General features: G+C 71.5%; 49 protein-coding genes, 1 tRNA gene and 1 pseudogene. 17 read left to right on the top strand and 34 right to left on the bottom strand.

Features of this window, described 5'->3' with window-relative positions:
- Positions 1 to 173: 173 nt before the first annotated feature.
- Positions 174 to 686: a hypothetical protein gene (locus tag F0L46_RS14035; protein WP_149818557.1), complete on the bottom strand. Its 513-nt coding sequence runs from the start codon at positions 684 to 686 to the stop codon at positions 174 to 176.
- A gap of 294 nt (positions 687 to 980) precedes the next feature.
- On the opposite strand from F0L46_RS14035, the gene F0L46_RS14030 reads away from it, so the two are divergent.
- Both F0L46_RS14030 and F0L46_RS14025 read left to right on the top strand, forming a co-directional pair.
- Positions 981 to 2,387 (top strand): cytochrome ubiquinol oxidase subunit I, encoded by a 1,407-nt coding sequence (locus tag F0L46_RS14030; protein WP_149818555.1) that lies wholly within the window; start codon positions 981 to 983, stop codon positions 2,385 to 2,387.
- A gap of 3 nt (positions 2,388 to 2,390) precedes the next feature.
- Entirely contained in the window at positions 2,391 to 3,383 is a 993-nt protein-coding gene (locus F0L46_RS14025) for a cytochrome d ubiquinol oxidase subunit II (protein WP_149818553.1), read from the top strand.
- Here F0L46_RS14025 and F0L46_RS14020 read toward each other — a convergent pair.
- From F0L46_RS14020 to rclC, 5 genes are all read right to left on the bottom strand, one after another.
- Entirely contained in the window at positions 3,338 to 3,676 is a 339-nt protein-coding gene (locus F0L46_RS14020) for a hypothetical protein (protein ID WP_149818551.1), read from the bottom strand. The two genes, F0L46_RS14025 and F0L46_RS14020, sit on opposite strands and share 46 nt — an antisense overlap.
- 81 nt (positions 3,677 to 3,757) lie before the next feature.
- Positions 3,758 to 4,798, bottom strand: coding sequence for a PAS domain-containing sensor histidine kinase (locus F0L46_RS14015; RefSeq protein ID WP_149818549.1), 1,041 nt, complete (start codon positions 4,796 to 4,798; stop codon positions 3,758 to 3,760).
- 76 nt (positions 4,799 to 4,874) lie between these two features.
- Positions 4,875 to 5,879: an alpha/beta hydrolase gene (locus F0L46_RS14010; RefSeq protein WP_149818547.1), complete on the bottom strand. Its 1,005-nt coding sequence runs from the start codon at positions 5,877 to 5,879 to the stop codon at positions 4,875 to 4,877.
- Positions 5,880 to 5,890: 11 nt separating this feature from the next.
- On the bottom strand, positions 5,891 to 6,772 hold the full coding sequence (locus F0L46_RS14005) for an MBL fold metallo-hydrolase (RefSeq protein WP_149818545.1): 882 nt from the start codon (positions 6,770 to 6,772) through the stop codon (positions 5,891 to 5,893).
- 44 nt (positions 6,773 to 6,816) lie between these two features.
- Complete coding sequence (rclC, locus tag F0L46_RS14000) at positions 6,817 to 7,443, bottom strand: reactive chlorine resistance membrane protein RclC (protein WP_149818543.1); 627 nt, start codon at positions 7,441 to 7,443, stop codon at positions 6,817 to 6,819.
- A 359-nt stretch (positions 7,444 to 7,802) separates the two neighbouring features.
- Between rclC and F0L46_RS13995 the strand changes: the two genes are divergently transcribed.
- Entirely contained in the window at positions 7,803 to 8,147 is a 345-nt protein-coding gene (locus F0L46_RS13995) for a carboxymuconolactone decarboxylase family protein (protein ID WP_149818655.1), read from the top strand.
- Positions 8,148 to 8,221: 74 nt separating this feature from the next.
- On the opposite strand, the gene F0L46_RS13990 is transcribed toward F0L46_RS13995, so the two are convergent.
- The 9 genes from F0L46_RS13990 to F0L46_RS13950 form a co-directional block, all read right to left on the bottom strand.
- Positions 8,222 to 9,679 (bottom strand): YncE family protein, encoded by a 1,458-nt coding sequence (locus F0L46_RS13990; protein WP_149818541.1) that lies wholly within the window; start codon positions 9,677 to 9,679, stop codon positions 8,222 to 8,224.
- Positions 9,680 to 9,688: 9 nt separating this feature from the next.
- Positions 9,689 to 10,147 carry a DUF305 domain-containing protein gene (locus F0L46_RS13985; RefSeq protein ID WP_438646678.1) on the bottom strand — a complete coding sequence of 153 codons (459 nt, stop codon included), beginning with the start codon at positions 10,145 to 10,147 and terminating at the stop codon, positions 9,689 to 9,691.
- Between the two features lie 235 nt (positions 10,148 to 10,382).
- Positions 10,383 to 10,952: a hypothetical protein gene (locus F0L46_RS13980; RefSeq protein ID WP_149818539.1), complete on the bottom strand. Its 570-nt coding sequence runs from the start codon at positions 10,950 to 10,952 to the stop codon at positions 10,383 to 10,385.
- On the bottom strand, positions 10,949 to 11,494 hold the full coding sequence (locus tag F0L46_RS13975) for a DUF3305 domain-containing protein (RefSeq protein ID WP_149818538.1): 546 nt from the start codon (positions 11,492 to 11,494) through the stop codon (positions 10,949 to 10,951). Before F0L46_RS13975 ends, F0L46_RS13980 begins: the two co-directional genes overlap by 4 nt.
- An 11-nt stretch (positions 11,495 to 11,505) precedes the next feature.
- Positions 11,506 to 12,537: a formate dehydrogenase subunit gamma gene (locus F0L46_RS13970; RefSeq protein ID WP_149818536.1), complete on the bottom strand. Its 1,032-nt coding sequence runs from the start codon at positions 12,535 to 12,537 to the stop codon at positions 11,506 to 11,508.
- The gene (fdh3B, locus tag F0L46_RS13965; protein ID WP_149818534.1) at positions 12,534 to 13,136 is read right to left on the bottom strand and encodes a formate dehydrogenase FDH3 subunit beta; all 603 of its coding nucleotides are present in this window, start codon (positions 13,134 to 13,136) and stop codon (positions 12,534 to 12,536) included. The genes F0L46_RS13970 and fdh3B overlap by 4 nt, the downstream gene beginning before the upstream one ends.
- Positions 13,137 to 13,156: 20 nt before the next feature.
- Positions 13,157 to 16,108 (bottom strand): formate dehydrogenase subunit alpha, encoded by a 2,952-nt coding sequence (locus F0L46_RS13960; RefSeq protein ID WP_149818532.1) that lies wholly within the window; start codon positions 16,106 to 16,108, stop codon positions 13,157 to 13,159.
- Positions 16,109 to 16,117: 9 nt separating this feature from the next.
- Positions 16,118 to 16,336 (bottom strand): hypothetical protein, encoded by a 219-nt coding sequence (locus F0L46_RS13955; RefSeq protein ID WP_149818530.1) that lies wholly within the window; start codon positions 16,334 to 16,336, stop codon positions 16,118 to 16,120.
- A gap of 38 nt (positions 16,337 to 16,374) precedes the next feature.
- Positions 16,375 to 16,794, bottom strand: a complete 420-nt coding sequence (locus F0L46_RS13950) for a DUF302 domain-containing protein (RefSeq protein ID WP_149818529.1) — start codon at positions 16,792 to 16,794, stop codon at positions 16,375 to 16,377.
- Positions 16,795 to 17,309: 515 nt separating this feature from the next.
- Between F0L46_RS13950 and F0L46_RS13945 the strand changes: the two genes are divergently transcribed.
- Both F0L46_RS13945 and F0L46_RS13940 read left to right on the top strand, forming a co-directional pair.
- Positions 17,310 to 17,945: a response regulator transcription factor gene (locus F0L46_RS13945; protein ID WP_149818652.1), complete on the top strand. Its 636-nt coding sequence runs from the start codon at positions 17,310 to 17,312 to the stop codon at positions 17,943 to 17,945.
- A 164-nt stretch (positions 17,946 to 18,109) separates the two neighbouring features.
- A complete protein-coding gene (locus F0L46_RS13940; protein WP_149818526.1) occupies positions 18,110 to 19,060 on the top strand; it encodes a helix-turn-helix domain-containing protein in 951 nt (316 codons plus the stop codon).
- Positions 19,061 to 19,080: 20 nt separating this feature from the next.
- Here the strand turns inward: F0L46_RS13940 and F0L46_RS13935 are convergent, their stop codons facing one another.
- From F0L46_RS13935 to F0L46_RS13915, 5 genes are all read right to left on the bottom strand, one after another.
- Positions 19,081 to 19,515 (bottom strand): EamA family transporter, encoded by a 435-nt coding sequence (locus F0L46_RS13935; RefSeq protein WP_438646677.1) that lies wholly within the window; start codon positions 19,513 to 19,515, stop codon positions 19,081 to 19,083.
- Positions 19,516 to 19,633: 118 nt separating this feature from the next.
- A complete protein-coding gene (locus F0L46_RS13930) occupies positions 19,634 to 20,434 on the bottom strand; it encodes a class I SAM-dependent methyltransferase (RefSeq protein WP_149818522.1) in 801 nt (266 codons plus the stop codon).
- Positions 20,435 to 20,521: 87 nt separating this feature from the next.
- The gene (locus F0L46_RS13925) at positions 20,522 to 21,838 is read right to left on the bottom strand and encodes a family 1 glycosylhydrolase (RefSeq protein ID WP_210247639.1); all 1,317 of its coding nucleotides are present in this window, start codon (positions 21,836 to 21,838) and stop codon (positions 20,522 to 20,524) included.
- A gap of 123 nt (positions 21,839 to 21,961) precedes the next feature.
- Positions 21,962 to 23,500, bottom strand: a complete 1,539-nt coding sequence (locus F0L46_RS13920; RefSeq protein WP_149818520.1) for a DHA2 family efflux MFS transporter permease subunit — start codon at positions 23,498 to 23,500, stop codon at positions 21,962 to 21,964.
- Positions 23,497 to 24,669, bottom strand: a complete 1,173-nt coding sequence (locus tag F0L46_RS13915) for an HlyD family secretion protein (RefSeq protein WP_149818518.1) — start codon at positions 24,667 to 24,669, stop codon at positions 23,497 to 23,499. Before F0L46_RS13915 ends, F0L46_RS13920 begins: the two co-directional genes overlap by 4 nt.
- 382 nt (positions 24,670 to 25,051) lie before the next feature.
- On the opposite strand from F0L46_RS13915, the gene F0L46_RS26205 reads away from it, so the two are divergent.
- Complete coding sequence (locus tag F0L46_RS26205; protein WP_188311968.1) at positions 25,052 to 25,954, top strand: response regulator; 903 nt, start codon at positions 25,052 to 25,054, stop codon at positions 25,952 to 25,954.
- A 107-nt stretch (positions 25,955 to 26,061) separates the two neighbouring features.
- On the opposite strand, the gene F0L46_RS13905 is transcribed toward F0L46_RS26205, so the two are convergent.
- On the bottom strand, positions 26,062 to 29,835 hold the full coding sequence (locus F0L46_RS13905) for an ATP-binding protein (protein ID WP_149818514.1): 3,774 nt from the start codon (positions 29,833 to 29,835) through the stop codon (positions 26,062 to 26,064).
- Between the two features lie 282 nt (positions 29,836 to 30,117).
- Here F0L46_RS13905 and F0L46_RS13900 point away from each other — a divergent pair, with 282 nt between their 5' ends.
- Positions 30,118 to 30,543 (top strand): hypothetical protein, encoded by a 426-nt coding sequence (locus F0L46_RS13900; RefSeq protein WP_149818512.1) that lies wholly within the window; start codon positions 30,118 to 30,120, stop codon positions 30,541 to 30,543.
- 71 nt (positions 30,544 to 30,614) lie between these two features.
- Here the strand turns inward: F0L46_RS13900 and F0L46_RS13895 are convergent, their stop codons facing one another.
- The 5 genes from F0L46_RS13895 to cpdR form a co-directional block, all read right to left on the bottom strand.
- Entirely contained in the window at positions 30,615 to 31,244 is a 630-nt protein-coding gene (locus F0L46_RS13895) for a response regulator transcription factor (protein ID WP_149818510.1), read from the bottom strand.
- A 127-nt stretch (positions 31,245 to 31,371) separates the two neighbouring features.
- Entirely contained in the window at positions 31,372 to 31,794 is a 423-nt protein-coding gene (locus tag F0L46_RS13890; RefSeq protein ID WP_149818508.1) for a response regulator transcription factor, read from the bottom strand.
- Between the two features lie 113 nt (positions 31,795 to 31,907).
- On the bottom strand, positions 31,908 to 32,225 hold the full coding sequence (locus F0L46_RS13885) for a VOC family protein (RefSeq protein ID WP_149818506.1): 318 nt from the start codon (positions 32,223 to 32,225) through the stop codon (positions 31,908 to 31,910).
- Positions 32,226 to 33,176: 951 nt separating this feature from the next.
- Positions 33,177 to 33,251 (bottom strand) — tRNA-Val (locus F0L46_RS13880).
- An 89-nt stretch (positions 33,252 to 33,340) separates the two neighbouring features.
- On the bottom strand, positions 33,341 to 33,697 hold the full coding sequence (gene cpdR / locus F0L46_RS13875; protein ID WP_149818504.1) for a cell cycle two-component system response regulator CpdR: 357 nt from the start codon (positions 33,695 to 33,697) through the stop codon (positions 33,341 to 33,343).
- 233 nt (positions 33,698 to 33,930) lie between these two features.
- Between cpdR and F0L46_RS13870 the strand changes: the two genes are divergently transcribed.
- On the top strand, positions 33,931 to 34,821 hold the full coding sequence (locus tag F0L46_RS13870; RefSeq protein ID WP_149818502.1) for an N-formylglutamate amidohydrolase: 891 nt from the start codon (positions 33,931 to 33,933) through the stop codon (positions 34,819 to 34,821).
- A gap of 482 nt (positions 34,822 to 35,303) precedes the next feature.
- Positions 35,304 to 36,083, top strand: a complete 780-nt coding sequence (gene hisN / locus F0L46_RS13865; RefSeq protein ID WP_149818500.1) for a histidinol-phosphatase — start codon at positions 35,304 to 35,306, stop codon at positions 36,081 to 36,083.
- Positions 36,084 to 36,096: 13 nt separating this feature from the next.
- Here the strand turns inward: hisN and F0L46_RS13860 are convergent, their stop codons facing one another.
- Positions 36,097 to 37,092, bottom strand: a complete 996-nt coding sequence (locus F0L46_RS13860; RefSeq protein ID WP_149818498.1) for an alpha/beta fold hydrolase — start codon at positions 37,090 to 37,092, stop codon at positions 36,097 to 36,099.
- A 293-nt stretch (positions 37,093 to 37,385) separates the two neighbouring features.
- On the opposite strand from F0L46_RS13860, the gene F0L46_RS13855 reads away from it, so the two are divergent.
- Positions 37,386 to 37,847, top strand: coding sequence for an Hsp20 family protein (locus F0L46_RS13855; protein ID WP_149818496.1), 462 nt, complete (start codon positions 37,386 to 37,388; stop codon positions 37,845 to 37,847).
- A 70-nt stretch (positions 37,848 to 37,917) separates the two neighbouring features.
- On the opposite strand, the gene F0L46_RS13850 is transcribed toward F0L46_RS13855, so the two are convergent.
- Positions 37,918 to 38,670 carry a hypothetical protein gene (locus tag F0L46_RS13850; RefSeq protein WP_149818494.1) on the bottom strand — a complete coding sequence of 251 codons (753 nt, stop codon included), beginning with the start codon at positions 38,668 to 38,670 and terminating at the stop codon, positions 37,918 to 37,920.
- 48 nt (positions 38,671 to 38,718) lie between these two features.
- Positions 38,719 to 39,789: a threonine aldolase family protein gene (locus F0L46_RS13845; RefSeq protein ID WP_149818492.1), complete on the bottom strand. Its 1,071-nt coding sequence runs from the start codon at positions 39,787 to 39,789 to the stop codon at positions 38,719 to 38,721.
- Between the two features lie 551 nt (positions 39,790 to 40,340).
- On the opposite strand from F0L46_RS13845, the gene gltB reads away from it, so the two are divergent.
- The 4 genes from gltB (at position 40,341) to F0L46_RS13825 (ending at position 47,069) form a co-directional block, all read left to right on the top strand.
- Positions 40,341 to 45,059, top strand: coding sequence for a glutamate synthase large subunit (gene gltB, locus F0L46_RS13840; RefSeq protein ID WP_149818490.1), 4,719 nt, complete (start codon positions 40,341 to 40,343; stop codon positions 45,057 to 45,059).
- 3 nt (positions 45,060 to 45,062) lie between these two features.
- Positions 45,063 to 45,305 (top strand): type II toxin-antitoxin system HicA family toxin, encoded by a 243-nt coding sequence (locus F0L46_RS13835; RefSeq protein ID WP_149818488.1) that lies wholly within the window; start codon positions 45,063 to 45,065, stop codon positions 45,303 to 45,305.
- 17 nt (positions 45,306 to 45,322) lie between these two features.
- Positions 45,323 to 45,538 carry a type II toxin-antitoxin system HicB family antitoxin gene (locus F0L46_RS13830; RefSeq protein ID WP_149818486.1) on the top strand — a complete coding sequence of 72 codons (216 nt, stop codon included), beginning with the start codon at positions 45,323 to 45,325 and terminating at the stop codon, positions 45,536 to 45,538.
- Between the two features lie 106 nt (positions 45,539 to 45,644).
- Positions 45,645 to 47,069, top strand: a complete 1,425-nt coding sequence (locus F0L46_RS13825) for a glutamate synthase subunit beta (RefSeq protein WP_149818484.1) — start codon at positions 45,645 to 45,647, stop codon at positions 47,067 to 47,069.
- Between the two features lie 449 nt (positions 47,070 to 47,518).
- On the opposite strand, the pseudogene mltG reads toward F0L46_RS13825, so the two are convergent.
- From mltG to F0L46_RS13810, 3 genes and pseudogenes are all read right to left on the bottom strand, one after another.
- A pseudogene (gene mltG / locus F0L46_RS13820) lies at positions 47,519 to 48,880 on the bottom strand (endolytic transglycosylase MltG); the annotation flags it as partial.
- Positions 48,881 to 49,086: 206 nt separating this feature from the next.
- Positions 49,087 to 50,349 (bottom strand): beta-ketoacyl-ACP synthase II, encoded by a 1,263-nt coding sequence (gene fabF / locus F0L46_RS13815; protein WP_149818480.1) that lies wholly within the window; start codon positions 50,347 to 50,349, stop codon positions 49,087 to 49,089.
- Positions 50,350 to 50,410: 61 nt separating this feature from the next.
- Positions 50,411 to 50,647, bottom strand: coding sequence for an acyl carrier protein (locus F0L46_RS13810; protein WP_149818478.1), 237 nt, complete (start codon positions 50,645 to 50,647; stop codon positions 50,411 to 50,413).
- Positions 50,648 to 50,971: 324 nt separating this feature from the next.
- On the opposite strand from F0L46_RS13810, the gene F0L46_RS13805 reads away from it, so the two are divergent.
- Positions 50,972 to 51,247, top strand: coding sequence for a hypothetical protein (locus F0L46_RS13805; protein WP_149818476.1), 276 nt, complete (start codon positions 50,972 to 50,974; stop codon positions 51,245 to 51,247).
- Positions 51,248 to 51,476: 229 nt separating this feature from the next.
- Here F0L46_RS13805 and fabG read toward each other — a convergent pair whose 3' ends face one another.
- Positions 51,477 to 52,214: a 3-oxoacyl-[acyl-carrier-protein] reductase gene (gene fabG, locus F0L46_RS13800; RefSeq protein WP_149818474.1), complete on the bottom strand. Its 738-nt coding sequence runs from the start codon at positions 52,212 to 52,214 to the stop codon at positions 51,477 to 51,479.
- A 14-nt stretch (positions 52,215 to 52,228) separates the two neighbouring features.
- Entirely contained in the window at positions 52,229 to 53,176 is a 948-nt protein-coding gene (fabD, locus tag F0L46_RS13795; protein ID WP_149818472.1) for an ACP S-malonyltransferase, read from the bottom strand.
- A 143-nt stretch (positions 53,177 to 53,319) separates the two neighbouring features.
- On the opposite strand from fabD, the gene F0L46_RS13790 reads away from it, so the two are divergent.
- Positions 53,320 to 54,705, top strand: coding sequence for a multicopper oxidase family protein (locus F0L46_RS13790; RefSeq protein ID WP_149818470.1), 1,386 nt, complete (start codon positions 53,320 to 53,322; stop codon positions 54,703 to 54,705).
- A gap of 56 nt (positions 54,706 to 54,761) precedes the next feature.
- Entirely contained in the window at positions 54,762 to 56,084 is a 1,323-nt protein-coding gene (locus F0L46_RS13785) for a lipopolysaccharide biosynthesis protein (protein ID WP_240539991.1), read from the top strand.
- The last annotated feature ends 144 nt before the right edge of the window (positions 56,085 to 56,228 follow it).

Genomic DNA, 56,228 nt, shown 5'->3' with positions numbered 1-56,228 from the left:
GGAGGGCTCCTTGCAGGGGTTCAGGCTTCGGGGCGGGGTGAAGGCGCGCGCGATCTCGAGCCGGGCGGGGCTGGCCCCGGCTGCGCGGTCCGCGCCCATCCTGGCGTCGGCACGGCGCCGATGATTTCGAGCCCGTGCTCCGCTTGTCGGTTTCGGTGCAGCACCGTCGTGGCTCACCGGCTCGGCGACGGGCCGGAGGGGAGGGCGCGGGCGAGGGTCCGGCGAATCCAGGCGACCCGGGAGAGACCCTCCTTGCGGGCCGCGTCGTCGACGCCGGCGAGGGTCTTTGGCGCCAGCGGCAGGTCGACGAGGATCGCCGCCTCGTCGTCCGAACCATAGACCGCCTCGGTCGCCCGGGCCGCGAAGGCGCGCACCCGCGCGACCCGCTCGTGGCGGGTCAGCCCCGGAAGGCTGGACACCGAGCGGCAATAGGCGCCGACCAGCCCGTCGATCACCTCGAGATCGTCCAGGCCCCCGGCCCGAAGCCGCGCTGCCGCATCGGCGAGGCGCGCCGGATCCTCGCCCCCGGCCACCGCCGGCCCGAGGTCCGGGGCGGGCGACGACGCAGGGATCGCCGGCCCGCAATCGAGACCATCGGCATAGGCCGCGGGCGCAAAGGCGAGGGATCCGGCCAGGGCCGCGAGGGCCAGCCGGTGCGCGGGACGCCGGGCGGATGATCGGAGCATGGGCGGACCTCGTGGGCTCGCGGCGCCGGGGTTGACGCCCGCCGATCAGGGGCGCTCGCGGCCCGCCCGTCTTTCGCGAACGATCGCGGCCAGGCGGGCGGCGAGGGGGCCGGACGTGCGAATCCGGCAAAGGGGGCCGGGGGCGAAAGACCTGCCGCGGCAGGCGGCTAGGGTTGACGGCTCTCATGGGCGGGAGCCGCCCGTGCCGGGGGCGAACCGCCCGGATCACAGGCGCGCCGCGCCACGCCCCTTCGGCCCCGGGCGGCGTCGCGCGAACGCGCAGGAGATCCCAGCATGGACGCCGTCGACGTCGCCCGGATGCAGTTCGCGTTCACCATCGCGTTCCATATCCTGTGGCCGACCTTCACGATCGGGCTTGCCGTGTTCCTGGCGGGCCTCAGCCTCGCCTGGTGGCGCACCGGACGCACCGTCTATCGGGACCTGCTGCGGTTCTGGTCCCGCATCTTCGCGCTCGCCTTCGGCCTCGGCGTGATCTCGGGGATCGTGCTGAGCTACCAGATCGGGGCCAACTGGGCGGGCTTCTCGCGGTCCGTGAGCAACGTGATCGGGCCCTTCCTGATGTACGAGGCGCTCACGGCCTTCTTCCTCGAGGCGGGCTTCATCGGGATCGTGCTCGTCGGCGAGAAGCGCGTCGGGCGCGGCGCCTACGCCTTCGCCTGCTGCATGGTCGCGCTCGGCACCCTGCTCAGCACCACCTGGATCATCGCCGCCAATTCCTGGATGCAGACGCCCGGGGGCGCCGTAGCCGACGCGAACGGCATCTTCCACGTGGTCGATTGGTGGGCGGCGGTGTTCACGCCCTCCTTTCCCTACCGGCTGGCCCACATGGTGTGCGCGAGCCTCGTCACGACGTCGTTCATGGTCGCCGGCATCTCGGCGGTCCATCTGTGGCGCGGCATGCACGGCGAGACGGCCCGCATGGCCTTCTCCATCGCGATGTGGGCGGCGCTCGTCCTGACCCCTGCCCAGATCGTGCTGGGCGACCTGCACGGGCGCAACACCTTCGTCCACCAACCCGCCAAGCTCGCCGCCATGGAGGGCGCCTGGGAGACCCGGGCCGGCGCCCCCATGACGATCTTCGCCTGGCCCGACATGACCCAGGCCCGCAACCTCTACGCCGTCGAGGTGCCCCACGTCGCGAGCCTCTACCTCACCCACAGCTGGGACGGGGTCGTGCGCGGCCTCAAGGAGTTCCCGCGCGACCAGTGGCCCGTGGTGCCGATCGTGTTCTTCGCGTTCCGCATCATGGTGGGCATCGGCCTCCTCCTCGCCCTGACGGCGGTGATCGGCGCCGTGCTGCGCTGGCGCGGGCGCCTGACCGGGACGCGGTGGTTCCTGGCGCTCTCGATGGCGGTCGCGCCCTTGGGCTTCGTCGCGGTCCTGGCGGGCTGGATCACCACGGAGACGGGGCGCCAGCCCTACGTGGTCTATGGCCTCCTGCGCACCGCCGACGCCGCCTCGCCGCTCCAGGTGGGGGCCGTGACGGCCTCCTTCGCGATGTTCGTCGCCGTCTACGGCGTCCTGTTCGCCGCCTTCGTCTGGTTCCTGGCGCGCCTGGTCTGGGCCGGGCCGGCGATCGAGGAGGGCGACGTGCCCTTGAGCCCGGACGCCGCCGCGCCCGTCCTCGCCGCCCGCCCAAGGATGGGCGGCCTTCGCCACGACGCGATCCCCGGGGAGTGAGCCATGGACCTGCCCCTCGCCTTCGCCGCGCTGGCGGCCCTCGTGATCGTCTTCTACGTGCTGCTGGACGGCTTCGATCTCGGCATCGGCATCCTGTTCCTCGCCGCCCCGCGCGACCGGGACCGGGACCTCATGATGGAGAGCGTCGAACCCGTCTGGGACGGCAACGAGACCTGGCTCGTCATGGGCGGCACGCTGCTCTTCGCCGCCTTCCCGGCCGCGTACTACATCCTGCTGCCGGCCTTCTACCTGCCGGTCATGATGATGCTGTTCGGGCTCGTCGCCCGGGGCGTGGCCTTCGGCTTCCGGGGCCACGCGACGCGGTTGCAGGTCCTGTGGGACTGGGCCTTTTCCGGCGGGTCGGTCCTCGCCGTGCTGGGCCAGGGCTTCGTGCTCGGCGGCTTCATCGGCGGCGTGCCGGTCGCGGACGGGATGTTCGCGGGCGGGACCTTCGGGTCGTTCACGCCGCTGGGCGCGCTGTGCGGCCTTGGCCTCCTCGGGGGCTATGCGCTGCTCGGCGCCGGCTGGATCATCTGGCGCACGGACGGCCCGACCCAGGCCTTCGCCCGGGGGGCGGCCCGGGGCGCGATCGTGGTGGTGGCCGTGATGATGGCCCTGGTGAGCGCCTGGACCGCCACAATCCCCGAGGTGCGCGACCGCTGGTTCGCCTGGCCGAACGTCGCCCTCCTGGCCCCCGTGCCGCTCGTGACGGCCGCGGTCGTCGTCGCCGTCTGGCGGGCCGTGCCCGGGCCGGACGAGACCCGCCCCTTCCTTCTCGGGATCGGGCTCTTCCTCCTGGGCTTCCTCGGCCTGATCGTGAGCCTGTGGCCCTTCGTCGTGCCCCGCTCCGTGACGGTCTGGGACGGCGCGGCGGATCCCCAGACCCTCGCCTTCATCGGGGTCGGCCTAGTGCTCGTCCTGCCCGTCGTGGTCACCTACCAGGCCTATGCCTACCGGGTCTTTCGCGGCAAGGTAGGAGCCCATCCCGAGGGTTGAGAGGCGCGCGGGGGCCGGCTCAGAACAGCCGTCGTCGCGACGTGCCGGGCCTGAAGGGTCGTCCAGGCCGACAGGCCCGCATAGCGCTCGCGCCGCCAGCCCGGATAGGTCGGGCGGCCGATCAGGGCATCGAGGATCAGGGCGGGCCACGGCAGGAGGAGCGCGAGCAGGAGCCAGGTCCGCGTCGCCTCGGGCGAGCGCCGCGCGGGGATCCTGACGGCAAGCCCGATCCGGATCACCCACTCGGACAGGAGATGGAGCAGGACCCAGCCGCCGTATCGCTCGAAGATCACGCATCCGCTCCGGATGGGGGCACCGCCCGCATCATAGGCCAGGCGCCCGCCCGTGACGCGCCCCCTCGAGGCCGGCGCCCTTTAGGGATGCCCCCGCAACGGGAGCCGGGGCGCTCCGGCGTTGGTGCAGGTGAGCCCGTGGGGCGCGAACTCCCAGGTGACGGAGCCGCCCAGGCCCGCCGCGAGGCAGCGCTCGACGAGCCGGGTGCCGAAGCCGCGAACGGCGGGAGGGCGGACGGGCGGGGCGCCCGTCTCGCGCCAGACAAACTCCGTCACCGGTCCCGCCCGGTCGACCACGATCCGGACATGCCCGCCGGGCCGGGCGAAGGCGCCGTATTTCGCCGAGTTCGTCGCGAGCTCGTGCAGGGCGAGGCTGAACAGGAAGGCCGAGCGCGACGGCAGCAGGATCGAGGGGCCCTCCACACTGACCGAGCCCCCATCCCGCCGGAAGGGGCGCAGCTCGCGCTCGACGAGGCATTGGACCGTGGCGTCCCGCCGGGCCTCCTCGTGCACCTCGTGCGCCCGGCCGAGCGCAGCGAGGCGCCCGTAGAACGTGGACTGGACCGCCGGGGGCACCCCGGCTCTCGCGAAGGCCTCGCCCGCGAGCGACTGGACGATCGACAGCGTGTTCTTCAGGCGGTGGGCGAGATCGAGCACGGTCCCGTCGGCCCCCATGCCGCCCGGGCCCGTCGTCCGCTCCTGGACGAAGCGGATCACCGACTCGGGACGCCCCTGGTCATCGAGCACGGCGCACAGCGTCGCCTCCACGGGCACGGCCCCCGCCAGGCATCTCATGCCCTGGCGCAGCGTCACCGCCTCGCCCTGGACCAGGGCTCCGAAATCGATGATGTCGCTCAGGACGTGCTCGGGATGCGACAGCTCCGTGAAGTGCCGGCCGACGAGGTCGCGAAGGGCCAGGCCGGCGAGGCGGCAGAACGCGTGGTTGGCGCAGACGATGCGCCCGTCGAGGTCGAGCTCCGCCATCCCGACGGACAGGACCGTGTCGAGCAGGGGGAGCCTGCCCGCCGCCCCGCCCGGCAGGGGCCCGGGCTCCTGGTCGAGCCTGCGCAGAAGCCGGCGCAGGCGCTCGGCGTTGGCTCCTTCGGGGGCTTGGGGAAGCATGGGGTCCTCGACTCGTGGGATCGCGTGCGGACGTGCATTCGGTTTTGGGGCGTCGCCCGACAGGGCTCCCGCCCGTTCAATCCTCGTCGAGAAAGGCCTGGACGGCGTCGAGCGCCTGCCATCGGCCCGTCTCGAGGATGAAGGTGTGGGTGCCGGCCCCGATCTCGACCCAGCGCCAATAGGGCGCGCCCGTGAGGCGGCGGACATAGGCCTGGACCATGTCCGTGGAGAACTCGGCGTCCCATTCGCCGTGAACGGCGAGCACGGGAGCCCGGATGTCGCCTGGATCGTAGAAGGGCCGGCCGGCGGCCCAGTACTCCCGGCTGTCCTGGACCGTGCCGTTCGGGGCGCGGACGACGGGGACGGCCTGAGCCGCGCCCCATGGGTCGGTCGCGAAGGTGGCGTCCGCCCAGGCCTCGAACCAGTCGTCGGGCAGGGTCGCGGCGCGCAGGGGCTCCGGGACGCCCCGCAGCCAGCGCTCGCGCGCCGCCTCGCGGGTGATGAGGCGATAGGCGCCCAAGGCTCCCCCCTGGTCCGACGCGCTCGGCGTGGTGCGTAGCCATTGCGGGGCAAGCAGGACGAGCTTGTGGACCCGCTCGCCGTTCGCCGCCGCATAGGCCCCCATGAGGGTGGTGCCCCAGGACCAGCCCAGGAGGCTGAGCCGCGGGATCCCGCGCCGCGCGAGGATGAAGGCGACGGCGGCGCCGACGTCGCGGATGGCGGTCTCGGTGCGGACGACGGGGGAGGACTGGCTCGCGGGATGGTCCATCTCCGGTGGCCGGGTCGAGCGGCCGTAGCCGCGCACGTCGAGGCAATAGGCGTCGTAGCCATGGCGGGCGAGATGGTCGAGCCACGACAGGCCCGCATGCGGGAGGTCGAAGGCGGAGGCGGCCGGGTAGGAGGAGCCGTGCACCAGGAGGATCGTCCGCTCGGGGGCATAGGTGGCGAGGCCCGCCGCCCGCTTGCCCCGCACGAACAGGCGGATCCCCGGCGTGTCGCTCGGGATCATGTGATCCTCCGACACGATCGCGTCGTCGGCGAAGGGCGCTCCCCTCAAGGAGGCATGGCGCGGATCCGGCATGGAAGGACCTCTCATTCGGCGAAGCGCCAGTCGAAGCGCTCGCCCCGCCGGCTCACGACGCCGGCCGAGGACTGGGCGAAATGGGCCGTGAACACGGTCGCTGCCCGCTCGGCGGCCTCCTCCAGAAGCCAGCGGCGCGAGGCCCGGGCGGCCTCGGGGTCGAGGCAGAAGCTGCTGTTCCAGTCCGGGCGGACGATCTGGAGCGGCTGGTGCATGATGTCGCCCGCGAACAGGCCCTGGCGGTCGGCGCCCCTCAGGCGGATCGCGACATGGCCGGGGCTGTGGCCGGGGGTGGGGTGGAAGGTGAGGCCGTCGCCCACGGACCCCTCGCCGTCGATCAGGTGCGACTGGCCCGAGGCGATCACGGGCAGCACACTGTCCTCGAAGACGCCGGCGTTGAAGCCCTCGCGCCCGGCCGGTCCCGACCAGTGGTCGTGCTCCGCCTTCGAGAAGACGTAGCGGGCGTTCGGGAAGGTGGGCACCCAGCGCCCGTCGACGAGGCGCGTGTTCCAGCCGCAATGGTCGGCGTGAAGGTGGGTGCACAGGACGAAATCGACCGATTCCGGCGTGACGCCGGCCGCGGCGAGGCGGTTGAGGAAGGGGGTGTCGAGCTGGTGGAAGCGGGGGATGTGCGGGCGATGCTTGTTGTTGCCGCAGCAGCTGTCGACGAGGATCGTGTGGTGGCGCGTCCGGATCACCCAGGTGTGGATGCTCGCGATGAAGCGCCCCGCCGCCTCGTCGTAGCAGCCCGGGATCATCATCCCCCGGTTCTCGGCGAGCACGGCCGCATCCCAATCCGGATAGAGGTCGTGCGGGGTGTAGCCGGGCCCGCGCTGCTCGGTCACCCGGGTGACCGAGACGTCGCCGAGCATGAGCGTGAGGGCTTCGGGCATGGCGGTCTCTCCTCGTGATCGGGCGGCCCGGACGGGCTGGGCCCTCAGGTCCCGGCCGCGAGGGTCGAACGGGCGGGAGCGGCGCTGCGGGCCCGCGCGGCATGCTCCAGCACGGCGCGGGCGCTGTCGGCCACCACGAGCCAGCCGCCGGCCAGGAGGGCGACGTCCTTCAACACGAGCCGCCCGGCGCCCGAGAGGTAGGGAAATCCGTATTGCGCGTCGCCCAGGGGCTGGACCCAGACCTCGGGCGTCGTGACGAGGAAGGAGAGCGTGACGAAGGGCGTGAGGAAGGCGAGAACGGCGCCAAGCAGGCCGAGGCGGCGGGATGCGACGCCCACCAGCACAAGGAGCCCGATCGAGATCTCGACGACGCCGAGTCCCTTGGAGAAGATGTAGGTGCGGTTCTGCTCCTGCCAGGACCGCTCGGCGGGCTTGAGCTCGCCCTCGCGCGTCAGGTGCGGCTTGTACTGGTCCGGATGCCCGTAGAAGAACGACATGACGGGGCTGTTCGCCACGAAGGGCGTGATGCTGTCGGCCTCGTAGGGCGCGAACTTCAGTCCGCCGATCCACAGGAAGATGATCGCGATCGCGACCCGCATGGCATGCGTGCCGATGCGGCCCGACCCCCGGCTGGACACCGCTTCCAGGGTGCGGCGGATCGTGGTGTTCATGGTGGATCTCCAGGGTCGGGGCTCGATCGAGCCGCAGGGCACGCGCGAGGCCGGGGCGGGGGTTCGCCGTGCGGGCTCCCCGCGCTCGCTTGAGCTCCGGCGGAGCGCACGTCGTCCCTCGTCTTTGAAGGATCGGGGATTCGGGGTCTTTCGCGTCCGCCTTGCCCGAGGGCGCCGCCCTCGCGGAACGTGCGTTCGTTCCGGACACCTGGCACGTCATCCACGAGCGGATCGCGGGCCGCGCGGCGGCGCCATGCGGACGTGCGAACGGGGAAGCGGAGGGGCGGGGATTGGAGAACCCTTCCCCACGCGGCGGTCGGCTTCGGGCGCGACGCGTGAGCCAGACGAAGGGAACGGCGATGTATCTCGACTGGAACGACTACAGGCGGCAGCTCAAGGCCGGCGTCGGCGAGATCGGCCGCCTGAGCCCCGACACGGTCCGCGGCTATGTGGGCCTGAGCTCCGCCGGGCAGAAGAAGGACGTTCTGGGCGCCAAGACCCGCGAGCTGATCGCGATCGCGGTCGCCGTCACCTTGCGCTGCGACGGCTGCATCACGAGCCACGTCGACGCGGCGATCGGGCTCGGCGCCACAGAGGACGAGATCGCCGAGGCGCTCGGCGTCGCGGTCGCCCTCAACGCGGGCGCCGCCCTCGTCTACTCGACGCGCGTCATGGACGCCTACAGGAACCACCAGGCGACTTGACGGGGCCGGCTCCCGGCGGCGCGGGCGCGACGCGCCCGCCGCGAAGCGCCCCGCCCCGGGGCGGAGCCATGGCTTCAGGGCCGCTCGCTTCGCTGGAGCTGGACCGCCCGGCCCGGCTTGCCGCCCTCGATCCGCACGATGACGAGATAGCGCCGGTCGTCCGAGGGCGCCGTCGCGGGGTCGACGATCTGGCGGATCGGGCCGACGGCGTTGACGATCTGCGCGCCCGCCGGGTTCGCCATGAACCCGGCGAGGGGCTCCAGCCCGCCGGACCCGTCAGGCTTCGAGGCCAGCGCGAGGGCGTAGGGCTTCCCGGGCTCGAGCCCGGTCACGGCCGCCTGCAGGACCTGGGTGATGCCCTGGTCGAACAGCGACACCGTGGTCGCGGCCTCCGCGCCCGGCGCCCCGAGCGTGAGATGCACCGCCGAGGCGGCGGTCCCCAGCGGCTGGAGCCCGTCGCGCCCCGCCCCGGCGCCGGGCACCGCCTCCGGAACGTAGACGAGCGCCTGCGCGGCCTGGCCGTTCGGGATCGTCGCGACAACCTTGTTGGTGGGCGTGTCGATGGCCGTGACGGCGTCGCCGTTCTCGGTCCCCACATAGACGCGCGTGCCGTCCCCCGACGGCCAGAGGCCGTGCGGCAGGGCGCCGACCGGGATCGCGGCGACCTCCTCGAAGCTGTCGGTGCGGAACACCTTGACCTGGTTCAGCCCGCCGATGGTGAGATAGGCGAACTGCCCCTGGGCGGTGCGCGCGAAGTTCACGTGGTTCGTGATCGGCCCGGTGTCGAGGACGCGCAGCACGTCGAAGGGGGGCGTGGCGCGAAACACCATCGCCTTGCCGACATCCTTCAGGGTGAGCCAGACCTGGTCCCCGTCGGGAGCGGCCGCGATGTTGGGGCAGAAGGGCGAGGCCTGCTCGACCCGGCCCGCCACCGCGCGCGTCGCCACGTCCAGCACGACGGTCTGGGGCGTGAAGCTGGAGCAGACATAGGCGTAGCGCCCGTCGGGCGAGAAGATCGTCATGCCGGGCCCGTTGGGAACGGGGATCCGCGCCGTCTCCCGGTAGGTGGCGCCGTCGAGGACGGCGATGTAGTCCTCGCCCCGGACCGACACCCAGACCTCCCGCCCGTCGGGCGTGAAGAAGGCCTCGTGCGGCGAGCGGCCGACATAGGTGGTGTGCTTCACGCGGTTCGTCGCCGTATCGATGAAGCTCACGGCGTTCGAGGCGATCGAGACCACGGCGAGGGTGGTCCGGTCGGGCGAGAAGCCGAGCCCGTGCACGAGCACCTGTCCCCTGTAGAGCGGCGAGAGATTCGCGGGCTGGGGATCGCCGAGGCGGATCACCCCGAGAAGGCTGTTCGACGACGGGTCGATCACGGACACCGTATTGGAGAACTGCTCTGCCGCGTAGACCCGGTCGCGGGCCGAGACGGGAATGTCGGGCGCGCCCGCCGCATAGGGGGCCTGCCCCGCCCCGGCCGGGAGCGGCGCGAGCAGGGCCAGGGACGACGCGAGCATGGCTTGGCGGATCATGGCGGACTCCTATGGCTGAGCGGCTGTGGCGTGCGGCGGCCCCCCGGACGGTCCGTCGAGGATCGTCCGCAGGTAGGCGATCTCCTGGCGCTGCTCGACGATGATCGCGTGGGCGAGCCGCCTCAGGCGCTCGTCCCGCCCGTATTTCAGCTGGATCGTCGCCGCGTCGATCGCGCCCTGGTGGTGAGGGATCATGGCGCGGGCGAAGTCGCGATCCGGATCCCCGGTCGGCCGGACCTCGTCCATGGCCCGGTGCATGCGGGCATGGGCGCCCGCCATCTCGGCGGCGTGGCCCGCGGCGGTCCCGCCCGGCGCGACGGCGCAGATCACCGCGTCGATCAGGGCCGCGGGAAGGGACGGGGTGCCCGCAAGCCGCTCCCCGGCAAGGCTCGCCGCCGCGGCGACGCACCCGGCCGCGCCGATCCACAGGAGCGCGGGCGCGATCCGCCGCTGCGACGCGAGGGTCACGGGGCCCGCCTCGATCCGAGGGAACAGGGTCCCGCGCCGCCGGCGGAGGATGGGGCCCTCCGGTGATCCTGAGCCGGGACAAAGCGGTCGGCGTGCGGGGCCATGGCGACTGTCTCTCGTTCACGGCGAGCCCCGGGCGAGGCATGCCGCCCGGCATGAGACGGCAGGGCGGGGCGAGCGTCTTTTTCGTTCACACGGATTGCGGCATCCGCACCCGGGGTGGTCCGGATCCGACTCAGCGGGGGAGCGCGCGTCCGTGGGCGCGCCGTCCCGGCGCTCCAGGCGCCCGCGACGGCGCGGGGAGCGCCCCCGTCCCGCGTGGACCCGCGACGACCCCGGGGTGGCGCCAGACGGGGGCGAGGGTGAGCTGCCGGCGCGCCTCGTCCGGCCCTTCGGCCGGGGGAGCCTCGTCCTCCATCTCGCGGGCGGCCGCCGGGTCGACGGCCCGGGCAACGTGGCCCGGAAACACGGCGGCGAGGGCCGCGGCCGCGAAGCCGTCGGGCAGCGTGCCAAAGCCCGCGATGGCGCCGGGCTCGTTGAAGTCCCATTGGGCTTCCGCGATCCCGACATAGGTCCGGATCGTCTCGTCCTGGCTCCAGCACCGCCGCAACGCGGCCCTCACGGCATCGGCCATCTCCTGCGGGGGCGGCATGGGCGCGGGCGACGGACGCGCGGCGCCCGGGAGGCCGGGCTCCCCCGCCGCGTCGGCGGGCCGTTCCGGCGCGGGCGCCGCGGCGGGGGCTCGATCGGGATCGGCGCGCTTGAGCCGCGACCAGCGCGTCAGGAATCCGGCGGCCGCCGTCATGCGGGCTCTCCCCGGCCGGCCCGGGCGGCCGCGGGATCGTCGCGGCGGCGGCGGAAGGCCTCGTGCTCCACATGATGGGCGTCGACGAAGGCCTGGACCAGGTCCCGGACCCAATCCGGCATCGCCACCGTCTCGACGATGTCGTCGCCTGACGCGGTCAGCGCCTCGCCCGTCGCCGGGTCGGCCGTGACGGCGAGGACCGGCCGCGGCTCGCCGTCCGGGCCCATGCGCAGCACCACCCACAGGACCGGGCGGCCGGAGCGCAGGTTGTCCCGGTAGCCCCCCGTCTCCGAGCGGCACAGCTCGATGTCGGCCGTCCCGGCATAGAGAAGCGCCGCCTCGCCGCCCGCCCGGCCGAGGGCTGTCCAGGGTGCGGCCGACGGCGAGCCCGGCAGGACCGACACGGGCCGCCACAGGACGCCCGCCCAGACGCTCCGCCCCTGCCGGCGCTCGGCCACGATCCCGACCGGCACCCGGGCCAGGACGGCCCGTAGGCCATCGGCCGGGGACGGGCGCGCGGGGGACGGCGAGGGCTCGTTCATGGACATGGCCCTCAGGCGCCTTGCCGGCCGAGCGAGGCGGGCTCCGGGCGCTCGTTCGGCGCGGAGCCGGCCATCGTCTCGGCGAGCCAGAGATCGTGGTGCTCGCGCGCCCAGTTCACGTCGACCTCCCCCGACACCATGGCCTCGATCGCCCCCTCGGTGCCGATCGTGCCGACATAGATGTGGCCGAGGATGACGGCGACGAACGCGATCGCGGTGAGCGAGTGGACGATGTGGGCGAGCTGCATCCCCGCGATCGTGGTGCCGTAGAACGGGAAGAGCAGCACGACGCCCGAGGCGGTGATCGCCACGCCGGCCAGCACGGCAAACCAGAAGACGAGCTTCTCGCCGGCATTGAAGCGCCCGGCCGAGACGTGGGTCTCGCTCAGGTAGCCGCCGCCCGCCCGCAACCAGGCGAGATCGAGCCGGGTGGGCAGGTTCTGGCGAAGCCAGAGCGCCGCGATCGTGAGAAGGCCCAGGGCGAAGGCGATGCCGGCGTAGTTGTGGGTATATTTCACCCATTGGGCGAAGGCGCTGAACGCATCGGGGCCGATGACCGGCCTGAGGACGATCTTGCCGTAGGTGACGTTGAGGCCCGTCAGCGCCAGCAGGACGAAGGAGATCGCCGCGAGCCAATGGGCGAAGCGCTCGCCGGGGCTGAAGCGGGTCACCGTACGCCCGGACCGCCCGCGGGTGAGCCGCAGCGGTCCCATGGCGGCGTAGAACAGGCCGAGAAGGAGCAGCGTCCCGAGGATCACGAGCACGCCGAGCGGCTGGAGCCACGTCTCGTGGTAGCCCTCCCATTCCCGGCCCCGGGGCTGGATCAGCACGTCGGCGCGCCGGTCGAGGATGTCGATGCGGCCGCTGATGCGGGCATCCTGGTTCAGGAGGACGCCCTCCTTCGCGGCGTTCGCGTCCGGCGCGAAGGCGCCGTCGGGCGCCCGGACCTCGGCGGCCGCCGCGCCGGCACGCAATCCGGGGCCGACCAGCACGACGAGGGCTGCGCTCCCCATGAACGGGGTCGCTCGAACAAGGCGCCTCATGCCGAAACGTCCTCCCGGTAGGCCGTCTTCCAGCCCCAGGCGCCCGAGCCGTAGCCCCGGGTGACCACGCGCTCCTTGTAGATGCGCGCGATCATCTCGCCGTCGCCCGCCAGGAGCGACTTCGTCGAGCACATCTCGGCGCACAGCGGCAGCTTGCCCTCGGCGAGACGGTTGGAACCGTATTTCACGTATTCCTCCATGCTGCCGGTGGGCTCGGGGCCGGCGCCGCCGGCGCAATAGGTGCACTTGTCCATCTTGCCGCGCGTGCCGAAATTACCGACGCGCGGGTATTGCGGCGCGCCGAACGGGCAGGCGTAGAAGCAGTAGCCGCAGCCGATGCACAGGTCCTTGGAGTGCAGCACGATGCCGTCCTCCGTCGGGAGGAAGCACGAGGTGGGGCACACGGCGGCGCAGGGCGCCTCGGTGCAGTGCATGCAGGCCATGGAAACCGAGCGCTCGCCCGGCTTGCCGTCGTTCAGCGTGATCACCCGGCGGCGGTTGATCCCCCAGGGAACCTCGTGCTCGTTCTTGCAGGCGGTGACGCAGGCGTTGCACTCGATGCAGCGGTCCGCGTCGCAGAGGAATTTCATGCGGGCCATGGGATCGGCTCCTCGAGGGCTCAGGCGGCGCGGATCTGGCACAGGGTCGCCTTGGGCTCCTGCATGCCCGTGGCGGGGTCGTAGCCGTAGGTGGTGAGGGCGTTCACCGACTCGCCCAGGATGATGGGGTCGCTTCCCTTGGGGTACCGGGAGCGCAGGTCGGCTCCCTCCCACCAGCCCGCGAAATGGTAGGGCATCCAGGCGACGCCCCGGCCCACGCGCTCGGTCACCAGCGCCTTGACCCGCGCCCGCGAGGCGCTCTCGGGCCCGAGAACCCAGACCCAGGCACCGTCCACGATGCCCCGATCGAGCGCGTCGCCGGGATTGATCTCGACGTACATGTCCTGCTTGAGCTCGGCCAACCACTTGTTGGACCGGGTCTCCTCGCCGCCGCCCTCATACTCCACGAGCCGTCCCGAGCTCAGGATCAGCGGGAACTCGCGGGCGATGCCGTGGTCCACCGCGGCCTTCTGCATCGAGAAGCCGATATTGGGCACGCGGAACTGCCGCGCGTCCGGCAGGGTCGGATAATCGGCCACGAGGTCGGGGCGCGGGGTGTAGATCGGCTCGCGGTGGATCGGCACCGGATCGGGCAGGTTCCAGGCCACCACCCGCGCCTTCGCGTTGCCGTAGGGCAGGCAATTGTGCGCGAGCGCCACGCGCTGGATCCCGCCCGACAGGTCGAGGGCCCAGGAGACGAGGTCCGGGTTCGCCGGGTTCACGGCCTTGATGGCGGCCGCCTCGGCGGGGGTGAGCTCGCGATCCCATCCGAGCTTCTTGAGAACGGCGAGGGTGAACTCGGGATAGCCGTCCTTGATGTCCGAGCCGAGGGAATAGGAGCCGTCGGCGAGCAGGCTCACATGCGTCGCGGCGGTGGGCGGCGCCTCGGCCTGCTGCGCGGTCTGGCGCACGGCGCGCTCCACGCCGAAGCGCGCCCGGAACGTCCCGCCCCCGTCGCGGGCCGACAGGTTCGTGTTGTAGAGGATCGGCGTGCCCGGATGGCGGAGCTCCGGCGTGCCCCAGCACGGCCAGGGCAGGCCGTAATAGTCGCCGCCCACCTCCGGATCGTCCTTGGGCGCCCGCAGCGTCACGATGTCGAACTTGTGCTGGTTGCGGATATGCGCCTTGAGGCGCTCCGGGCTCTGCCCGCAATAGCCCGTCGACCAGCTCGCCCGGTTCATCTCCCGCAGGATGTCCTCCGCCGAGACGGCTCCGTCCGTCACGGCGATGTTCTTGAACATCTCCTCCGCGAAGCCGAGCTTCCGCGCGAAGAGGTGCATGACGTCGTAGTCGTTCTTCGATTCGAAGATCGGCTCGACGACGCGATCGCCCCATTGCAGCGACCGGTTCGAGGCCGTGCGCGAGCCGTCCATCTCGAAGCTCGTGCAGGCCGGCAGGAGATAGGTCCCGTTCCGGCGCCCGGAGAGGACGGCCCAGGAGGTCGGGAAGGGATCGCACACCACGAGGAGGTCGAGGGCCTCGATCGCCTTCAGCGCGTCGGGCATGCGGGTGATCGTGTTCGCGCCGTGGCCCATCACGAACATGGCGTGGAGGCGGTCCGGCTGGCTCACCTCGTCCCGGGCGAGCAGCGTCGCGTCGAACCAGCGGGTGCTCGGGATCCCCGGCGCCTCCATGAGGTTCTTGCCCGCGAACCGGGAGACCATCCAGTCGTAGTCGACGCCCCAGACGCGGCAGAAATGCTGCCAGGCGCCCTCGGCGAGCCCGTAATAGAAGGGCAGCGTCGTGACGTCGAGGCCGACATCGGTGGCGCCCTGGACGTTGGTGTGGCCGCGGAAGATGTTGGCGCCGGCCCCGGGCTGGCCCACGTTCCCCGTCGCCAGAAGCAGGATGCAGCTCGCCCGGACGTTCGCCGTGCCGGTGGTGAACTGGGTCTGGCCCATGGCCCAGATCAGGGTGGCCGGGCGCTGCTTGGCCATCAGCTCGGCGACGCGGCGGACCTGCGCCTCCGGCAATCCCGTGACCCGCTCCACCTCCGCGGGCGTCCACTTGGCGATCTCCTCGCGCACCTCGTCGAAGCCATAGACGCGCTGGCGGATGAAGTCCTTGTCCTCCCAGCCGTTCTCGAAGATGTGCCAGAGCATGCCGTAGATCGTCGCGATGTGGGTGCCCGGCCGGACCCGGATATATTCGGTCGCGTGCGCGGCCGTGCGGGTCATCCGGGGATCGATGACGATGAGCGTGGCCCGGTTCTGCTCCTTGCCCTCGAGGATGTGCTGCATGGAGACCGGATGGGCCTCGGCCGGATTGCCGCCCATGATCACGATCGTCTTGGAATTGCGGATGTCGTTGTACGAGTTCGTCATCGCGCCGTAGCCCCACGTGTTGGCGACGCCGGTGACCGTGGTGGAGTGGCAGATGCGGGCCTGGTGGTCGACGTTGTTGGTGCCCCAGAACGCGGCCATCTTGCGGTAGAGATAGGCGGCCTCGTTCGTGAACTTGGCCGAGCCCAGCCAGTAGACGCTATCCGGGCCCGACGCCTTGCGGATCTCGAGGAGCTTCGTGCCGATCTCGTCCACGGCCTGGGCCCAGGACAGCCGCTCCCACCGCCCGTCGACGAGCTTGAGCGGATAGCGGGACCGCCGGTCGCCCGTCACGTCGTCGCGCACGGCGGCGCCCTTGCAGCAATGGGAGCCCCGGTTGATGGGGCTGTCGTAGTCGGGCTCCTGGCCGGTCCAGACGCCGTTCGTCAGCTCGGCGACGACGGAGCAGCCGACCGAGCAATGGGTGCAGATGTTCTTGCGCCGCTCCACCTGCGCGCCCGTGGGCGGCGGAGCGCCCGCGGCCGCCTTGCGAACGCCCCCGAGCGACAGCGCTCCCACGCCGCTCAAGCCCCCCGCGACGAGGCCTGCCTGCCGCAGGAAGACGCGCCGGTCGAGGCCGCCGCCCCCCTCGGGCGCGGGGAGAGCGCCCGCCCCGGCACCCGACGACCGCTTGGTTCGCTTGATCAGCACGGCATCACCTCAAGGTGCGGGATAGCGGTTGACGCGGTAGAAGGCCTGCACCTCCGGCGCGCTCGGGTCGTAGAGGGACCGGCGCTTCGGGTTCTGGCTTCCCCCGGCGACGGGCGGGGTGCCCTGGATCGTGGCGGCGCCCGCCGCGAGGACGCCGCCGGCTCCGGCCACCCCGAGGAGGAGCAGGGTGCGTCGGGGCAGACGCGTATCGGACGTTTCGCTGGACATCGGCGTCTCCTCTGCCGGGCGGCTCCACATGTCGGTGCTCAAGGCGCGGCGGCGGGCGCCGCTCCCGTGGCCTGCCGGGCGAGGTCCTGGAGCCCCTGGAGCATCGCCCGCACGGTCGCTTCGCCCTCGCCCCTCAGGCCGTGGCGCTCGGCGAGCCAGGTAGGATCGTCGAAGGCGAGCCGGGCTCCCCCGTCGTCGTCCCGCCAGACGAGACACTTGAGCGGCAGGTCGATCGCGAGGGTGGGGCTTGCCTGCATCAGGGGCGTCCCGGCGCGGGGATTGCCGAACAGGATCACGAGGGTCGGGCGGAGCGCGAGCCCCACGGCGGCGGCGGCGGCGCTGTGGTCGATACGGGCCATCACGGTCATCCCCTTGGCGAGGATGGCCGCCTCCAGGCGCTTCGCCGTCTCCTCGACGCTGAAGCTGCTGGGGCGTATGACGAGACCGTCGGGGGACATCGCTTCGCCTTCCAGGATGAGCGGATCCGGGGGACCCGGCTTCGGGGAGCGCCGCGCGGCCATGCCGGCCGCTTCGGAGCCCTGCGATCGTGGCACGAGGGGCGCGCGGGCGCAGTTATACGCAGGGCCCGCCCGGCCCGAGATGGGTCCATCGCGGCCATACGTCCGTATAGAGCGGCGTCCCGCAGGGGGCGCTCGTCCCCGGGCGGGTGCCCCGCCGCCGCGCGGACCCGCCGGGCCCGGCCGCGCGGCGCGTTCGCGGGCCGGCCCTACACCTCCGTATGATTTACCGGATCGCCCGGATGCGACAGATTTGCCGGGGTCGGGCCCGAGGGGCCGATCGATGCCGGTTGCGGGATACGGGGCGTGCGGGGGATGAGCGTGATCGGTCCATGTCCCGCCTGCCCGTGGGGGCCCGCCGCCCCGGCGAGCCCGGGGGCGGCTCCCGCCGGGCGGTCCTGCCCGCGCGGTGTCGTGCGGCACGATCGGGACGCCTTGGAGCAGGTCGCGTGACGATGCAGGCGCATGCAGGACTCCCCGCCCGCCCGACGATCTTCGTGGTCGAGGACGATCAGGCGATCCGTCAGGGGCTCGCCGGCCTCTTCCGCTCCATCGACCTGAACGTCGAGGTGTTCGCCTCCGCCGCCGACTTCCTGGCGCGGCCGCAGCATGACCGGCCCGGCTGCCTCGTGGTCGACGTGCGGCTGCCCGGCCTGAGCGGTCTCGATTTCCAGGTCCGGTTGCAGGACATGGGCATCCGGCTGCCGGTCATCCTCATGACGGGGCACGGCGACATCCCGATGTCGGTGCGGGCCATGAAGGCGGGGGCGATCGACTTCCTGGTCAAGCCGTTCCGCGACCAGGACATGCTCGACGCCGTCGCGACGGCGATCGAGCGCGACGCGGCGCTGCGGCAGCAGGCGGCCGCCCGTGAGACCCTTCGGGCCAATTACGCGACCTTGAGCGCGCGGGAGCAGGAGGTGTTCAGGCTCGTCACCTCGGGCCTGATGAACAAGCAGGTGGCCGGCCTCCTGGGTCTCAGCGAGATCACCGTGAAGGTCCACCGCAGCAACGTCATGCGCAAGATGAACGCCCGGTCGCTCGCCGATCTCGTCCGCCTCGCCGAGGCCCTGGAGATCGCGCCGACATAGGGCCGTCCCCCGAACCGGCGGGGCCTTGGCCGAACGACGTCGAAGAAATCCGGGCGGGCCGAAAAGAAGCGGCCGGCCCCCCTCGGCATCATGGGATCGTCGCGGCTCGCACGATCGAGCCCGCGGCAGCGACCTCACGACGATCGGGCCGAGGGCTGACCGCGATGTTTGACGGTTCCTTGCGCGGCGACGCGCCCCCCCGTCTCCCGGCCGGCGCAACCCTCACGCCGACGGGGGCGGACCGGGACGGCGAGGCGGGCCTGCGGATCGAAACGAGCGATCCCGTCCACCGCCGCGTCGCGTCCTGGCCCGGGCTGAGGGTCGAGGTCCTGCGCACCACGGGCACCGCGCCCCAGCTCACCACGCTCCGCTCGCCGGTGACGTGCCTCGCGCTCACCGAGGTGCTGACGCGCAGCGACGGCGAGACGTGCATCGGCGACGCCCACAGCTCCGCGCTCAAGCGGGTGGTCGACCGGATCTCGGTGATCCCCCCGGGGCACCGCTTCACGGCTTCGGCCGTCCCGACCGGGCCGACCTGCTCCACCTATGTCCACATCGACGGGGACCGGCCCGGCTGGGCGGAGGCGTTCGGGGATGCCCGCGAGCGTCTCCAGCCGATCCTCTACGGCGAGCACGACGGCCTGCTCGCCACCGCGTTGCGCCTCAAGCACCTCGTCGAGGGCGAGGAGGCCGGAGGAGCGCTCTATGCCGAAGCCCTGGCCACGGTTCTCCTGATGGATCTCCTCCAGCCGACGCAAGAGCCCCAGGCCCCGTCCCGCCCGGCCCGCGGAGGCCTCTCCCGCTGGCAGCACAGGCGGGTCTGCGCCCATATCGACGAGCACCTCGCGCAGGAGATCAGGCTCGCGGAGTTGGCTGGGCTTGCGGGCCTCAGCCTCTTCCATTTCTGCCGGGCCTTCCGCACGACGGCCGGGGTCTCGCCCTATCGCTACATCATGATCCGGCGGATCGAGCGCGCGAAGGAATTGCTGCTCGATCCGGCCTTGTCTGTCACGGAGGTGGGCGAACGGGTCGGGTACCCCGACTCGTCCCATTTCTCGACGGCCTTCCGCAAGATCGCGTCCGTCTCGCCGTCGGCGTTCCGCAAGACCTATTGACCGGCGAGGCCCCCGGATCCCTACCCGCGATAGGCGACGAGGACCGCGCCGGCCGCGATGAGGGCGACGCCGGCCCAGTTTGCCGCCGAGAGGCGCTCCCCGAGGAACACCACCCCGAACACGGCCACGAGCACGACGCTGAGCTTGTCGATCGGCGCCACGCGGGCCGCGTCCCCGAGCTTCAGGGCGCGGAAGTAGCACAGCCAGGAGGCGCCCGTGGCCAGGCCCGAGAGAGCGAGGAAGAGGTAGGTCCGGCCCGAGACCGACCGCACCGATTCCCATTGGCGCGTCACGGCGATAAGGACGGCGAGCGCGCACACGACCACGCAGGTGCGCACGAAGGTCGCGACGTCCGAGCTCACGCCCTCGACCCCCACCTTGGCGAGGACTGCGGTAAGCGCCGCGAAGCCCGCCGAGAGCAGGGCCCAGACGATCCAGGAGGGCAGAAGATCCATCACGGTCCTTTCCGGTGCACGGGCGCCGCGGCGCGGCCCGCCATGATGGAGCAACCCGGCCCGGCGCGCGCGTTCGAACCTGCAAGCTCCGGCGAGTTCCCGTGCGGCCGGTCCCGATCTAGCCCGGCACCGTGCCCCGCACGCCCCAGGCCCGCACGGCGAGCAGGATCTCCCCGTCGGGGCCGGTGGGCAGCCGTTCGCGTAACATGTCGCGGATCCGGTCGCGGGTGCTCTCGTCCAGCGACGCGCAATATTTCGGCGCGGAGCCCGTCCCGCCCAGGAAGGGCTCCCAATAATCGTCGAAGCCGGCGAAGGCGGCCGGGATGTCGAGGGCCGTCGTCTCCGGCGCGGCGAGCCCTGCCGCCCGGAAGGCCTCGCGCAGGGGCTCGGGCCGGCAGATCGGCGCGTTGATCCCGTCGTCATAGGCCGACGAGGCCGGGTCGACGAGCCGCGCGGCGTCGAAGAAGCGGCGCATGATCTGCATGTGCCCGGCATAGTCCCAGACATAGAGGGCGACCGTGCCCCCGGGGCGCACCACCCGCGCCATCTCGGCAAGCCCCGCCGCCTTGTCGGGCAGGAAGTTCAGGACGAGCCCGCTCACGGCATAGTCGAAGCCCGCATCCGGCAAGTCGAGGAGCGCCGCGTCGCCCTCCCGGAACTCGGCCCCCGGCACGCGGCTCGCCGCCCGGTCGAGGAAGGCCCGCGAGGGGTCGATCCCGACGAGGCGGCCGGGCGCGCATCGTCGCGCGATCCCAAGGCTGAGCTCGCCCGTGCCGCAGCCGATATCGGCCCAAGCCCGACCCGGCGGGGCGCCGAGCCAGTCGAGGAAGAGGGGCGCCACGCCGCGGCTCCACCGGCCCATATAGCGCTCGTAGGCATCGGCGGCACCCCAAAGCCCCGTCCGCGAAAAGCTGCTCATGGCTGCCTCCCCCGCCTGTCCGGGTCGCGTCGCGGACTTTAAGCCAAAGGGGATGGGGGCATCCAGCGCTCCGTCGCCGGGCCCCAATCAGCTCGAGGCTTGCTGCCCGTCGTCCTGGGGCTCGCGGGCGAGCACGCGCTGGGCGTGCGCGCGCCGGCGCCGGGCCTGGGGCTCATCGTACTCGCTCGGCATCACAATCGGCACCTGAAGGCAGATGCTCTGGGCGGGGAGCACGTCCCGCCATTCGCTGATCAATTGCTTGTAGAAGCGGCCGACCGGCCTGATCTTGCGGTCGAGATCGTAGAGCCCGACCTTCGTGACCCGGCCGTTCTGCTCGCGCAGGGCCGTGTCCCAATCGACCTGGTCGGTCAGCGAGTACCAGGTGAAGCCCACGATGGGGACGCCGTTGTTGCGCACCCGCAGCACGTTGGCCCATTGCTTCCAGAGCCAGTTCGCCGCCTCGTCGCCGTTCGGGCCCTCGACGAGGTTCGTCTCGGTGTGCATCACCGGCAGCTTGTAGCGGTCGTAGTATTGGCGGGTGATCTCGTCGTAGCCGAACACGTCGCCGGCCGCCGAGGTCAGGCCGTCGGCCCGCACCCGGTGCTCGTTCGTGACGTAGTAGTCGTTCCCCATGATGCAGTGGTGGCGCAGGGACGAGCGGTCGAGGAAGAAGTGGTACTCCTCCCGGGCCATGCCGCTGTCCATGAGGTACTCGTACATCTGCGAATCGACGCGCTGGCCGTAATTGAGGTCGAGGGACAGGAAGCGGCGCGCGTTCATCTGCTCGGCATGCCCGATCGCCGCCGGGTTCTCGGCGTGGAAGTACTCCGTCGACTCGCTCTGGACGAAGATCGCGTCCGGCCGGACCTCGAGGATGCGGGACATCGCGAGCACGTTCGCCTTCACGATGTGCTTGAGGGCGGTGACGAAGGCTTGGTCGGAGCTCATCTGCTCGTTCCACCAGCCGTAGGCCGCCGAGAACTGGGCGCAGATGAACATCTCGTTGACGGGGGTGTAGAGCTGCACCCAGGGAAAGCGCCGGGCGAAGGCCTCGCTGTAGGCGGCGAAGAGCTCGGGGAAATCCGGGTTCTGGAAGTTCCCGATCCAGTCGGGGACGCCGAAATGGCACAGGTCCACGATGGGGATGACGTCGAGCTCCCGCAGCGCTCCGAAGGTCGCGTCGGCGAAGCTCCAGTCGTAGCGCTCGGGCCCCAGAAAGGTCCGGTGCAGGGGCGGGCCGTAGCGCAGGACCCGGATGCCGAGCTCGCCCAGGAGCGCGAAATCGGTGCGCCAGTGCCGGTCATGGCCGCAGGCCTCCATCTGGTCGATGCGGGTCCGGCCGCCGTCGATCGTCGGGATGCTGTTCTCGATCCCGGTGGCGAACATGAACGATGGCGCTGGCATCCTCGGCCTCTCGTCGGGGCGCCTGCCCGTCGGCGCCGACGGGCTGGGGCGGTCCACCCACCCAACGCATGCGCCGGGCCGTCGTTGCCGCGGGGGGCCGCGCCCTCCGGACGCGGGGCGCCCCTAGTCCATGCCGGCGACCGCCCCGCCGCCCCGGCCGCGCCGGACGCGGAACAGGAGGGTGAGCGGGATCGCGGCGAAGCACATGAGCATCATGAGGTAGAAGGCGTCCGTGTAGGCGATCGCCGCGGCCTGCGCCGTCGTCTCGGCCCCGACGCGGGCCCGCCCGGCGAGGGTGTCGAGGCGCAGGAGGGGCGCATAGTCCTGGACGGCGCGGCTATAGGGCGAGAGGTGCTCGACGAGCCTGGCGTGCGCCAGCACGGTGGCGTCCGTGAGATAGACCGTGATCGCGGAGAGCCCGATGCTCGAGCCGAGATTGCGCAGGAGGCTGAACAATGCCGTGCCCTGCGTGCGGTCCTCCGGGCGCAGGGTGTCGAAGGCCACCGTGGAGAGGGGGACGAAGACGAAGCCTAAGCCTAAGCCCTGGATGAGCCCCGTCCAGATGATCGCGCCCTGCGAGATGGAGGGGGTGAAGGCCGTCATGTCGAGGAGCGCGTAGCCCGTGAAGCCCAGGCCGATCGAGACGAGGATGCGGGTGTCGACAACGCCGACGAGGCGGCCCACGAGGGCCATCGCGGCCATGGTGCCGATCCCGCGGGGCGCCAGGACGAGGCCCGCCGTCATCACGGGAAAACCCATGAGCGTCTCCAGATAGGCGGAGAGGAGCGACAGGGTGGCGAGCAGGACGGCGCCGACGATGAAGATGAGAACGAGGCCCACCACGAAGTTCCGGTCCGTGAAGAGGCGGGGCGGCACGAAGGGGTTCTCGGCCGTGACGGTGCGGACGGCGAAGGCGTAGAAGCCAAGGCAGCACAGGGCGAGCTCCCATGCGATCTCGCGGGAGGCGAACCAGTCGAGCTGCTGGCCCCGGTCCATGAAGAGCTGGAGCGACGCCACCCCGAGGCTCAGGGCCGCGAAGCCGAACCAGTCGAGGCCCGGGGTCGCCCGGTCGGGGTCGTCCGGGGGCAGGAAGGTGAGGAGCCCCAGGAAGGCGAGGATGCCGAAGGGCAGGTTCACGTAGAACACCCAGCGCCAGGAATAGGCGTCCGTGAGGTAGCCTCCCAGCGCCGGGCCGATGATCGGGCCGATCATCACGCCGATGCCGAAGATCGCCATCGCCCGCCCCCGCCCCTCGGGCGGGTAGTTGCCCAGAAGCACAGATTGCGAGAGCGGCACGAGGGGCGCGCCGAAGACGCCCTGGAGCAGGCGGAACCCCACGATCTGCGGCAGCGTCGTCGCGGCCCCGCACAGCATCGAGGCCGCGACAAAGCCGGTCACGGCGGTGAGGAAGAGGCGGCGGCGGCCCAGGCGCGCCTCGAGCCAGCCCGTGAGGGGCGTCATGATGGCGGCGGCCACGATGTAGGAGGTGAGCACCCAGGTGATCTGGTCGCTCGTCGCCGAGACGCTGCCCTGGATATAGGGCAGCGCCACGTTGGCGATCGTGGTGTCGAGGGACTGCATCAGCGTGGCGAGCATGACGGAAGCCGTGATCATGCCCCGGTTCTGAACGACCCCCGGCAGGACCGCGGCCGCCGCCGTCATGGCGTCACCCCGATCGTGGCGAGGAGCCCCTCCCACAGGCCGCGCAGGCTGCGCACGTGCCCCGTGTCGATGGAGACCGTCGCGCTCATGCCGGCCCGCAGGACCGGCCCGCCGGCCGGCTGCTCGACGTCCAGGCGCACGGGCACGCGCTGCACCACCTTCACGAAGTTGCCCGTGGCGTTCTGGGGCGGCAGCAGCGCGAAGATGGCGCCGCTCGCGGGGCTCAGGGTCGCGACCCTCGCCCGAAAGGTCACCCCGGGATAGGCGTCCACGACGAGCGTCGCGGGATCGCCCACCTTCATGTAAGTGAGGTCCGTCTCGCGGATGTTGGCCTCGACCCAGATCCGGTCCGACGAGACGAGGTTGAAGGCGACCTGGCCCGGGTTGAGGAAGCCGCCCACCTGGAGGTTGTCGACCTGCGTCACGATCCCGGCGAAGGGCGCCGTCGCGCGCGCGAGGCCGAGATTGCGTTCGGCGGCCGCGACCTGGGCCCGCGCCTGCAGGTACTGGGCCTGCTGCTCGACGGGCCGGCGCGGATTGCCGCCGAGCTGGGCGCTGATCGATTGCATGGCGTTCTGGGCCGCCTGGAGGGTGTCCTGCGCGACGCGGGTGTCGCGCTGCGCGGCGTCGAGGCTCGCCTGGGCCGCGAATTGCCGCCCTGCGAGATCCTGGACGCGCTTGAGCTGGGCCTGGGCGTAGGTGAGGGTCGCCTGCGCCTGGGCGACGTCGGACTGCTTGGCCCCGTAATCCTCGATCAGGGCCCGCAGCTGGTTCTGGACGACCCCGAGCTGGGCCTTGGCGCCGTCGAGCGCGATGCGATAGGGCGCGGGATCGATCTCGAACAGGAGGTCGCCGGCCTGCACGGCCTGGTTCTCGTGCACCGCGACCCTGACCACCTGCCCCGCGACCTGCGCGTTCACCGCCACGTTCGCGATCTGAACGTACGAGTCCTCCTCGCTCACGTAGCGCCCGCCGGAGAGGTAGAGCCAGAGGGCGCCGGCGACGAGGACGAGCGGCCCTAGGACCAGCAGGATGCGCCCGAGACGGCGGCGTGGCTTGGCCGCCGGCGCCGGATCGGCCGGCCTCGCAGCGGGCGGCCGCGCCTCGGGCGGCGCGGCGGGATCGGACGGGCGCGCGGGGCTGGGCGCCAGGTCGGTTTCTGCCAGCATCGGTCGGGTCCTCGCGGCCATCTCGGGAGCCAGGCGGGGGCGGCGTCGCGGGCGGGGCGCGGCCGACGCCGCCCCCGGAGAGGCCGGCCGGATGCCGGTCCGCCGCGCCGCGCCCCTCGCAGGGTTCGAGCCCCGCAGTCTGAGGCAGGCCGGCGTCCCCGGCGCGTTGAAGGATGCAAGCTGGCGAGAGTTCTTGTACGCCGCCCGCCGAACCGGTCCGCCCGGGACGCGATCGCGGCGGCTATACGAACGTGTGCCGCGGATGCCGCTTGTGGTGCCCGCGGGAGGCCAAGGCCCGATGGCGTCCGGCCCCGCCCGCCCGCTACCTTCGAGGCAGTTGTCCGCGCCCCCGGGGCGCCGGGACGGGTCCTGGAGGATTGCGATGGGCGCGCTCGACGAAACGCTGGGAACGCGGCATCCCCCGCATGCCCGGCTTGCGCCGTTCCTGGTCGAGGGGGCGGAGCCCGACACCGAGACGCCGCTCTGCTTCCGCGATTTCGCGCTCTACCCGCGCGCGCGGGTCCTGGTCCGGGGCGGCCAGCCGGTGGAGCTCGGGGGGCGGGCCTTCGATCTCCTGCTCGTGCTGCTCCAGTCGCGCGGCAGGGTCGTCACCCGCGACGAGATCCTGACCTTCGTTTGGCCGCGCACCACCGTCGAGGGGAGCAACCTGCGCTTCCAGGTCATGGTGCTGCGCAAGGCGCTCGGCTCCGCCCGCGAGCTGATCAAGACGATCCCCGGACGGGGCTACCTTCTCACCTACGAGCTCGAGGCCCAGAGGCCCGCCCTGCCCGAGGCCGCCCCGCCGGCCCTCGCTCCGCTGCCGCACGACCCGGGGGTCGCGGACGGCATCGGCGCGGAGGCGCGGGCGCCGGTGGTCATCATCGACGACGACGACGTCTCGCGCTCCTCGCTCGAACGCCTGCTGCGGTCCATGGGGCTTGCCGTGCAATCCTTCGGCTCGGTCGGCGCCTATCTGGGGAGCGAGCGGCCGGGCCCGCCGCGCTGCTTCATCCTCGACGTCTGGCTCCCCGGGCGCACGGGTCTCGAATTCCAAGCCGATCTCGCGGCGGCCGGAAGCGACGTGCCGGTGATCTTCATCACGGGCCATGCCGACGTGCACACCTCGGTGCGCGCCATGAAGGCGGGGGCGGTCGACTTCCTGATCAAGCCGCTGCGCTACCAGGAGCTCGTCGCGGCGATCGACGAGGCCCGCGCGCGCCACGACGCCCTGACCGAGCGGCCCCGCCCGAAACCGGCCCCCGACGGGGCGGACCGGCTGATGTGACGAGCCGGCTCCCGGGGCTTGCCCTGGAACGGCGGCTCTTCCGCCCCCCTTAGGCACGTAGGCGAGGTGAGAGGCGTGGGAGCGCCGGCCCGGTCCGGGCCGGCCCATCAGACGGCCCGGAACCCGGACGCAGGCTCGTCCGGCTCGTCATGGTGGCGCTGCAGGCTCAGCCTGAACACGGTCCCGCCGCCCGGGTTGGGCTCCGCCGCGATCTCTCCGTCATGCGCCAGGGCGATGGTCCGGCAGATCGACAGCCCCATCCCCATGCCGCTCGCCTTCGTAGTCACGAACGGTTCGAAGAGACGGTCGCGAACCTCCGCCGTGATGCCGGGACCCGTGTCCGACACGGTGAGCACGACCGGCCCGCTCTCGTCGCCCGCCGTGGCGATCCGCAGGACGCGGGCGCGGTCGACATTGCCCTCCATCGCCTGGGCGCCGTTCACGACGAGGTTGATGATCACCTGCTGAAGCTGGATCGGATCGCCGTGGAGGAAGAGGGTGCCGGGGCTGAGATCGAACTCCAGGACGACCCCGCGCTTGGTGAGCTCGTACTGGACGAGGGGCAGGACGTCGGCCGCGACCTGGTTGAGGTCGATCTCCTGGAACCGGGGCGTCCCCTTCCGCGCCAGCGCCCGGATCTGCCGGATCACGTCGGCGGCCCGCTCGGCGCTCGCGACCGATTCCTTCAACGCCTCGCGCACCTCGCCGAGCTCCGGCACCGGCCGGCTCAGCCAGCGCCGCGCGCTCTCGCAATTCACGATGATGGCGCTGATCGGCTGGCTGACCTCGTGGGCGATGGACGCTGCGAGCTCGCCCAGAGTCGCGATGCGGGTGACGTGGGTGAGCTCGGTCTGGGCCTGCTGCAGGGAGGCTTCTGCCTGCTTGCGCTCCGTCACGTCCATGGCGATCCCGATGAAGTGGTGGACCTCGCCGTCGGCGCCCGGCAGCGGCCGCCCGATCGTCTCCATGTGCCTGACCTCCCCGCCCGGCAGCACGATCCGGAACTCCGCCTGATAGTGGCGAAGCTCCTGGAGGGCGCCGAAGAAGAGATCCAGCATGCGCGCCCGGTCCTCCGGATGCAGGCTCTCGAGAAGCCATTCCAGGCGCGGCGGCCCGTCCTCCGGCTCGCGCCCGAAGATCCGGTAGTGCTCCTCCGACCAGAACAGCTCGTGGGTCGCGGTGTTCAGGGTCCAGCTGCCCGTCCGGGTGAGGCGCTGGCCCTCCCGCAGCATGATCTCGCTGCGCTGGAGGTCGCCATAGAGGGAGGCGTTCTCGATGAAGATCGCCGCCTGCGAGCACAGGAACTCGAGGATCTGGGTCCGGTTGGACCAGAAGGCGTCGTTGTTGAGGTTGTTCTCGAGATAGAGAAGGCCCACCAGGCGGGACTGCTTGACGACGGGAAGGCACAGGATCGACCGGGGGCGCCGCGCCCGGACATAGGGATCGCCCGCGACCGCGCCGTCGAGGACCGCGTCGCGGCTGATAAGGGTCTCGCGCGTCCGCGAGACCACGTCGAGGATCGTGAGGGGAGCGTCCTGCGCGGTGATCGCCCGCCGGCAGGGGCTCACGACGATCGCCTCGCCGCGGGCGCAGGCTTCGGCCTCCAGGATGCGCTCGCCGTCCCGGATGAGGACCAGGAGCCCGCGTTGGGCTCCGGCCTGGCCGATCGCGAGCTGGAGGAGCCGCTCGACGAGCTCCGACAGGACGATCGTCCCGGAGAGCGCGTGCAGGGCGTCGACGAGGGTGTCGAGGTCGAGCTGGCGCGGCTGAGGCGAGGCGCCAGCGCCCGCCGGCAGGCGGCGGGCGACGATCCGCTCCAGCTCCCGGCACTCGCTCGACTCCGCCTTCAGCGTCGCGCCCCAGGCCTCGAAGCCCGCGCAGGCCGCGCTCAGATGCGCATGGGCCAGGGAGACGAGCCCCCGGGCGAGGCACATGTGGCCCGCGCGCTCGTGCGCGATCGCCGCGATCTGGACGAACCCGTTCTCGCTCGCGCCCTCGATCGCCCGCTCGTAGAGGGCGAGGGCGTCGAGATCACGTCCCGCCAGACGCGCCATCTCGGCGGCCACGAGGTCGGCGCGGTGCCCGAAATTGTCGGGGCGTTCGGCCGCCCACGCCGCCAGGAGCTCGTGGTGGGCCGAGAGATCCGGCGCGTCCGGGCCGGGCTTGCCGGCCTGCGCGCGCGCCAGGGCGGCGAAGAGATGGAACTCGCCCGTTTCTACGAAGCGCGGGACGATCCACAGCGTCTCCTCGGCCCGCGCCGCCGCGTGGAGCGCGGCGGGGAGATCGCCGAGAAAGTAGCTCGCCTGCAGCTTGCGGATCCAGTAACGGCAGGCGAGCGCCGCGCGAACCGGGTCGGCCTCGAGCTCACGCTCGAAAACAGGCGAGCCGAACCTGTCGTCCTCCCAGCGTTCCGCGCGTCCGCGCAGGACATGGATGAGTCGCAGCTGCGCCTGGATGACGTCGTCGAAGGCCTTGGACGGCACGAGCCGCAGGAGGTCGACCGCCGCCTCGACGTCCCGCTCGACGCCCGCGAGCGGCATGCCGCAGGCGAGGTGGTCGGAGGTCATCAGGGTGAGGCACCAGGGCGCGTAGGTGAGGTCGCCGCTCTCGCGGGTCTCGAGGAAGGCGCGGCGGTGCAGGTCGGCGGCCTCGCGCAGGGGCGCGGTCCACGGGAGGACGAGATAGGCCACGTTGCCGTAGACGGCTGCCTTGTGGCCGCACACGCCGTGCTCGTCCACGAGGTCGAGGGCGAGCCGGCCGAAGCGGAAGCCGGTCCGGTGGTCGACGAAGCGGGCGCCGAGATCAGCGCCAAAGAAAGCGTAGGCCAGCCCCAGGAGGGAATAGGCGAACGGGGTCGCGGGGAACGTGCCGAACGCGACGCTGATCCGGAGCATCCGCGCCAGGACCACGGCGAAGAGGCGGCGGTCATGGTAGAAGGCTGGCACCACCACGGCCGCCAGGATGTCCATCACGTTCCGCTGCAGCGGATCCGTGCCCTTGGGCAGATCCAGGAGGTCGGCGATCTCGCGATCGCCCACGGCGGCCCAGAACTCCCGGTAGGCCGCCACGACGGTGTCGCGGTCCGATCCGAGCGGCGGGCCGGCGTCGATGCGCGAGAGGATGTCCAGGGCGGTGTCGAGGGCGTCGGCCCGCCGGTCGAGCCCGAGATAGAGGGTGACGGCGATCCGGCCCACCCGCGCGAGGCATGCCGGATCGTGCGTCTGCGCCAGGAGGGCGAGGACGTGCGCCTCCGCCGTGGGCTCGCCGGCCAGCGCCTCGAACTCCGCGACCGCGATGGACACCTGCGCCGCGAGCTCCGGACGCTCGCGGGCAAGGGGTTCGTCGAGGAGGCCTGCGCCGGCCCGGACATAGGCGAGCGCCGTCTTATAGTCGCCCGTGACCTTGGCCCGGTGCGCCGCCGTGAGGTTCAGCTCCACGGCGGCCGCGCGCTCGCCCGCCCCGACGAGGAGCACGGCGCCGCGGTTGAGCTGGCTCACGATGGCGATGGCGGCGTCTGGAACGCTCTCGTCGGGGGTGTGGGCGAGAAGCGCGCGGCCGACGCGCAGGTGCAGCGCCGGTCGGGCCTCGACGGGAACGAGCGCGTAGGCGACGTCGCGGGCGCGCTCGTGAGCGAACGCGTAGCCGTCGCGGCGGCGCACCACGAGCCCGGCCCGCACGGCGTCCCAGAGCGCCGTTTCCACCTCGTCCTCCGACAGGGCGGCCACCCCCGCCAGGACGCGCCTGTCCGTCACGGCGTCGAGGCAGGCGAGCGCGATGAGGAGATCGAGGGTGAGGGGCTGAAACCGCCTGATCCGCTCGGACAGGACGCCGGCGGAGAACTCCGCGGCATCGTTGTAGGGATGGCCGGACACGTTGATCATGGCGACCGGGCCACGCCGAAAGCCCGGGGAGCCATCACCGGTCGAGAGAGGTCGGACGACATGGGGATCACCTCCGTTGCCGCGGGGCCGGAACCGGACGAAACCTCCGCCCTGGTGCATGGCTCACACATGAGGGGCTGCCGGGAGGGGTGCCAGGCCGCTTTACGTCATTTTACAACTCTTAATTCGGGCCGCATCCACCCTTCGGCGTACGGTACCCTCATGAGAAGCGCTCCTGATGGCAGTCAGCCACCGGATGGCGCTCGTGACCTGGAGCCCGTCATGCTGTACCGCGCCTACTTCCCCGGCCGTACGCTCCCCCGCCGCTCGTCGTGGACCACGCCGATCCCCGGGGACCCGACCGCGTCCGTCCCGGTCGCGGATTGCATCGAGCTCCTCACCGCGATCGTCGCCAACGCCGAGGCGGTGCGCGTCTCCCTCGGCGCCGGGCCGCTCACGCCGGCCGCGGCACCGCTCGTGCAGGGCCTGACGTCGGGCGCCCTGGAGCTCGCCGCGGCTCTCAGGGACCGGCGGCTGACCCGTTCGGCGGCACCCTGCGCGATCGCCGCGATCAACGAGGCGACCCTCGCCCTCCTCGACCTGCTCGACACGACGCAGGCCACGAGCCAGCCCGTGACCGTCTCGGTCCTCTCCCTGGCCGGCAACGTCGAGCGCCTGATGCTCATCGTGCGCGACGCCGCGTTCTGACGCACCGGGCGACGCTCGCGAGCCCTGCCCTGGGCTCGTGACGTCGGGCTTCCCGGCTCCAGGCCGCCGCCCTACCCGTGCTTGCCGATTGCCGAGGTGATGCTGAGCGCCCGGGCCATCAGGACGAGATCGGCGAGCGAGCGCGCCTGCATCTTGCGCATCACGTTCCCGCGGTGGACCTTCACGGTGATCTCGCTGAGCTTCAGGAGGCCGGCCACCTGCTTGTTGAGCAGGCCGGCCGTCACGTGCGCCATCACCTCCCGCTCCCGGGTGGTGAGGCTTTCATAGGCGTTGCGCAGGCTCGACGCGGCGGCGTCCGCCTCGCGGGCCGAGGCGTCGCGGGCGAGCGCGTTCGCGACCGCGTCGAGCATGTCCTGGTCGCGGAAGGGTTTCGGCAGGAAGTCGACCGCGCCGGCCTTCATGGCACGCACGGTCATGGGCACGTCGGCATAGCCCGTCATCATGACGACAGGGAGCCGGACGCCGAGCTCCGCCAGCCGCGCCTGGACGTCGAGCCCGCTCATGCCCGGGAGGCGGATGTCCATGACCACGCAGCCGGGGCGATCCAGCGGCAGCCCGTTCAGGAAATCCGTGGCGGTGGGGTAGGTCTCGCAGGGCAGATCGACCGACCGGAACAGCCCCGAAAGCCCGGCGCGCAACGCCGCATCGTCCTCGACGACGAAAACCGTGGGCTGGCTCATGGCGATCTCCAGCGTGCCTCCGGGCCTGGCCTGGAGCGTCAGCCGCGCGATGCACGGGCTTAACATAGCTTAGGCGGCGAGTTCCACCAACCTTCACCATGCAGGCGAGGCGCGCCAAGCCATGCGCTCAGGGCGGGGCGGCACCGGAGGCGGCCTCGCCCGGACGCACGCCGCCCCCCGCGATCGCCTTCGCGATCGCGTCGATGAGGTCCTGGCCTCGCGCTGGCTTGAGGAAGCACGCGATCGCCCCGGCGCGGCAGGCGCGCTCCTTGATCTCGGCGCTCGCATGCCCGCTGATGAAGACGGCTGGCGGGGCTCCGCCCGCCCGGACGAGCTCCTCGTAATAGTCGAGGCCGTCCTGCCCCGGCAGGCGGATGTCCAGAAGGAGGCAGTCGATCCTGACGGGCAGAGCGGCCGCCCGCAGGGCTTCGACGGAGCCGAAGGCCTCGGCCTCGTAGCCGAGCGACCGCATGAGGCCGCGCAGGGAATCCCGGACGTTGGTGTCGTCGTCGACGATGACGATCAAGGGATGGTGGGGCGCCATGCTCATCGAAAACCCGTCCCCGTATGGCACCCGCCTCGCCGCGTCCCGGCCCGTGCGCGGAGGGCCATGGCATCCCAGGGCCGCGCGGGGAGAAGTCTAGCGGGTGCACGCGGCGAGAGCTAGAGCGGCCACGGCCGGAAGGGGCGGCTTGCGCCGTCGTCATCGTGCGATTCGCATACTTGGCCGTGCCGTCGGCGTTCGGCGCGAAGGGCGGCCTTCGGCCTGGCGCTCCGCGGCCGCGCCGTGTTCCCGGCGCCCTCCCGCTCCAGAAAGGCGAAGGCGCTTTCGGAGCGCTGATAGGCGATGGTGAAACCAAGGCCCTCGCACCAGAAGCGCAGGCTGACGGCGAGGTCCGTGACGTCGAGCTCCGGGACGAGCCGCGCGATCCCTCCGGCCGGACCATAGGCTGCCACGTCGTCCATCGATTGCGCCCGCATGCGGAGGGCCTACGATGGGCCCTCGGAGCTTGAGGTGCAAGGTCGTCCGAAGCCCTGATCCGCGCGTATCACGATCCGCGCCCTGAATGCAGCCCATGGATGCTCCGAGGTCCGTGCCGATGTCAGCAGAGACGTTCTTTCGCGCGCGTCATCGATGGCGTCGCTGCTCCTCGCCGCTACCGCCATCCTCAACTCCTGGATCTCCGGGCAGAGCATGCCCGAGGCCAAGGCCATGACATGATGACCTGAGCACGAAAAAGCCCCGCCGACACGGGTCGGCGGGGCGAGGAGGCTTTCGACGTGATGGTGCCTCGATCTGTCGACGTGGGCCAGCCGTTCGTGAACGGATGGTTAAGGGGCTTCGCTCACGAGGAGTGCAAGCAGCCGAGGTGCTTACCGCCTATTGGCGGGCAATTGCGGCTGCAGAGTACCCGAGCCGCTTCGGCTCACGCCGGGTCCCGACGTCGCGGAGCCGCTTGTCGTATTCGACTCGGACCCGCTGAGGCTTCCGCCGCTGCCTTCGTTCCTGCCGGTCGAACCAGTGACGCCGCCGGTCGAACCAGTCGCTCCCGTCGCCGAGTTGCTGCCGGTGCTGGCGCCGCTGTCGCTGCTGTTGGCGCTGCTGCCGGCGCCCGCGCCACCTGCGCTCGAGCCCCCGCCGCTGCTGCTGCCGCTGCCGTCACCGCTCTGTGCCATGGCCCCGAAGCTCAAAGAGAGCGCAGCCACCGTTACAGCCGTCAAATATGCCAGTCGCATATCGAAGCCTCCCTCATGGGTCCTGGCCGATACCGCCGTCCCATCGCAGGCCAACTCCTTGGACCGGGGTGTGTTCCGAGCTCAGACCCGGACCATCGTTCAGGGGGGTCCGAGGCGCTTCGGCGCGGCTCCAGGCTCGCTGGAAGCAAGCAAAGAAAAACCCTGCCAAATCCATGATCTGGCAGGGCTCCGAAATGGTGGGCGCGACAGGGATCGAACCTGTGACCCCTACGATGTCAACGTAGTGCTCTCCCGCTGAGCTACGCGCCCTTGGGGAGGCGGCCGGGGCCGTTCCCAAGTCGAGGCGGCCGATATAGCGGCTCGATTCCCGGCTGGCAACCGGAAAACCGGGCCCTTATTCACGCCGCGAGCAGCTTCTCCACCTCCTGCACGAGCTCGCGCAGATGGAAGGGCTTGGAGAGGACCTTGGCGTCCTTGGGCGCGTTCGAATCCGGGTTGAGCGCCACGGCGGCGAAGCCCGTGATGAACATCACCTTGATGTCGGGGTCGAGCTCGGTCGCGCGGCGCGCGAGCTCGATGCCGTCCATCTCGGGCATGACGATGTCGGTGAGCAGGAGCTCGAAGGGCTCCTCCCGCAGGCGGTTATAGGCCGACAGGCCGTTGTCGAACGAGGCCACGTCGTAGCCGGCATTCGCGAGCGCCTTCACGAGGAAGCGGCGCATGTCGTTGTCGTCTTCGGCAAGGAGGATCTTCATGGCGCTCGTCCGCTCGCGGCGATTCGGGAAGTTTGTTCCATAAACCCGCCTCTCGGTAAACAAGGGATGAATCGGCGCAGGGACGGACCCCGGCGCGAGGCCCCGGCGCCGGCCCGTCGTTTGGCCGCACCCGGGCGCCCCACATCCGCCGCGAGCGGCCCGGATCATTCGCGGATGGACAGACGTTCACCAGGGCGTCACATTGCCTGCGCCGCGCGGCCGACCCGAGCCTTATGAGCCCAGCCATCGAACCCGAATTCGACCCCCCCTTCGTGATCGAGGAGCCGACGCGGCAGACCGCCCCGTTCGTGTTCAACGCGCCCCATGCCGGGGCGATCTATCCCGGTCCCTTCCTGCTGGCATCGCGCCTCGACGCCCTGACCCTGCGCCGCTCGGAAGACGCCCATGTCGACGCGCTCTTCGCCGACGTGACGGCGCTCGGGGCGCCGCTCATGCGGGCCTGCTTCCCGCGCGCCTATCTCGATCTCAACCGCGAGCCCTACGAGCTCGATCCGCGCATGTTCGACGGCCGCCTGCCGGCCTTCGCCAACACCCGCTCCATGCGGGTCGCGGGCGGCCTGGGCACGGTGCCGCGCATCGTGGCCGACGGGCAGGAGATCTATCGCGGCCGGCTGCCGGTAGACGAGGCGCTGCGGCGGATCGAGGGGCTCTACAAGCCCTATCACCGGGCGCTGCGAGGCCTCCTCCTGCGCACGGGCCAGGCCTTCGGCCACGCCATCCTCATCGACTGCCACTCGATGCCCTCCTCGAGCCTCAACCGGGAGGACGTGCCGAAGGCCGACATCGTGCTCGGCGACCGCTACGGCACGAGCTGCTCCAGCCGGCTCACGGGCAGCGTCGAGGCGGCCTTGCGCGGGCACGGCTATACGGTCGTGCGCAACAAGCCCTATGCGGGCGGCTTCATCACCGAGCATTACGGGGAGCCCGCCGCGGGCCGCCAGGCGCTCCAGATCGAGATCAACCGCGCCCTCTACATGGACGAGCGGACGCTCGGCCGTAAAAGCTCGTTCACGGCGCTGGCCGGCGACCTTGCGGCGGTGTTCGAGCGGGTGATCGCGGAGGTGGGCGGCGATCTCGGGGCGCACGGGATCGCGGCGGAGTAGATTTCCGAGGGCGACCTTCTTCCCCCCTCATGCTGAGGAGCCGGCGCCAGCGGGCGTCTCGAAGCACGCAGGGCCCTTGCCACAGCCGTCCGGAGATCCCTGGAGCGCCCTTCGAGGCTCGCTCTGCTCGCGCCTCAGGACGAGGAGGACTGTGTGACGGGCGGTTTCTTCCCCCCGCCCAAGAAAAAAGGCCGCACCGAGGTGCGGCCCAAGTCTAGGGAGGAAACGCCCAAGGAGGGCATACGAGATCGCGACGCCATCGCGATATCGCAATGCACAATTTAGAGTGCGTTGCACAAAGCGCAAGCCGGAATCCCCGATTTGGCATGCATCAGGCGCATGACGGCCGTGACCTCCGCTGCCGGAACCCCGGTGATCCGGCGGGGCTGCGGGCTCGTGCGCATGGGCGCGGGCGGTTGACGAATCCCTCGCGCTAGGGCCCAACCGAGGGTGATCCGCCTGCCCGAACCGACGGTCCTCCGATGAGCCTCATCGACTTCTCCCAGTTCGTGAACGAGCTCGCGACGCTGTCGGGCCAGGCGATCCTGCCCTTCTTCCGCACCGCCATGGCGCCCGAGAACAAGGGTGAGGGGGTCTTCGATCCCGTCACGGAGGCCGACCGGGCGGCGGAGGCGGTCATGCGCCAGCTCATCAAGCGCACCTTCCCGAGCCACGGCATCGTCGGCGAGGAGTTCGGCAGCGAGGGCGAGGACGCCGAGTGCGTGTGGGTTCTCGACCCCATCGACGGCACCAGGGGCTTCATCTCGGGGCTGCCCACCTGGGGCACGCTCATCGGCCTCATGCGCGGCGGGCGCCCGGCCTACGGCATGATGCACCAGCCCTTCACGGGCGAGCGCTTCTTCGGCGACGGCGGCGGATCGTTCTATCGCGGGCCCGGCGGCGAGCGCCGCCTGCGCGCCCGGCGCTGCCCGACCCTCGCCGAAGCCACCATCGCGACCACGAGCCCGCGGCTGTTCGACGAAGCGCAGCGGGCGGCCTACGAGCGCGTCGAGGCGGGCACGCGGCTCGCCCGCTACGGCACCGACTGCTACGCCTATTGCATGGTGGCGGCGGGGCACGTCGACCTCGTGATCGAGGCGGGCCTCCAGCCCTACGACATCGTGGCGCTCGTGCCCATCATCGAGGGTGCGGGCGGCGTGGTGACCACCTGGGACGGCGGTCCCCCGGCCGGCGGCGGCGCGATCGTGGCCGCGGGCGACAAGCGCCTGCACGCGGCCGCGCTGGAACTCCTCAACGCCTGAGGCAAGCCGTCCTTCAGCCCGTCGCCGCCTCCGCGGGGGTGGGGGTGTCCGGGGGCGCGAAGCTCCGGTCGGGCGTCCCGGGGATGAAGGCGTCGAAGGCGGCCCAGAACTGGCGCCGGATCGGATCGCTCTCCATGAGGATCTCGTGGCGTGCGCCCCGCAGCACCAGCGCATGCCCCGCCTTGAGACGGGCCGCGAAGCGCTCGATGGCGGGCGTCGAGCAGACGGGGTCGTTGCCCGCCGCCACCACGAGGGTGGGCAGCCGGATCTCCAGCGGCGCGCGGGTCTCCGTGAACCGGGCCATGAAGCGGAAGGCGGCATGGAGCCAGCCCACCGTCGGGTCGCCGATGGCGCCCGGGCCCACGGCAGCCGCGGAGGTCGCGTTGCGGGCATAGCGCACGGGGTCGCCCGTGAGGCGGTTGCCGGCGAAGGGCTTCGTCGCGATCGAGGTGGCGCCGCCGCCGGGGATGTACTGCTTGCCGAGCCCCAGGGCCCACAAGGCCTGCGCCACCATCGGCGGCCAGCGCTCGGCCCGGATCATGGACAGGCGGATCATGGGGGCCAGCGCCACGAGGCGCTCGACGGGCAGGGCGTCCCGGCGGGCGAGGTCGAGGGCGATGGCCGCCCCCATCGAATGGGCGAGGACGAACCAGGGGCGCGGTCCCGAGGGCGTCATCACCTGCTCCACCACCGCCTCGAGATCGAGGGCATAGTCGGAGAAGCGCCGCACATGGCCCCGGCGTGGATCCGGCACCTCCCGGTCCGAGCCCCCCTGGCCGCGCCAGTCGAAGGTGACCACGGCGAGATCGCGGGCCAAGAGGTCGCCGATGGTCTCGAAATACTTCTCGATGAACTCCGCCCGCCCCTGCAGGAGGAGCACGGTGCCCCGCACCTCGCCGCCGGCCGGAGCCCAGCGCGCGGTGCGCAGCGACAGGCCGTCCCGGGTCTTGACCGCGAGGATTTCGGCACCGTCCGGGACGGGATTGTCGGGGGTGGGGACGAGCTCCACGGGGTGCTCCGGCGGGAGGGGCAATGGGATGAGAACGATGCCCGAGCTTACGGCGTTCACGGGGTCTTGGCGACTCCGCGAAGGCCTCCCCGCGGGTTTGGCTGTCGTTTCGGTAAACCGGCCGGGCGCCCGCCTCAGGGGCACGTCGCGACCATCACGTGGGCGGGTCTCGGACCTCTTGACGCCGGAACGGCACGCCCCCACCTCAAGACCGTGCCGGCCATGACGGCGGCACGACGGGTCCGGCCCTCGGGCGGACCGCTTTCTGCATGTCGCTTCAAGGAGGATATGCCATGCGACAGTTCGATCTTGCTCCCCTCTACCGCAACACGGTCGGGTTCGACCGCCTGTTCTCGATGCTCGACCAGATCGTCGGCGTCGACGCCGCTCCGAGCTACCCGCCCTACAACATCGAGCGGACGGGCGAGACCGCCTACCGCATCACGGTCGCGGTCGCCGGCTTCACGGAAGCCGACCTCGCCATCGAGGTGAAGGAGAACACCCTCACGATCCGCGGCTCCAAGGGGCCCGAGGAGGGTGAGCGCAAGACCGAGATGCTCCACCAGGGCATCGCGGCCCGCGCCTTCGAGCGCCGCTTCCAGCTCGCCGACGGCGTGCAGGTGAAGGGCGCCGGCCTTGCGAACGGCCTCCTCCACGTGGAGCTCGAGCGCCAGATCCCCGAGGCCAAGAAGCCCCGCCTGATCCCGATCAGCGGCACCACCGAGCCCAAGACCATCGAGCAGCAGGCCGCTTAAAGGCAGCCCCCTCGCCTTCATCGGTGAAGAGTGGAGCGCCCCGGATCACCGGGGCGCTTTTTTCATGCGCTCATTCGACCTTCGGCTCGGGCGGCGCCTCGGGGGCCGGGACGCCGATCTCGTCGACGCCGCGCTGGCTGCGCGGCAGGACCGGGGTCACGCCCTCGATCACGCGGACGGGACCGGTGCGGGGCGCCTGCGGCGTCGCGACGGCGGCGGGCCGCTCGGGCTGGGGCTCGGGAGCCTTCACGGCGGGAGCGGGCGCGGGCGGCACGGCGCGGGCACGGGGCCGCTCGGGCGCGGGCGTTGGGGCCGCCGCGACGGGGCGCTCGGCAGGGGCAGGGGTCACGGCGCGCGGCGCCGCGGCCGGCGGCGGCTCGACGCGCACCGTCGGGGCGGGGCGCGGCTGGCGCGGGGCCGGCCGTACGATCTCCTCCTCTTCCACCACGCCGGGCCGCTCGTAGCGGCGAACCCACGGGGGCGGCGCCTCGTAGCCCCGGGTGTCGAGGGAGCCACCCTCCAGGTTGACCCGGCGCAGCACCTGCCCGTCGAAGGCGTCGACCAGGAGGCGGACGGTCTCGCCGCGGGGCGACACGGCGTCCACCACATAGGCGTCGCCGTTGAAGCGGGCGCCCGACAGGGGCTCGAAGCCGCGCCGCGACAGGATCTGGAGCACCTGCCGGCCGGACAGCGGGGGCTCGGCAGCGCCCGGGACGGGGAGGGGAGGCACGTTCGAGAACTGCGCCGCCGCCGGCGTCGCGGCGGCGAGGGCGACCGCGAGGGCGAGGGCGGCGAACGGGACGGGGTGCGCTTTGTACATCATGGCCGGGACCATCATCAGGGATTGCGGCGGGGCTAGGGCGAAGCTCGGCTATTCGGCCGCGACCCTGCGTCCGTGGGCGACGGCGAGGAGGCGGTCGATCATTTCGGGGCTCGTGGCGAAGGAGGTGACGAGGCGCACGAGCACCTCGTCCTCGGCGACCCTCTCGTCCGGCGGCAGGCTCGAGGGCGTCCAGGGGTGGTAGACGGCGCCCGCCGCCCGCAACGCCTCGTCGAGGGAGCGGGGCAGGATCGCGAAGACCTCGTTGGCCTGCGTGGCCCAGGCCAGGCGCACGCCGGGCCGCTCGCACAGCCCCTGGGAGAGGCACGCCGCCATGGCGTTGGCATGCCGCGCGTTGGCGAGCCAGTGGCTGTCGGCCAGATAGGCGTCGAGCTGCGCCGAGAGGAGCCGGCCCTTCGACAGGGTGTGGCCCGAGCGCTTGCGCCGCCAGGGCATGGACTCAGCCTGTGCGGGATCGAAGAAGATCACCGCCTCGGCGGCAAGGCAGCCGTTCTTGGTGGCGCCGAAGGTGAGGACGTCGACGCCCGCCTTCCAGGTTATCTCGGCGGGGCGGCAGCCCAGCGCCACGAGGGCGTTGGCGAACCGCGCCCCGTCCATGTGGACGGCGAGGCCCCGGGCGTGGGCGACGTCGGCGAGGGCGCGGATCTCGTCGGGCGTGTAGACGAGGCCGCACTCCGTGACCTGGGAGATCGACAGCGCCCGGGGCGGCATCTGCTTCACCGAGCGGGAAAGCCCGTCGAGATAGGCGGCCACGGTATCGGGCGCGAGCTTCGCGCCGACGCCCGGCAGCCCGGCGAGCTTGGCGCCGTGCATGAAGAACTCGGGCGCGCCGCACTCGTCGTCGATGATGTGGGCCTCGGCATGGCACACGGCGAGGCCGTAGGGCGGCACGAGGGCCGAGAGCGCCAGGGCGTTGGCGCCCGTGCCCGTCGCCACGAGGCTCACGGCGACCTCCCGCTCGAAGAGCCCGCAGAACGCGGCCTCGACCCGCGCCGTGAGCGGATCGGCGCCATAGGCGGGCATGGGCCCGTCATTGGCCGCGACGAGGGCCTCCAGCACGGGGCGGCTTGCCCCCATGACGTTGTCGCTGGCGAAGTTCATCCCGTCCTCCGGTCCCGATCCCCTCCCGGCTTCTTAGACCGGATCGGACCCTGCCGTCATGGTCTGCCTGCACGATCTGCGGACCGGCTGAGGCGCTTTCGCGGACGGGACTGGCGGTGAAGGGGGCGGGCGTGCCTCGTTGAGCGATAGGAAATACGCTTAAGCCAGGGTGTGCATGCGCTTCGTTTCGCGTCGCCAGCTCGGCGCGTAATAAAACACCAAAAAACGTGCCGTTGCCCCCTTGTGCACCCTATCGAAATCTGTCAGTTTCCGGGATGTAAAAGGACAGTGATGCTGTCCCAATAGGCGGGGCCCCGGCGGCCCTCCCGCAACGGGGTTGAGACCATGGCCCGGACCACGGCCAAACGAGCTCTCAAACGGACTGCCCGCACGACGCGGGCGCTGCGGACGCGCGCCGGCTGATCAGCCCCGGCGGGAGTGTCCGCGAGGCGCGGACGTTCCCCTCACCAGGACGACCGACCTCGACACGGGACAAGGGCGACGGCACGGGCGGCCGTCAACCGATGGTGCGAATGGGCGCGAGGGAAGCGATGACCGATCAAGGGAAGACCACGGACGGAGCCGCCGCCATCACGAGCCCGCGCGGCTCGAAGCAGCGCCCGTTCCCCCTGCGCGATCCCGGCCTGCCCGGCGCCCAGGGCCTCTACGATCCGGCGCAGGAGAAGGATTCCTGCGGCGTCGGCTTCATCGCCGACATGAAGAACCGCAAGACCCACGCCATCGTCGAGCAGGGTCTTCAAATCCTGCGCAACCTCGACCATCGCGGCGCGGTGGGCGCCGACCCGAAGATGGGCGACGGCTGCGGCATCCTCGTCCAGATCCCGCACCGCTTCTTCGCGGCCGAATGCGCCAAGGAGGGCATCTGGCTGCCCGAGCCCGGCCATTACGGCGTCGGCCATCTCTTCATGCCCCGGGATCCCGAGGGCTTCCGCGTCGTCCAGGAGATCGTCACCAAGGCGATCGCCGACGAAGGGCTGCAGCTGATCGGCTGGCGCGACGTCCCCGTCGACCCCTCCGATCTCGGCGAGAGCGTCAAGGCGACGGAGCCCCTGCACCGGCAGATCTTCGTCGGACGCCCGAAGTCCATCGCCGACCAGGACACCTTCGAGCGCCGCCTCTTCCTCGCCCGCAAGGTCATCTCGAACGCGGTCTACGACCTCAAGGACCCGCGCACGGCGGGCTATTATCCCGTCTGCCTGTCCTCGCGCACCGTCGTCTACAAGGGCATGGTGCTCGTGACCCAGCTCGGGTCCTATTACCGCGACCTCACCGACCCGCGCTTCGAGAGCGCCATCGCCCTCGTCCACCAGCGCTTCGCCACCAACACCTTCCCGACCTGGCAGCTCGCCCACCCCTACCGGATGGTGGCCCATAACGGCGAGATCAACACGCTGCGGGGCAACGTGAACTGGATGGCGGCCCGCCAGGCCTCCGTCGACTCGGAGCTCTTCGGCAACGACATCTCGAAGATCTGGCCGATCTCCTACGAGGGCCAGTCCGATACGGCGTGCTTCGACAACGCCCTGGAGTTCCTGGTGCAGGGCGGCTACTCGCTCGCCCACGCCATGATGATGCTCGTGCCGGAGGCCTGGGCCGGCAACCCGCTCATGGACGAGCCCCGGCGCGCCTTCTACGAGTACCACGCGGCGCTCATGGAGCCGTGGGACGGCCCGGCCGCCGTGTGCTTCACGGACGGACGCCAGATCGGCGCGACGCTCGACCGCAACGGCTTGCGCCCCGCCCGCTACCTCGTCACCGACGACGGCCTCGTGGTGCTCGCCTCCGAGTTCGGCGTGCTGCCCATCGCCGAGGAGCGGATCGTCGAGAAGTGGCGCCTCCAGCCCGGCAAGATGCTGCTCATCGACCTGGAGCAGGGCCGCATCGTCTCCGACGACGAGATGAAGCGCTCGCTCGCCGAGGCGCATCCCTACAAGGACTGGCTCAAGCGCACCCAGATCGTCCTGGAGGACCTTCGCCCCGTTCAGGCCCGCGAGAGCCGCACCGACGTGTCGCTCCTCGATCGCCAGCAGGCCTTCGGCTATTCCCAGGAGGACCTGAAGCTCCTCATGCAGCCCATGGCCGTCACGGGCCAGGAGGCGGTGGGCTCCATGGGGACGGATACGCCGATCTCCGCCCTCTCCGACAAGGCGAAGCTCCTCTACACCTATTTCAAGCAGAACTTCGCCCAGGTCACGAACCCGCCGATCGACCCGATCCGCGAGGAGCTCGTGATGAGCCTCGTGTCGTTCATCGGGCCGCGCCCCAACATCCTCGATCTCGAGGGCACCTCGCGCCGCAAGCGCCTGGAGGTCCGCCAGCCGATCCTCACCAACGAGGACCTGGAGAAGATCCGCTGCATCGGCCATTTCGAGGACCGCTTCGACACCAAGACCCTCGACATCACCTATCCGGTGGAGGCCGGCGCCGAGGGTCTCGACGGGGCCGTCGACCGCCTGTGCGATCGCGCGGAGGCCGCGGTGCACGGGGGCTACAACATCATCATCCTGTCCGACCGGATGGTGGGACCCGACCGCATCCCGATCCCGGCCCTGCTCGCCACGGCGGCGGTGCACAACTACCTCATCCGCAAGGGGCTGCGCACCTCGGTGGGCCTCGTGCTCGAATCCGGCGAGCCGCGCGAGGTGCACCATTTCTGCTGCCTTGCGGGCTACGGCGCCGAGGCGATCAACCCCTATCTCGCCTTCGAGACCATCGCCGACATGCACCGGCGGGGCGACCTGCCGGCGGAGGTCGACGCGGACGAGGCGGTCAAGCGCTACATCAAGTCCATCGGCAAGGGCATCCTCAAGGTGATGTCCAAGATGGGCATCTCGACCTACCAGTCCTATTGCGGCGCCCAGATCTTCGACGCGGTGGGCCTGCGCCGGGACTTCGTCGACCGCGACTTCTTCGGCACCTCGACGATCATCGAGGGCATCGGGATGGCGGAGGTCGGCGAGGAGACCGTGAGCCGCCACCGCGACGCCTTCGGCGACGCGCCGGTCTACCGCAGCTCCCTCGACGTCGGCGGCGAATACGCCTACCGCCTGCGCGGCGAGGAGCATGTCTGGAACCCGGACACGGTGGCGACGCTCCAGCACGCCGTGCGCCTCAACGCGGCGGACCGCTACCGCGACTATGCCCGCCTCGTGAACGAGCAGGAAAGCCGCCTCAAGACCATCCGCGGCCTGTTCCGGCTGAAGAGCGCCCAGGAGATCGGCCGCGAGCCCATCGCGCCCGACGCCGTCGAGCCCGCGGCCTCCATCGTGCGCCGCTTCTCCACGGGCGCCATGTCGCTCGGCGCCATCTCCAAGGAGGCGCACGAGACCCTGGCGCTCGCCATGAACGCCATCGGGGCGAAGTCGAACACGGGCGAGGGCGGCGAGGACTCGTCGCGCTACCGGCCGCTGTCGGACGGGCGTTCCAAGCGCTCGGCGATCAAGCAGGTGGCCTCGGGGCGCTTCGGCGTCACCACGGAGTACCTCGTCAACGCCGACATGATGCAGATCAAGGTGGCTCAAGGCGCCAAGCCCGGCGAGGGCGGCCAGCTGCCCGGCCACAAGGTCGACGCCGTCATCGCGCGGCTGCGCCACTCGACGCCGGGGGTCGGCCTCATCTCGCCCCCGCCGCACCACGACATCTACTCCATCGAGGACCTGGCCCAGCTCATCTTCGACCTCAAGAACGTGAACCCCGCCGCCGACGTGTCGGTGAAGCTCGTGGCGGAGGTGGGCGTCGGCACGGTCGCGGCGGGCGTCGCCAAGGCGCGCGCCGACCACATCACGGTGTCGGGTTTCGAGGGCGGCACGGGCGCGTCCCCGCTCACCTCGATCAAGCATGCGGGCAGCCCTTGGGAGATCGGGCTCGCCGAGACGCAGCAGACCCTGGTGCTCAACCGGCTTCGCGGGCGCGTGGCGCTCCAGGCCGACGGCGGCATCCGCACGGGACGGGACGCGATCATCGCGTTCCTGCTCGGCGCCGACGAGATCGGCTTCTCCACCGCGCCCCTCATCGCTGCGGGCTGCATCATGATGAGGAAGTGCCACCTCAACACCTGCCCCGTGGGCGTGGCGACCCAGGACCCGGTGCTGCGCAAGCGCTTCGTGGGGCTGCCCGAGCATGTGATCAACTACTTCTTCTTCGTCGCGGAGGAGGTCCGGGAGATCATGGCCGAGCTCGGCTTCGCGGGTATCGACGAGCTCGTGGGGCGCTCCGACGTCCTCGACCGCGAGGCGGCAGTGGACCACTGGAAGGCCAAGGGCCTCGACTTCACGCGCCTCTTCCACCGCCCCGAGGTCGGCCCGGACGTGGCGATCCGCCATGTCGAGCGCCAGGTGCACCCGATCGCGGACGTGCTCGACCGGCGGCTCATCGCGGCCGCGATGCCGGCCCTGGAGCGCGGCGAGCGGGTCGAGATCGCCGAGACCATCGGCAACGCGGACCGCACGGTCGGCGCCATGCTCTCGGGCGAGGTCGCCAAGCGCTACGGCCACGAGGGCCTGCCCGACGACACCATCGACGTGCGCCTCACCGGCACCGCCGGCCAGAGCTTCGGCTCATGGCTCGCCGCCGGCGTGACCCTCACGCTGGTGGGCCAGGCCAACGACTATGTCGGCAAGGGCCTGTCGGGCGGAAAGCTGATCATCCGGCCGGCGGCGGAGTCCCGGGCTATCCCTGAGCGCTCCATCATCGTGGGCAACACGGTGCTCTACGGAGCGATCGCGGGCGAGTGCTACTTCCGCGGGGTGGCGGGCGAGCGCTTCGCCGTGCGCAACTCGGGCGCCATCGCGGTGGTCGAGGGCACGGGGGATCACGGCTGCGAGTACATGACCGGCGGCGTGGTTGTGGTGCTCGGCCAGACGGGGCGCAACTTCGCGGCGGGCATGTCGGGCGGCATCGCCTACGTGCTCGACGAGGACGGCTCCTTCGGCCGCCGCTGCAACCTCTCCATGGTCGATCTGGAGCCGGTGCCGGAGGAGGAGGACCTCATGCAGCGCCTCCACCACCATGGCGGCGACCTGGAGACCAAGGGGCGCATCGACCTCCTGGCCAACATGTCGGGCCACGACGAGGAGCGCCTCATGCAGCTTATCGCCAACCACCACACCTATACGGGCTCGACGGTGGCCAAGGCCATCCTCGACGATTGGGCGGGCTACCGGACGAAGTTCGTCAAGGTGATGCCGGTGGAGTACCGGCGCGCGCTGCAGGAGATGGAGCGGGCGCAGATGATGCACGCGGCGGAGTGAGTATTGGGCGGGCGCGATCTTGAGAACCGTCTGCGCCGCAATCCCGCTGGCGACTGGACCATCCAGGACGTCCAGGCCGTCTGCGCGGGGCGGAGCGTGTCCTGCACCCCACCGCGCGGCGGCGGGTCGCATTGGAAGGTGTCGCATCCGGGGAGTGTCATGATATTGACGATCCCGGCGCGGTCGCCGGTGAAGCCGGTCTATATTCGCAAGCTCATCCGCTTCCTGGACGAGCTTGACGATTAGGTAAGAGGAGGACGGCGATGGTGGAGTTGCAATATCCCGTCTTGATCGAACCTTTGACACCCGAGGACGGTGGGGGATTTCTCGCTTCGGTTCCGGATCTTCCGGGCTGCATGAGTGACGGGGGGACGCCTGAGGCGGCCCTTCGCAACGTGCAGGACGCCATCGTGGAGTGGATCGAGGAAGCGCGGGCGATGGGACGTGCGATTCCGCGACCCTCGCGGCGAGCCGCCTGACGCTCGACCGACGCAGCGTTGAGGGAATGGCTGGAGCGGCATCCCCCAAGGGGTGAGGCTCCGGGAACGAGGTTTGTAGGCGGCGCGGCCGCGGGATGAGGCGACCATGGGCAAGGTCACGGGCTTTCTCGAATACGACCGCCAGGAGCAGAAGTATCAGCTCGCGGGCGACAGGGTGCGTCACTTCCGGGAGTTCACCCTCCCGCTGGAGGATCGCGACCTGCAGAAGCAGGCGGCACGCTGCATGGATTGCGGCATCCCCTTCTGCCACGGCCCGACGGGCTGCCCGGTCCATAACCAGATCCCCGACTGGAACGACCTCGTCTTCAACGACGCCTGGGAGGAGGCCTCGCGCAACCTCCATTCCACGAACAACTTTCCCGAGTTCACCGGCCGCATCTGCCCCGCGCCCTGCGAGGAGGCCTGCACGCTCAACCTCGAGAACCAGCCGGTTACCATCAAGACCATCGAGCAGGCCATCGCCGACAAGGCCTGGGAGATGGGCTGGATCAAGCCGGAGCCGCCCCAAACCCAGACCGGCCGCCGCGTGGCGGTGATCGGCTCGGGGCCGGCGGGCCTCGCCGCCGCCCAGCAGCTCGCCCGCGTCGGCCACGAGGTGCACGTTTTCGAGCGCGAGCCCCGCGCCGGCGGCCTGCTGCGCTACGGCATCCCCGACTTCAAGATGGAGAAGCACCACATCGACCGCCGCGTGAAGCAGATGGAGGCGGAGGGCGTCGTGTTCCATTACGGCGTGAACATCGGGGTGACGAAAAGCTTCGCCTCGCTCCACAACGAGTTCGACGCCGTGCTGCTGGCCGGCGGTGCCGAGGACCCCCGCGATCCCAAGCTCCCGGGGCAGGACCTCAAGGGCGTGCACTACGCCATGCCCTATCTCACCCAGTCGAACCGCCGGGTCGGGCGGGAGACCATGGGCGAGGAGCCCGACATCCTGGCCGGCGGCAAGCATGTCGTCGTCATCGGCGGCGGCGACACGGCGTCCGACTGCGTCGGCACCGCCTTCCGCCAGGGCGCGCTCTGCGTGACCCAGCTCGACATCCGCCCCAAGCCCCCCGAGCGGGAGGACAAGCTCAAGGTGTGGCCCTATTGGCCGACCAAGATGCGCACCTCCTCCTCGCAGGCGGAGGGAGCCGAGCGCGAGTTCGCGGCGGCGACGCTCGGGATCGAGGGCAAGAACGGCCGCGTCACGGGCGTGCTCTGCGCCCGCGTCGACGAGAAGCGCCAGCCGATCCCCGGCAGCGAGTTCGTCATCAAGGCGGATCTCGTCTTCATCGCCATCGGCTTCGCAGGCCCCGTCAAGGCGGGCCTCATCGAGCAGGCCGAGATCGATCTCGACCGGCGCGGCAACGTGCTGGCGGACGACCGGGCCTACCGGACCTCGGCCGAGAAGGTCTTCGTCGCCGGCGACATGCGTCGCGGCCAGTCCCTGGTGGTCTGGGCGATCCGCGAGGGCCGCCAGGCCGCGCGCGCCATCGACATGCATCTCACGGGCGCGACGACCCTGCCCGTGTGAGGCGGCGGCTGAGAGGCTGGGCGGAACGTGGCTCCACCCTCGTCCCCGCCTTCGGGGGCAGGCTCCAAGATGCGACCCCTGACTTGATCCGGGGATCTTCCGGAGCCTGCGGCGACGCGCTGCGTGCTTCGAGGCTCGCCTACGGCTCGCACCTCATCATGAGGAGGAGAGGAGCACAGGCCGGGCAAGATTTTGAGACGACCGACGCGGCCGCCCTCCACGGGGCGGCCGTTCTCGTCGAGGCATCAGTTCTCGGCGGGGGCCTGTGCTGGCGCCTGGGCGGGCTGCGCGCGCTGCTGCTGGCGGCGGGGAGCGGGCTTCTCGGCGACGGCGGGCTTATCGGCCGTGTCAGGCTTCGGCGCGGGCTTGGCGGCTTCTCTCCGCGCCGCGCGCTCGGCCTGGCCGTTGGCGGGCTTCGTGCGCTCGCCGGTCCGCCGGCCTGGGGCAGGCGGCTCCTCCGCGATCGGCACGTTCTTGGGCGAGTTCAGGTCGAAGGTGTTGTTGAGAAGCGGATCGCGGGCCGTGCCGGCGATCGGGTCCGCCGGGTTGCTGCCCGTGCGGGCCGGGCCCGGGAGGCCTGCCGCCGTGAAGGCGGAGGCCGCGGCGGGAGCGTCGCCCCGCGTCTCGGGCGGCGGCGGCTCTACGCGATCGACCGCCGCGGCGCCGGCCTGGCCCGCGTCGCGCGACCGCTCGACCTGCCGCCAGCGCGCCACGTTGCGCTGGTGCTGCTCGTAGCTTTCGGCGAAGGCGTGCCCGCCGGTGCCGTCGGCGACGAAATAGAGGTCGCGGGTGCGCGAGGGGCTCGCCACCGCCTCCATGGCGGCGCGGCCCGGATTGGCGATGGGGCCGGGGGGCAGGCCGTCGACGGCATAGGTGTTGTAGGGCGTCGGCCGGTCGATCTCGGCGCGGGTGATGCCCCGTCCCAGCGTGCCCTTGCCGCCCACGAGGCCGTAGACGATCGTGGGATCGCTCTGGAGCCGCATGCGCTTGTTGAGCCGGTTGACGAACACCCCCGCGACCCGGGTGCGCTCGTCCGCCCGGCCCGTCTCCTTCTCCACGATCGAGGCGAGGATCACGAGCTCCTGCGGGGTCTTGATCGGCAGGTCGGAGGCGCGGCGCGACCAGATCTGGTTCAGCGCCTGGCGCTGCTGCGACTGCATGGAGGCGACGAGCTGCTGGCGGGTCATGCCGCGCTCGAACTTGTAGGTGTCGGGCAGGAGCGAGCCCTCGGGCGGCACCTCCGCGACCTCCCCCGTGAGGATCTCGTTCTCCATCATGCGGGCGATGATCTGCTGGCTCGTGAGGCCCTCGGGCACGCTGAAGGAGTGGAGGATCGAGCGGCCGCTGGTGAGGACGTCCAGGGCGCCGTCGATGCTCACGTTGGCCTTGAACTGGTACTCGCCCGCCCTGAGGGCGCCGCGCTGCCGGTTGAGAAGCGCGTAGAGCTCGAACAGGGTCGGCTGGGCGATCACGCCCTCGCGGCGCAGGAGCTCGGCGATCTCGTTCACGCCCGTGTTGCGGGGGATGAGCACCACCTTGTCCATGGCGAGCGGGCCGGCCTCGCCCGCCTGCCGGCTCACGAAGGTGACCGCGAGCATGGCGCCCACCGCCAGGAACAGCACGAGGCTCAAGGCCGCGCTCATGGACGAGAGCAGGCCGCCCCGGGGGCGGCGGACCTTGGGCGGCGGCGGGGGAGCGGTCGTAGGCTTGATCGCCTCGCTCGGGCTCCGAGGCGCCATGCGCATCTGCCCGCTCGTGGACGGGCTCGCCGGCGGGGGAGGCGGGGGAGCGTCTTTACGTCGACCGAACATGCGGTGGGGTCACGAGCTGGAGCGGCGAGGAACCCGCCGGCCGGCGGTACGGTGAAAGCTAACCTAACCGGGAATGTGGCGAAAGCGCGCCGCCGATTCGACCACAGGAAGAGAACGGACCCCCGTCGGCCCCCCGTGCCGACGGACAGGCGCGCGAGATCCCGCCGCTTGGACGGGATCGCCGGCCGGTGGGGTGCGGACGGGGCTCAGGCCGCGCGGCGGAACACGAGCGAGGCGTTGGTGCCGCCGAAGCCGAACGAGTTCGAGAGCACGACGTCGATGTCGCGCCGCTTCGCCTCGCGGGGCGACAGGTCGATGGGGGTCTCGACGGACGGGTGGTCGAGGTTGAGGGTCGGCGGCACGATGCCGTCGCGCATGGCGAGCACCGAGAAGATCGCCTCCACCGCGCCCGCGGCGCCTAGCAGATGCCCGACCGACGACTTCGTCGAGGACATCGCGAGCGTCGCCGCCGCGTTGCCCACCAGGCGCTCGACGGCGCGCAGCTCGATCTCGTCGCCTAAGGGCGTCGAGGTGCCGTGGGCGTTGATGTAGTCGATGTCCGAGGGGCTGATGCCGGCGCGCTTGAGGGCCGCCTGCATGCAGCGATAGGCGCCGTCGCCGTCCTCGGACGGGGAGGTGATGTGGAACGCGTCGCCCGACAGGCCGTAGCCCACCACCTCGGCATAGATCTTGGCGCCGCGCGCCTTGGCGTGCTCGTATTCCTCGAGCACCACCACGCCTGCGCCCTCGCCCATGACGAAGCCGTCGCGGTCGCGGTCGTAGGGGCGCGAGGCCCGGGTCGGCTCGTCGTTGAAGCGGGTCGAGAGGGCGCGGCAGGAGGCGAAGCCCGCGAGCGCCAAGCGGTTGATCGGGGATTCGGTGCCGCCGGCCACCATCACGTCCGCGTCGCCGAGCGCCACGAGGCGGGCCGCGTCGCCGATGGCGTGGGCGCCCGTGGAGCAGGCCGTCACCACCGAGTGGTTCGGGCCCTTGAGGCCGTGCTCGATGGAGACATAGCCCGAGGCGAGGTTGATGAGGCGCCCGGGGATGAAGAAGGGCGAGATGCGGCGCGGGCCCTTCTCGTTGAGGATCGTCGAGGCCTCGTAGATGCCCTCGATGCCGCCGATGCCCGACCCGATCAGCACGCCCGTGGCGGTCTGGTCCTCGTGGGTCTTGGGATGCCATCCGGCATCCGTGAGGGCCTGCGTGGCGGCCGCCATAGCGAAGATGATGAACTCGTCGACCTTGCGCTGCTCCTTGGGCTCCATCCACTGGTCGGGATTGAAGGTGCCCTCGGTGCCGTCGCCCCGGGGGATCTGGCAGGCGATCTTGCAGGCGAGGTCGGAGACCTCGAACTTCTCGACCCTCGACGCGCCGCTCTCCCCCGCGACCAGACGCCGCCAGGTGGGCTCGACTCCGCAGCCGAGGGGGGTGACCAGGCCAAGGCCGGTGATGACGACGCGACGCATCAAAGAATCCGCTGTGAAAAATGGGTGCGGCGCCCCGGGCGGACCCGGAGCGCCCCGGCCGTCAGGCCGCGTTCTTCTCGAGGAACTTGATCGCGTCGCCGACGGTGACGATCGTCTCGGCCGCGTCGTCCGGGATCTCGACGTTGAACTCCTCCTCGAACGCCATCACGAGCTCGACGGTGTCGAGGCTGTCGGCGCCGAGATCGTCGATGAAGTTCGCGTTCTCGGTCACCTTCTCGGACTCAACGCCCAGGTGCTCGATCACGATCTTCTTCACGCGCTCAGCGATGTCACTCATCGGTCGTTCCTCGTTTCAGTCGATGGGAGCCCGGACGGTGAGGGGCTCGGAGGGTGGAGGGCGACGCGACATCGGTAAGGACGCAGCGCCGACAATGCCGTGCAAAGCGGGATTTGCGTCGGCGGTCAAGTCCCCGAAGCGGTGGAGGCGTGATTAGCACGCGCTTTCGCCCGTGGCGAGGGCCGCGCGGGAGGGAGCGGTCGGGCGTCTCGCATCTAGCGGGAGCATCGAGGCTGGTCCATTCGATGACATAAAATCATATTTGATTATTATAACTGATATTTTATATTCGCCGACGTTCACAACCATTCGGAAAGGCGCACCATGTCGACCCTGCCCATGTCCAATTCCAGCAACGTGCAGCAGACCATGACCCAGCAGACCCTGCAGTCGACCCAATCGCAGCAGAACGGGAACATGTTCACGAACCTGCTGCAGACCGTCTCCAACCTGCAGCAGATCTCGGCCATGGGCGTCCCGGGCGGGCTCGTCGGCGCCGCGGTCTTCAGCCTCGCCCGCAGCGCGATCCAGGGGAACGGCAACCCGGGCCAGCAGTCCGGCGGGGGCGCCGGCTCGAACGAGACCGGCCGCTCGGCCTGATAATTGAGGGCGCGGCGTCGGGGGGCGCCGCGCCCTCAAGAGCCGACCCGGAAAGACTTGCTCCCGTCTCCCCTCATGCTGAGGAGGCCTGCGGCGCAGGCCGTCTCGAAGCACGCACCACCTCGCCACGGTCGCAGGGAGACCACTGGAACGCCCTTCGAGGCCCCGCGTTGCGGGGCGCCTCAGGACGAGGTGGGCGGGCGAGATCGGCGAGGTTATCGGGCCAATCTCAAAACATCGCCATGCCGCCGTTCACGTGCAGCGTCGTGCCCGTGACGTAGGCGGCCTCGTTCGAGGCGAGGTAGACCACGGCCGCCGCGATCTCGGCGCCCGAGCCCAGGCGCCCGGCGGGCACGTTGCCGAGGATCGCCTCGCGCTGCTTCTCGTTGAGGGCGTCCGTCATCGGCGACTCGATGAAGCCCGGCGCCACGACGTTCACGGTGATGCCCCGGCTCGCCACCTCCGCCGCGAGCGCCTTCGACAGGCCGATCAGGCCCGCCTTCGCGGCGGCATAGTTGCCCTGGCCGGGATTGCCCGTGGAGCCCACGACCGAGCCGATATTGACGATCCGGCCGTGGCGGCGGCGCATCATGCCCTTCACGGCGGCGCGCGAGAGGCGGAAGGCAGCGGTGAGGTTCACCGACATGACGCTGTCCCACTCCTCGTCCTTCATGCGCAGGAAGAGGTTGTCGCGGGTGATGCCGGCATTGTTCACGAGGACGTCGAGGCCGCCGAGCGCCGCTTCCGCCGCGGGCATCAGGCCCTCCACCGAGTCCTTGTCGCCGAGGTTCGCCTCCAGCACGTGGACGCGCTCGCCGAGCGCGGCGGCAAGCTCGTCGAGAGCGGCGCGGCGGGTGCCCGAGAGGGCGACGGTGGCGCCCTGGGCGTGGAGCGCGCGGGCGATGGCGCCGCCGATGCCGCCGGTGGCACCCGTCACGAGGGCCTTGCGGCCGGTGAGATCGAACATGTTGCGTCCTCGCGTCAGGCGTTGAGGTGGGTCTTGAAGGCCGCGACGTCGTCGGGCGTGCCGATGGCCGAGCCCGTCGCGCCCGCGGCGATGCGCTTGACGAGCCCCGTCAGCACCTTGCCGGAGCCGACCTCCAGGAAGCTGTCGACGCCCCGCGCCGCCATGTGGGCGACGCTCTCGCGCCAGCGCACGGTGCCCGTCACCTGCCGGATGAGCGCGTCGCGGATCGCTTCCGGGTCGGAGAGGGGGGCGGCCTCCACGTTGGCGACCACGGGCACCGCCGGCGCCCGAAGGGTCACGCCCGCCAGCGCCTCACGCATGGCGTCGGCCGCAGGCGCCATCAGGGCGCAGTGGAAGGGGGCGGAGACCGCGAGCATCACGGCGCGCTTGGCGCCGCGCCCGGGGGCGAGCGCGACGGCACGCTCGACCGCGGCCTTGTCGCCCGAGACCACCACCTGCGCCCCGCCATTGTCGTTCGCCACGTCGCAGACGTCGCCCTGCGCCGCCTCGCGGGCGACCTCGGCGGCGGCCTCGAGCTCGAGGCCGAGCAGCGCCGCCATGGCGCCGGTGCCGACGGGGGTCGCCCGCTGCATCGCGTCGCCGCGGATGCGCAGCAGGCGGGCCGTGTCGGCGATCGAGAACGTGCCCGCGGCGGCGAGCGCCGAATATTCGCCGAGCGAATGGCCGGCGACGAAGGCGGCGTGGCGCTTGAGGTCGAGGCCGGTTTCCGCCTCCAGCACCCGCATGGCGGCAAGGCTCACCGCCATCAGGGCGGGCTGCGCGTTGGCGGTCAGCGTCAGCTCGTCGGCGGGGCCTTCCCACATCAGCGCCGAGAGCCTTTGGGACAGGGCGGCGTCCACCTCGTCGAACACCGCGCGCGCCGCCGGGAAGGCGTCGGCGAGCGCCTTGCCCATGCCCACGGCCTGGCTGCCCTGCCCTGGAAAGATGAATGCCCGCGTCATGCGCTGCGCCCCGTCCTGCGAAGAAAAGCGGGCGCGGAGTCGCACCCCCTCCGGGTCAAGTCAAGGGCGGCCGGGCGCTGCGCTCCCGTGGAGCCTTTGACAGAGCCCCCGGAGCGGGTTTCATGGACGCCGGAGGTCGACCCATGCCCGCTCCCACCCGCCGCGCCCTGCTCGCCGGGGCCGGCGCGCTCGCCGCGATGCGGGTGCTCCCCGCCCGGGCGGGCTCGCCCGCCGCCCATCGCCTCGTGATCGCCCCGGCCGAGGTGCCCCTCGTGGCGCCGGGCGGGCCGGACACCGCCGTCTGGAGCTACAATGGCGGGGTGCCGGGGCCCGTGATCCGGGCCCGCCAGGGCGAGCGGCTCCAGGTCGAGGTCGAGAACCACCTGCCCGTGGACACCACGGTGCACTGGCACGGGGTGCGGGTGCCCCATGCCATGGACGGCGTTCCACACCTGACGCAGGCGCCGATCCCCGCCCGCGGCGGGCGCCACCTCTATGCCTTCGACCTGCCGGACGCGGGCACCTTCTGGTATCACCCCCATCTCCTGAGCGGGGAGGCGGTGGGCCGGGGACTGGCGGGGGCCCTCGTCGTCGAGGCGCGCGAGCCGCTCCAGGTCGACCGCGACCTCGCCTGGGTGCTCCAGGACTGGCGCGTCACCCGCGAGGCCGCGCTCGCGCCCTTCGGCGGCTTCCACGACGCGGCCCATGCCGGGCGGCTCGGCAACGTCGTGACCCTCAACGGCTCGGCGGCCGAAGCCTTCGCGGTGCGCTCGCGCGAGCGGCTGCGGCTTCGGCTCGTCAACGCCTCCTCCGCCCGGGTCTACGCCCTGGAGTTCCGCGAGCTCGCCCCCCTCGTGATCGCCACCGACGGCCACCCGATCGAGCCGCACGCCCCCGAGGGCAGGCGGGTCGTGCTGGGACCGGGGCAGCGCACGGACCTCATCGTCGATTGCCTCGGCGATCCGGGCGCGGTGGCCGCGGTGGTGGACCACGGCGACCCGCGCTTCGCCTATGGCCTCGTCAACCTCGTCTACGATCCCGACCCGATCCGCGAGGAATACGCGCCCGCCCCGACGCCGATCGCCCCCAACCCGCTGCCCGCGCCGGATCTGGGCGCCGCCGAACCCCTCGTCCTGCGCCTGGAAGGCGGCGCCATGGGCGGCCTTACCCGGGAGATGGCGGGCCGGGGCGTCGCCTGGACCCTCAACGGGCTCTCCGCCCACGAGGGGCACCACGATCACGCGGTGCTCGCGACCCTGCGCTCGGGGCGCTCGTACCGGGTGGAAATCATCAACGACACGGCCTGGCGCCATCCCATGCACCTGCACGGCCATGTCTTTCGCGTGCTCACCCGCAACGGCGTCCCCGTGGCCCGGCCCGAATGGCGCGACACCGCGCTCGTCGAGCCGCGCGAGCGGGTGGAGATCGCCTTCGTCGCGGGGGAGCCGGGCGACTGGGTGGTGCATTGCCATGTCCTGGAGCACCAGGGCGCCGGGATGGCGGGCCTGTTCCGCATCGCGCCGGCTTAAGGGTCCCGCAACGCGAGCCCGCTAGGCTCACGCCCTGAGCAGAGCAGGGAGGGGACGTGACGGCGGCATCGGCGGCGATGGCAGGGGGCGTGGCGACGCTCGCGCGGGCGCAGCGCTCCGCGCTCGCGGTGCTGGCGATCCGGGTGCTCGGGGCGGCCATCGCCTACGGCGTCCAGGTGCTGCTCGCCCGCCTCCTCGGCCGGGCCGAGTACGGCATCTATGCCGCGGTCTGGATCTGGGTTGCGATCCTCGGCCACGGGGCCCTGTGGGGCGTCGGCCAGTCGGTCTACCGCTTCGTGCCGCATCACCGCGCCTCCGGCGAGCCCGACCTCGCCCGCGGCTTCCTGGCCGGCGGCGCCCTCTTCGTGCTCGCGAGCGCGCTCCTCGTCGCGGCTTTAGGCGGCGTGCTCCTGTGGCTTGGCGGCGATCGCCTCGGGGCGGCCTATACGGCGCCGCTCGTGGTGGCGCTCCTCGTGCTGCCGCTCTTTGCCCTGCAGGATTATGCCGAGGGGGTGGCCCGCGCCTTCCACTGGACGGCGCTTGCCATCGCGCCGCCCTATCTCCTGCGCCCGGCCCTCATCGTGCTCGCCATGGTGGGCCTGATCGCGGCCGGCGCGCCCGCCGATCCGGCGGTGGCGATGATCGCCTTCGCGGTCGCGGCGGCGGCGTCGCTCGCCGTCCAGGCCACGATGCTGCTCGCGCGCCTGCGCCGGGAATTGCCGGCGGGCTCCCGGGCCTATCGCCCGCGCCTCTGGGCCGCCGCCTCGCTCCCCATCGCGCTCGTCGACCTCACGACCCTGGGCCTGAGCTATGTCGACGTGCTCATCCTGAGCCTCTTCCTGCCGCCCGAGGCGGTGGGGCTCTATTTCGCGGCGACCCGCATCCTCCAGTTCGTGGCCTTCGTGCCCTATGCCGCCTCCGCGGCCACCGCCGGCCGGTTCGCCGAGGCCCGGGCCATGGGCGACGACGCTACCCTGCGCGCCCTCGTGCGCCAGGCCGTGCGGCTTACCACCCTCGCGACCCTCACGGCGGGCGCGGGCGTGCTCGCCGTCTCGCCGCTGCTGCTTGCCATGTTCGGCTCCGGCTTCCAGGGGGGCGTGGGCCTGCTCGCGATCCTCGTCGCGGGCGTGGCGCTCCAGGCCGCCTTCGGGCCGGGCGAGGACGTGCTCACCATGCTCGGCGCCGAGCGGGTCTGCGCGGCGGTGTCGCTCGCTGCCCTGGCGCTGGCGGCGGCCTTGAACCTCGCCCTCATCCCAATCCTCGGCCCGACCGGCGCCGCTCTCGCCATGGCGGGGGCGGGCGTCGCGCGGGCCCTCGGGCTCGCGATCGCGGCCCGAAGGCGCCTCGGCATCGCCACGCACGTGCTCGCCGGGCGCTGAGCGCGTGAGGGAACCGGCCGCCGCTCCCATCCTCCATCCTCGTCCTGAGAGCCTGACCCGCAAGGGTTCGCACCTGACCCGCTCACGCTGAGGCGCGAGCGGAGCGAGCCTGGCTGCTCGCCGCCCCCCCCCGACGCGGGGGGG

Origin of the sequence: Salinarimonas soli, assembly GCF_008386575.1 — a bacterium.
GTDB classification, from domain to species: Bacteria; Pseudomonadota; Alphaproteobacteria; order Rhizobiales; family Beijerinckiaceae; genus Salinarimonas_A; species Salinarimonas_A soli.
This window is presented reverse-complemented; position numbering and strand designations above follow the sequence as displayed.

Coding starts and splice junctions, on each gene's coding strand:
- F0L46_RS14035 (WP_149818557.1), bottom strand. CDS start 686: ATGCTCCGATCATCCGCCCGGCGTCCCGCGCACCGGCTGGCCCTCGCG.
- F0L46_RS14030 (WP_149818555.1), top strand. CDS start 981: ATGGACGCCGTCGACGTCGCCCGGATGCAGTTCGCGTTCACCATCGCG.
- F0L46_RS14025 (WP_149818553.1), top strand. CDS start 2,391: ATGGACCTGCCCCTCGCCTTCGCCGCGCTGGCGGCCCTCGTGATCGTC.
- F0L46_RS14015 (WP_149818549.1), bottom strand. CDS start 4,798: ATGCTTCCCCAAGCCCCCGAAGGAGCCAACGCCGAGCGCCTGCGCCGG.
- F0L46_RS14010 (WP_149818547.1), bottom strand. CDS start 5,879: ATGCCGGATCCGCGCCATGCCTCCTTGAGGGGAGCGCCCTTCGCCGAC.
- F0L46_RS14005 (WP_149818545.1), bottom strand. CDS start 6,772: ATGCCCGAAGCCCTCACGCTCATGCTCGGCGACGTCTCGGTCACCCGG.
- rclC (WP_149818543.1), bottom strand. CDS start 7,443: ATGAACACCACGATCCGCCGCACCCTGGAAGCGGTGTCCAGCCGGGGG.
- F0L46_RS13995 (WP_149818655.1), top strand. CDS start 7,803: ATGTATCTCGACTGGAACGACTACAGGCGGCAGCTCAAGGCCGGCGTC.
- F0L46_RS13990 (WP_149818541.1), bottom strand. CDS start 9,679: ATGATCCGCCAAGCCATGCTCGCGTCGTCCCTGGCCCTGCTCGCGCCG.
- F0L46_RS13980 (WP_149818539.1), bottom strand. CDS start 10,952: ATGACGGCGGCCGCCGGATTCCTGACGCGCTGGTCGCGGCTCAAGCGC.
- F0L46_RS13975 (WP_149818538.1), bottom strand. CDS start 11,494: ATGAACGAGCCCTCGCCGTCCCCCGCGCGCCCGTCCCCGGCCGATGGC.
- F0L46_RS13970 (WP_149818536.1), bottom strand. CDS start 12,537: ATGAGGCGCCTTGTTCGAGCGACCCCGTTCATGGGGAGCGCAGCCCTC.
- fdh3B (WP_149818534.1), bottom strand. CDS start 13,136: ATGGCCCGCATGAAATTCCTCTGCGACGCGGACCGCTGCATCGAGTGC.
- F0L46_RS13955 (WP_149818530.1), bottom strand. CDS start 16,336: ATGTCCAGCGAAACGTCCGATACGCGTCTGCCCCGACGCACCCTGCTC.
- F0L46_RS13950 (WP_149818529.1), bottom strand. CDS start 16,794: ATGTCCCCCGACGGTCTCGTCATACGCCCCAGCAGCTTCAGCGTCGAG.
- F0L46_RS13945 (WP_149818652.1), top strand. CDS start 17,310: ATGCAGGCGCATGCAGGACTCCCCGCCCGCCCGACGATCTTCGTGGTC.
- F0L46_RS13940 (WP_149818526.1), top strand. CDS start 18,110: ATGTTTGACGGTTCCTTGCGCGGCGACGCGCCCCCCCGTCTCCCGGCC.
- F0L46_RS13935 (WP_438646677.1), bottom strand. CDS start 19,515: ATGGATCTTCTGCCCTCCTGGATCGTCTGGGCCCTGCTCTCGGCGGGC.
- F0L46_RS13930 (WP_149818522.1), bottom strand. CDS start 20,434: ATGAGCAGCTTTTCGCGGACGGGGCTTTGGGGTGCCGCCGATGCCTAC.
- F0L46_RS13925 (WP_210247639.1), bottom strand. CDS start 21,838: ATGCCAGCGCCATCGTTCATGTTCGCCACCGGGATCGAGAACAGCATC.
- F0L46_RS13920 (WP_149818520.1), bottom strand. CDS start 23,500: ATGACGGCGGCGGCCGCGGTCCTGCCGGGGGTCGTTCAGAACCGGGGC.
- F0L46_RS13915 (WP_149818518.1), bottom strand. CDS start 24,669: ATGCTGGCAGAAACCGACCTGGCGCCCAGCCCCGCGCGCCCGTCCGAT.
- F0L46_RS26205 (WP_188311968.1), top strand. CDS start 25,052: ATGGGCGCGCTCGACGAAACGCTGGGAACGCGGCATCCCCCGCATGCC.
- F0L46_RS13905 (WP_149818514.1), bottom strand. CDS start 29,835: ATGATCAACGTGTCCGGCCATCCCTACAACGATGCCGCGGAGTTCTCC.
- F0L46_RS13900 (WP_149818512.1), top strand. CDS start 30,118: ATGCTGTACCGCGCCTACTTCCCCGGCCGTACGCTCCCCCGCCGCTCG.
- F0L46_RS13895 (WP_149818510.1), bottom strand. CDS start 31,244: ATGAGCCAGCCCACGGTTTTCGTCGTCGAGGACGATGCGGCGTTGCGC.
- F0L46_RS13890 (WP_149818508.1), bottom strand. CDS start 31,794: ATGAGCATGGCGCCCCACCATCCCTTGATCGTCATCGTCGACGACGAC.
- F0L46_RS13885 (WP_149818506.1), bottom strand. CDS start 32,225: ATGCGGGCGCAATCGATGGACGACGTGGCAGCCTATGGTCCGGCCGGA.
- cpdR (WP_149818504.1), bottom strand. CDS start 33,697: ATGAAGATCCTCCTTGCCGAAGACGACAACGACATGCGCCGCTTCCTC.
- F0L46_RS13870 (WP_149818502.1), top strand. CDS start 33,931: ATGAGCCCAGCCATCGAACCCGAATTCGACCCCCCCTTCGTGATCGAG.
- hisN (WP_149818500.1), top strand. CDS start 35,304: ATGAGCCTCATCGACTTCTCCCAGTTCGTGAACGAGCTCGCGACGCTG.
- F0L46_RS13855 (WP_149818496.1), top strand. CDS start 37,386: ATGCGACAGTTCGATCTTGCTCCCCTCTACCGCAACACGGTCGGGTTC.
- F0L46_RS13850 (WP_149818494.1), bottom strand. CDS start 38,670: ATGATGTACAAAGCGCACCCCGTCCCGTTCGCCGCCCTCGCCCTCGCG.
- F0L46_RS13845 (WP_149818492.1), bottom strand. CDS start 39,789: ATGAACTTCGCCAGCGACAACGTCATGGGGGCAAGCCGCCCCGTGCTG.
- gltB (WP_149818490.1), top strand. CDS start 40,341: ATGACCGATCAAGGGAAGACCACGGACGGAGCCGCCGCCATCACGAGC.
- F0L46_RS13830 (WP_149818486.1), top strand. CDS start 45,323: ATGGTGGAGTTGCAATATCCCGTCTTGATCGAACCTTTGACACCCGAG.
- F0L46_RS13825 (WP_149818484.1), top strand. CDS start 45,645: ATGGGCAAGGTCACGGGCTTTCTCGAATACGACCGCCAGGAGCAGAAG.
- fabF (WP_149818480.1), bottom strand. CDS start 50,349: ATGCGTCGCGTCGTCATCACCGGCCTTGGCCTGGTCACCCCCCTCGGC.
- F0L46_RS13810 (WP_149818478.1), bottom strand. CDS start 50,647: ATGAGTGACATCGCTGAGCGCGTGAAGAAGATCGTGATCGAGCACCTG.
- F0L46_RS13805 (WP_149818476.1), top strand. CDS start 50,972: ATGTCGACCCTGCCCATGTCCAATTCCAGCAACGTGCAGCAGACCATG.
- fabG (WP_149818474.1), bottom strand. CDS start 52,214: ATGTTCGATCTCACCGGCCGCAAGGCCCTCGTGACGGGTGCCACCGGC.
- fabD (WP_149818472.1), bottom strand. CDS start 53,176: ATGACGCGGGCATTCATCTTTCCAGGGCAGGGCAGCCAGGCCGTGGGC.
- F0L46_RS13790 (WP_149818470.1), top strand. CDS start 53,320: ATGCCCGCTCCCACCCGCCGCGCCCTGCTCGCCGGGGCCGGCGCGCTC.